This is a genomic window from Novosphingobium sp., from assembly GCF_027489515.1.
Classification (GTDB): domain Bacteria; phylum Pseudomonadota; class Alphaproteobacteria; order Sphingomonadales; family Sphingomonadaceae; genus Novosphingobium.
This window is the reverse complement of the sequence record NZ_JAIXZS010000070.1, coordinates 1-56,756: the sequence shown is the minus strand read 5'-3', so window position 1 is coordinate 56,756 and position 56,756 is coordinate 1. Positions and strand designations below refer to the sequence as shown.

Here is a 56,756-nt window from a genome sequence, read left to right as displayed (position 1 = left end):
GGTGGCTGCGCTACGGCCTCGATCGCGCTGCACGGGGCGTGGAAGGACGTGCTTAGCGGCCAGACCGATCTCAGCATCGCCATCGGCGTCGAGAAGACCTTCAACCCCGCAAGCCCCGAACGGACCATGGCGCTGTTCGACGGCGGCATCGACCAATATGACCGCGAGGAGTGGCTCACCTATTACGCAGCGGCGGGCGAAGCCGCAGGCAAGCCGTTCGAACCCGGACCGGGCCGCACGATCTTCATGGACACCTATGCCATGCAGGCGGCCTGGCACATGCGCACCCATGGCACCACCGAGCGCCAGATCGCAATCGCCTGCGCCAAGAACCACACCGCCTCGGCGCACAATCCCAAGGCACAGTACCGCTTTGCCCTTTCGCCCGAGGATGTCCTCGCCGACCGGCCGATCAGCTGGCCGCTTACCCGCGCGATGTGTGCGCCGATCGGTGATGGCGCGGCGGCTGCGCTGGTCTGCTCGGGCGCATGGCTCGCGCGCCAGCCAGCGGCCGTCCGTGCCCGCGCAGTTCGCATCGCGGCAAGTACGATGACGGCGGGCAAGTATCGCCGGCTGGACGAGCCGGGGCTGTCGAAGCTCGCCGCCGAGCAGGCCTATAAGGCTTCGGGGCTTACGGCTGCCGACATCGATCTTGCTGAAGTCCACGATGCAACCTCGTTCTGCGAGCTCTACCAGTCCGAAATGCTCGGCTTCTGCGGTATCGGCGAAGGCGGGCGGCTTGCGGAAAGCGGCGCGACCGCGCTGGGGGGCTCGATCCCGATCAACCTTTCGGGCGGGCTTGTCAGCAAGGGGCACCCGGTGGGCGCCACCGGCCTTTCGATGATCGACGAACTCATGCTGCAGCTGAGGGGTGAGGCCGGCCCCCGGCAGGTCAGCGGCGCGCGAGCTGCGCTGGCGGAGAACGGCGGCGGCGTGATGGGCTTCGATGAAGCGGCCTGCTCCGTTATCATCCTGCAGCGCGATTGAGACAGCAGGGGAGGCCGGGTGAACACGCAGACGAAGACACGCAGCAAGTCCCCGGCGAAGGTGGAAGCACGCGGAGGCGAAAGCCGCCGCGAGGCGCTGCTCGATGCAGCGGCGGCGATGTTCGCGACGAAGGGATACGACGGAACCTCTATCCGCGACATCGCCGGCGCTGTCGGCATGTTGCCGGGCTCGATGTATTACCACTTCCGATCCAAGGAAGACCTGCTTCTCGCCGTCTACCGCAAGGGTGTGGCCCGGTTCGAGGAAGCAATTGCCGAGGCGCTCTGCCATACGACCAACGAACCGTGGCAGGCGATCGAAGCCGCTTGCGCCGCGCATCTTTCGACCCTGCTCGATGGCGGCGACTATGCGCGGATCGTCAGCCCGGAGTTCATGCGCTCGTTTCCGCCTGCAATCCTAGCGACGCTGAATGCTGAGCGAGACCGCTACGAGCGCCATTTCGAGAAGCTGATTGCTGCGCTGCCGCTTGAGCCCGAAACCGATCGCTGGCTGTTTAAGGTCGCTCTGTTCGGCAGCCTGAACTGGTCACAGACGTGGTACCGCAAGGGCCGCTACACACCCGCCGACATCGCTGCAGCCTTCATCGCGATGCTGCGGAAGGAGGGCGCACGACCCTGCCCCTGACAGCCTCTGATAATGGCAAAGAAAGCCAGAAAAATGGCCAGATAAATCATCGTACTGGTGCGCGTTATGTGGTGCAATCAGAGACGGTGGTTTAACCTGTCGATGAACAAGGACCCGGGCAATGCCGGGCCGCGAGGAGAGAGATATGGGTATGCGGATTTCGCTTGTGCGAAAGCTCGGTCTGGCATCCGGTCTGGCGATGGCTGTGGGCGCGATGGCAACAACGGGTGCAATGGCCACCGTCACCGATACCATGCTGCGCGCCGTGCCCGGCGCCGAATGGCTGACTTATGGCGGAGACTACGCCGAACAGCGGTTCTCTCCGCTCACAATGGTCAACGAGTACAACGTCGATCAGCTGGGCCTTGCCTGGTACGCCGATATGGACACCGCGCGCGGTCAGGAAGCGACGCCTCTGGTGCATGACGGCGTGCTCTATGTCACCACCGCATGGTCGATGGTGAAAGCCTATGATGCCAGGACCGGTAAGCCGCTCTGGGCCTTCGATCCCAAGGTACCGCGCGACACGCTTTACCGCGCCTGCTGCGATGCGGTGAACCGCGGTGTGGCGCTTTATGGCGACAAGCTGTTCGTGGCCGCCCTTGATGGCCGTCTGATCGCTCTTGATCAGAAAAGCGGCGCCGTCCTCTGGTCGAAAACCGTGGTCCCCAACCAGACCGACTACACCATCACCGGCGCGCCGCGCATCGTGAAGGGCCGCGTGCTGATCGGTGCAGCGGGCTCCGAATACAAGGCGCGGGGCTATCTCGCAGCCTATGACACCGAGACCGGCAACCAGGTCTGGCGCTTCAACACCGTGCCGGGCAATCCGGCGCAGGGCTTCGGCAAGGAAGGCCTCAACAAGGCCGCGCATGAGGCTGCGGCAAAGACCTGGGGCAACAAGTGGTGGGAACTCGGTGGCGGCGGCACTGTCTGGGATTCGATCACTTACGATCCCGAAACCAACCTCGTCCTCTTTGGTACTGGCAATGCCGAACCTTGGAATCCGGCGGCGAACGGGCGTGAGGGCGACAGCCTCTACACGTCTTCGATTGTGGCGGTGAACGCCGATACGGGGCAGTATGCCTGGCATTATCAGGAAACACCGGAAGACCGCTGGGACTTCGATTCCGACCAGCAGATCACCATCGCCGATGTGACGATCAACGGCGAGAAGCGCCATGTCGCCATGCATGCCCCGAAGAACGGGCATGTCTATCTGCTCGACGTGAAGACCGGCAAATTCCTCTCCGGCACGCCCTGGGTGCCGGTGAACTGGGCCACCGGCCTCGATCCGGAAACCGGCCGACCCAAGATCAACCCGGATGCGCAATATGAAAAGACCGGCAAGGCCTTCGTGAGCCTGCCCGGCGCGGTCGGTGCACACAGCTGGCAGCCGCAGAGCTACAGCCCGAAGACCGGCTATCTCTATATCCCGACCAACCTCGCTGGATGGCCTTACCTTGCCGCCAAGGACTGGAAGCCGGGCAACTTCGGGTGGTCGATCGGAATGGACGGCTATGCCGTGGCGATGCCGGCCGATCTCAAGGTTCAGGAAGGCGCCAAGGCGGCCAGCACCGGCCAGCTCGTCGCGTGGGACGTGGTGAACAAGAAGGCAGCGTGGAAAGTCGATCATGTCGGCCCCTCGAACGGCGGCGTGCTTTCAACTGCCGGCAATCTGGTGTTCCAGGGGACCGCTTCGGGCGAGTTCGTGGCCTATACAGCCGACAAGGGCCAGAAGCTGTGGTCGTTCCCGGCCCAGACCGGGATCATCGCCGCGCCCATGACGTATGCCATCGGCGGCGAACAGTATGTCGCTATCCTCGTCGGCTGGGGCGGGGTATGGGATGTCGCAACAGGGGTGCTGGCCAACAAGGGTGGTGCCGGCCGCAACATCAGCCGCCTGCTCGTGTTCAAGCTTGGCGCAAAGGGCCAGTTGCCTGCACCGCCGCCGATGAACCAGATGGTGCTCGATCCGCCGCCGTTTACCGGCACCACGGCCCAGGCGACGCACGGCGGGCAGCTTTATGGCCGCTATTGCGCCATGTGCCACGGTGACGCGGCCATCTCTGGCAGCCTCAACCCCGACTTGCGCCACTCCGGCGTCATCGGTTCGGCCGAGGCGCTGAAGGCCATCGTGATCGGCGGCCAGCTCCACGAGATGGGCATGGTTTCGTTCAAGGCTGTGCTCAAGGCCCCCGATGCCGAGGCGATCCGCATGTATATCATCAAGCGCGCCAACGAGGACAAGGCACTGGCATCGCGCTGAGGGACCGTCGGTCCCAGAAGCACAGATATGCAGCTGTGAGTTGGGGAAGGGGCAGCGCGCCGACAATGTGGTAGCGCGCTGCCCTAACATTCAGGATGGTCGATGTCGGCCCAGGCTCTCCAGGGGAGGGCACGGTAGCTGGTCGCAGAGCCGATATCTCAGCACCTGCCGCCCTGCGGAAACCACTCGTCAGGCCAGGAGCCGCTGCTTGATGGCCTCGCGCGAGACGGCGAGCATGGCGGCGGCATCCTCCCCTTCGCCCATGGCGCGTGCCAAGGTCATGGCACCGACCATCTCGGCAACTGCCGATGCAGCCAGCGCCTCGGCCTTGTCCGCCGCCTTTCCAGAGGCGCGCAGTGCTCTGGCGATCGCGGCGCGCATGCGGGCGATACCGTCCTGAAAGCGGGCCTGCGCCGCAGGGGGCATGCGCGGCACTTCGCCCGAGAGCCAGGGCAGAGGACAACCCTGATCATGGCGGCGCATGGCGGCTTCGGAGAGGTAGTTGTCGACGAGCGCAGCCGGATCGGGCGCCTTCTCCGTTTCGGAAAGGTGCCGCGTCCAGAGCGCCGTGCTGTCCTCGAACATGCGTTCGACAGCATGAACCACCAGATCTTCGCGGCTTTCGAAGTGGGCGTAGAAGCCGCCATGCGTGAGCCCGGCGCGCTTCATCAGATTGGCCACGCTGAGCCCCTCGGTGCCGCCGCTGCGCAAGGCGCGCGCCGCTTCATCTAGGATGCGCGCGCGGACCTTCGCCTTGTGGGCGCTCTTGTCAGCCATCTCGCTCAAGCCTCCTCGCCAAACCCGCCACCCAATGCCCGTACTGCGCCGACCGCTGCGCGCGCAAGCGCTGTGCGGGTGGCCGCGAGCCGATGCTGTGCATCGACCAGCGGATCATGGAAACCGCCCCACCAGCCATATGGCTTCGCCGAGGCCGAGGTCGGGCAAGCGGAAGCCAGAACCAGAGCCGGTGCGATCCGGGTCGCTGCATTTCGCATCGTCATGCTCCTTCAGTGTGCCGCATCGGCCGGGGGCGGCGGGCTGCGATCGATCTTGCAGAACGGCACCAGCACCAGTGCCGCGATGAACAGCCACGCCATGATGCGGAACACCTCATCGAACCCGATCGCCAGCGCCTCGCGCCCGATAAGGCGGGCGAGCAGGGCTTCGGCCATCGACATGCCATGCGCGCTGTCCGGCCCCATCCGGGCGGCGAGCGCGGTGACCAGTTCGGTGGCGGCGCGGCCCGAATGCCCCATGGCTTCGGAGAGCCGCACGGCAGCGATCCGGGCATCGTCCTGCAGCCAGCTGTTGACCACGGCGATGCCGATGGCCCCGCCCAGATTGCGCATCAGATTGAACAGACCCGAAGCGGCGCCGAGGTCCTGCGGCGGCACGCCGGACAGCGCCATGTTCACCGAAGGCACGATGCACAGCATCAGCGCAAATCCGCGCACCAGTTGCGGCACCAGCATTTCCTCAAAGCCCCAACCGCTGGTCATGCCCGAGGTCATCCACAGGCTGAACGCGAAGAGCGAGAGGCCCGCCGCGATCATCCAGCGCAAATCGATCCGCTGCGAGAGCGAGGCAGCGACGACGGTCGAGGCCAATTGCGCGATGCCGACCACGAAGATCGTCTCCCCGATCTGCAGCGCGCTGAAGCCGCGCACTTGCGCAAGATAGACCGGAACGAGGTAGATCGCCGAATAGAGCCCGAAGCCGATCACGAGATTGAACAGGCAGGCAAAGGCAAAGATCGGGCGCCGGAACGGACGCAGACTGACAATCGGCATCGGAGAGAAAATCGCCCGCTCGACGAACAGGACGAACCCCACGAGCGAGGCCCAGGCGGCAATCGCGATCCTGTCATCGCCCAACCAGTCATGCCGGGGTCCTTCCTCCAGCACATATTCCAGCGCGCCGAGAAACACCGCCATCGCGCCGAGATGGGCCCAGTCGATCCGGCGCAGCAGGGCCGGATTGGCATGGTCGATGCGCAGGAGCACCGCACAGGATAACGCAACCGCAAAGCCAGGCACCACGTTGACAAAGAACAGCCAGCGCCAGTCGAGCGCTTCGGTGATCAGGCCGCCTGCCGATGGACCCAGCGCCGGAGCAAGCACGCTGACCGTGCCCAGGATCGCCGGGATCATCGCGCGCTGCTTGCCCTCGAACAGCGTGTAGCCGACCGCGAAGACCAGTGGCACCATGGCTCCGCCGGTGAACCCCTGAAGCGCGCGGAAGATGACCATCGATCCGATCGACCACGAAAGGCCGCACAGCAGGCTGGAACAGGTGAACAAGGTTGCTGACCCCACGAACAGCCAGCGAGTGGACAGCGCCCGGGCAAGGTAGCCGGAGAGAGGGATCATCACGAGTTCGGCCATAAGATAGGCGGTCTGCACCCAGCTGACTTCATCTGCTCCCGCCGAGAGCCCCGCGGCCAGTTCGCGCTGCGAGGCCGAGACGATCTGGATATCGAACAGCGCCAGAAACTGGCCGAACGCCATCAGCCCGAAGATCAGGAATTTGCGCCGCGCCGGCATGGCTTTGGGATCGGCCGACCAATCCTCCCCGCTTGCAAGGATCCGTGCTGGGCTCATTCCTGAAAGTTCTCTCTAGACATATGATGATCGACATATATATGATGATCGTAATTTCAGCAAGAGCCGAAACGCCATGTCCGCCACCACTGCCGATCCTGCTCACGAACAACCGGTGCCGAAGCCATCGCGCATCGGGCGTGGGGTGCTGGCGGCTGGCACGGCGCTGGTCATTGCGGGGCTGGGCGCGGCGTGGATCCTGGCCGAGCCGTCCAGCCAGTCCACCGATGACGCCTACCTTGCAGCCGATTCCACTACGGTCGCGCCGCGGGTGAAGGGCTTTGTCAGCGAAGTGCTGGTGCGCGAAAACCAGCCGGTACAGGCTGGACAGCCGCTGCTGAGGATCGATGCGGAGGAATTTGCGGCGCGCAGCGCAGGCGCTGCGGCCGATCTTGCCGTCGCAGAGGCAGAGGTCGCCTCCGCGCGCGCCGCCCTCGCGCGCCAGCAGGATGAAGAGGCGCTTGCCGCCGCGCAGGCCTTTGCCGCGACCACCGCCATCCGCGCGAGCGAGGCGAATACCGGGCACGCCCTCGCGGATGAACGCCGTTACACTGCGCTCGTCGCGACCGGCGCCGTCGCCACGCGCGAGGCCGAAGGGTATCGCACCGTCGCCATCGGCGCGCAGCAGGCCGAGGCCCGCGCGCGGGCAGACCTCGCCGTTGCGCAGCGGCAGGCCGCGGTCACGCGGGCCAGGAGGGCTGACCTGCTCGCCGCGCTCGCCCGCGCCGAAGCAGGGAAGGCGAGGGCTCGCGCTGTCGCCGATCTGGCGGGCCAGGATCTGCGCCACGCCGTGATCACCGCGCCCATCGCCGGGGTCGTCGCCAACCGGCAGGTTCGCGTGGGCGATTACGTCCAGCCCGGCACCCGCGCGCTGACTTTGGTGCCGACCGCTGCGATCTACGTCACCGCCAATTTCAAGGAAACGCAGACCCGCCACATGCGCGCCGGCCAGCTTGCCAGCGTGCGGGTCGATGCGCTGGGAAGCGAGACGCTGACCGGCACGGTCGACAGCCTTGCACCCGGCTCGGCCGCAACTTTTGCGCTGCTGCCCTTCGAGCCGGGGACCGGCAATTTCACCAAGATCGTCCAGCGCGTACCGGTGCGTATCCGGCTCGATGCTGGCCAACCGGGCCTTGCCAACCTGCGTCCCGGCCTTTCCGCAACCGCCACAGTCCGTGTGGCCCGATAGGAGACCTGCCATGTCGATACCTGCCCATTCCACTGCGCTTGTCACCGGGGCCTCCACCGGCATCGGCGCCATCTACGCCGACCGACTGGCGCACCGCGGCCACGATCTCATCCTCGTCGCGCGCGATGCTGCGCGACTGGAGGCGCTGGCGACGAGGCTGCGCGCCGAGACTGGCCGCACGATCACGGTTTTGCCTGCCGACCTGACCGATCCGGCGCAGCTCGCCCGTGTTGTCCAGGCCATTGCCGACACGCCGAACCTCGGTCTGTTGGTCAACAATGCCGGCCTCGCGCTGTCCGGCACGCTCACCACTTCGCCCGAAGCCGAAGTGGCGCGCCTGATCGCGCTCAATGTCACGGCGCCTACATTGCTGGCGCGCGCTGCCGCGGTCCGGCTGAGTGCTGCGGGTGGCGGTGCGATTGTGAACATCGCCTCGGTGCTCGCGCTGTCTCCGGAAGCCTTCGACGGCACCTACAGCGCCACCAAGGCTTTCATCCTCACGCTCTCGCAGGGCCTCGCGAAGGAACTCGCGCCCAGCGGCGTGCAGGTGCAGGCGGTCCTGCCGGGTGCGACCCGCACCGAGATCTGGGAGCGTTCGGGCAAGGATGTGGATTCCTTCCCCGCCGAAATGGTCATGGATGCGGGCGATCTGGTCGATGCCGCGCTCGTCGGGCTCGATCGCGGCGAGACCGTCACCATCCCGCCGCTGGCCGACGAGGCAGGCTGGAACGCGCTGCAATCCGCCCGCCTCGCGCTCGCACCGCACCTCTCGCGCCGGGACGTTGCAGTTCGCTATCGCACGGCAGGCGACGCATGAGCCTGATTGCCGAGATTGCGAGCCCGGACATGACCGGGCTCGAACAGCTGCAAGCCCTTCTCGCTCAGGGCAAGCAGCCGGGCATCGGGGGAACACTGCGGTTCTCCGCAATCGCCTTCGATCATGGCCTTGCCGTGTTCGAAGGCGAGCCGGGTGAGCACGCGCACAACCCCATTGGAACCGTGCACGGCGGCTACATTGCAACCTTGCTCGATTCCGCGTGCGGCTGCGCAGTCCATTCCCGGCTGGCGCCGGGTCAGACGTACACGACCCTCGAGCTCAAGGTTGCCTATCACAAGGCCGTCACAGCGAAGACAGGTACGGTGCGGGCCGAAGGGCGCGTGGTCTCGATCGGACGGCGCGCGGCCTTTGCCGAAGCGCGGTTGACCGACATGGCCGGTGTCCTGCTTGCTTCCGCCACATCCAGCTTGCTGATCATGAGCGTTTGATTGCTTCAGGCATCGGGGAGCATTCGACCGCGCAAGGTCCAGCCAGCACAAACGGCTGGCCGCTGCGGTCGAAAGGGCTGATACTTCGGCTTTGGCAGCTCAGGTTCGGGCAACCGAATTTGAGCTGCAGGACGCGCCGAACAGGTGCGTTGCGCTGAGCACGTTGAGGGCCTTCGCTGGCATGATGCAGGGGTCTTAGTCCGCTAGCCAATCACTGATGATCTGGCCCTTGTGTCCCTCGGGCGCCAGCGCGGTGCACAGGGCATCCAGCAGCGGTGGCAGCGCCTGCGTGAACGCATAGGGGGGATTGACGATGTAGAGGCCGGCGCCGTTATAGAGGCCGGGCTGATCGTCATCATAGAGCCAGTGCTCCACCCGCAGCAGTTTCGGGATGCCGAGCCTGCGCAGCTGCTCTCGCCACCGCCCATGCGCAGCGCGATCCTTCAGCGGATACCAGATCACCGTCACGCCGTGCGCCCATTTGCGATGCGCAGCGGCGAGCGTGGCCGTAATCCGTTCGCGCTCATCGGTCTGCTCGTAGGGCGGATCGACGAGCACCACGCCGCGCGGTGTCCGCGGCGGCAGCATGGCCAGCCAGAACTCGTAGGCGTCGCGCTCGTGCACCGCAGCGGATGTGCCGCGCATCGCACTGCGCAGGGTGAGGGCATCCTCGGGGTGCTTTTCGTTGAGAATAAGGAGATCCTGTGCGCGCAGCAGCTGCGAAAGAAACCGCGGCGAGCCGGGATACGACCGGGGCTCGTCTCCGGCATCCGCAGCATTTACCGCGCGAACGGCGGCGCGGTACTCGTCCAGCAAGGGATTCGGGTTCGCAAAGGCGCGCAGCACGCCTTGCGCGGCCTCGGCAGTGCGCTGGGCCTCATCGCCGGCGAGGTTGTAAAGTCCGCAGCCGGCATGGGTGTCGATCAGGGTCAGCGCGCTATCCTTGCGCTGCAAGGCCCGCACAAGGGCGATCAGCAGGCTGTGCTTGACGACATCGGCGCTGTTTCCGGCATGGAAGGCGTGGCGATAATTCATGGCAATTCAATATCCCGAGGGTGAACCTTGGCTAGCGCTGCCGGGGGCACCGGCCGGGCGGGAAGCGTTGGAAGCTGTCCGTCCCGCGCTCGTACCCAGTCGGGCAGCAACCTTCAAAGCCCTTCTGCGCGAGACTTGCGGTTCGCGCGGTCGATCGTCACCCTAGGTGCCGCTCGGCGTCTGAGGAGGCTTGCTGCTGCGAGGTATTTCGATATCAATATATCTTGCATGCCCTGGCACGAGGCATCAGTGTCATTGCCGCACGACGGGTGTGCGAGGAACGAAAACAACGGCACCCCCGCCGGGAGGCGCAAGGCCGTAGGTGGGATCGCCGGGCTGGGGCGCGGCGGGGAGAGGATGATCATGACGGGCATTACCTTGACGGTGAACGGCCGCGAGCATGTGGTGGAGGTCGAGGATCGCACCCTGCTGGTGCACCTCCTGCGCGACGAGCTGCGTCTGACCGGCGCGCATGTCGGCTGCGATACCAGCCAGTGCGGGGCTTGCACTGTGCATGTCGACGGCAAGGCCGTGAAGAGCTGCACCATGCTCGCCGTGCAGGCGGACGGGGCCGAAATCCTCACCATTGAAGGTCTTGCGAACGGGCGCGAGCTTCATCCGATGCAGGCCGCCTTTCGCGAGCATCACGGTCTGCAATGCGGCTTTTGCACGCCGGGCATGATCATGATGGCGATCGACATCGCTCGCCGCCACCCGAACCCCGACGCCGCAACCGTGCGCGCAGAGCTCGAAGGCAATCTTTGCCGCTGCACCGGGTATCACAACATCGTAAAGGCCGTCGTGGCTGGCGCCGAGCGCATGGGAGAGCCGGCATGACCGCAATGACAGCGCCCATGGGCAAGTTCGGCCAATCGGTGAAGCGGGTCGAGGACTCCCGGCTGATCACCGGAAACGGCCGCTATGTCGACGATCTCGTCCTGCCGGGGCAGACGTACGCGGCCTTCGTGCGCTCGGCCTATGCCCATGCGCGGATCGGCGCCATCGACATCTCCGCCGCCGAAGCGATGCCCGGCGTGGTGAAGATCCTCACAGGCCAGGATCTGGTGGACGGCGGCCTTTTCGCGCTGCCGAGCGGCTGGAATCTGAACTCGGTCGATGGCACCCCGGCCCGCGTCGGCGTGCACCATGCGCTGGCGGTGGACACGGTGCGGTTTGTCGGCGAGCCGGTGGCGCTGGTGATTGCCGAAACGCGCGGTCAGGCCCGCGATGCGGCCGATAGCGTCTTTGTCGAATACGAGGAACTGCCGGCCGTTGTCGACATGGCCGCCGCGCTCGGGCCCGATGCGCCGCAGCTCCATCCCGATATCCCCTCGAACCGCGCGTTCACCTGGGATATCGGCAATGCTGCGGAAGCGGATGCGGCCTTTGCCCGCGCCACGCGGCGCGTCAGCCTCGAATTGCGCAACAACCGCCTCGTGCCCAATGCGATGGAACCGCGCGCGATCAACGCCGAATGGCGCGCCTACGATGGTTCGATGACGATCTATCTGACCCACCAGAATCCGATCGGCATGCGCTTGTTCTTCATGATGCTGCTGGGGCTTGAAAGCGAAAACCACTTGCGCGTCGTTTCGCCCGACGTCGGCGGCGGGTTCGGCTCCAAGGCCCCTTGCTATGCCGAGGAACTGGTGGTGGCCTTTGCGGCGCGCGCGGTGGGCCGGCCGGTCAAGTGGACGGCAGAGCGCACCGAGTCCTTCCTCACCGACGCGCATGGCCGCGATCATGTGACCACCGCCGAACTGGCGATGGATGATGAGGGCCGCTTCCTTGGCCTCAAGGTCCACACACTGGCTAACCTTGGCGGCTATATCTCGACCTCCAACGCGCTGGTCGTGTCCTACATGTACGCGACGATGCTGTGCGGTCAGTACGCGATCCCGGCGGTCCATGCGGTGGTCGAGGGCGTCTATACCAATACCTGCCCGGTCGATGCCTATCGCGGGGCCGGGCGGCCCGAGGCGGCCTATGTGATCGAGCGCCTCGCCCATCTCGCCGCGCGTGAAATCGGGGTCGATCAGGCGGAGATCCGCCGGCGCAATTTCGTGAAGGCGTTCCCGCACCAGACCCCGCTCGTCTATTGCTACGACAGCGGCGATTACGAAGGCTGCCTCGATGCAGCCCTGCGGCTGGCGGACTATGCGGGCTTCGAGCAGCGCCGCGCGGAAGCAAAGGCACGCGGCAAGCTGCGCGGGATCGGGCTTTCGGCCTATGTCGAGGCTTGCGGCATCGGCCCGTCGAAGCTGCTCGCCAGCCTTGGCGGCGGCGGGGGCATGTGGGAATCGTGCGAGATCAGGGTGCAACCGGGCGGATCGGTCGAAGTGCTGACCGGCGCGCACAACCACGGGCAGGGGCACCAGACAGTCTATGCCCAGATCATCTCGGAGCGCTTCGGTATCCCGATGGACCGAATTACCGTGGTGCAGGGCGATACCGATCGCATTCAGGCGGGCACCGGCACCTATGGCTCGCGCGCGTCCGTCGGCCTCTCGGCGGCGGTCAAGTCGTGCGAGAAGATCATCGAGAAGGGGCGCCACATCGTCGGCTACATGCTCGGGATCGATCCCGGCGAGGTCGATTTCGCGGAAGGCATCTATACCAGTGCCGCCACCAACCAGACGGTGGCCTTTACGGAAATGGCCGGGGCCGCCCATGCCGCCAGCAGTTTCCCGACGGACAAGCTCGAGCCGGGGCTTGTCGCGACAACGTTCTTCGATCCGCCGAACTTTACCTACCCGGCGGGTGTGCACGTGTGTGAAGTGGAGATCGACCCGGAGACGGGCGTGACCGAAGTGGTCGCGTTCAACGCCGCCGACGATTTCGGCAACGTGGCGAACCCGCTTATCGTGGAGGGGCAGGTTCATGGCGGTCTGACCCAGGGCATCGCGCAAGCGCTGTGGGAGAATGCGGTCTATGATCCGGATACCGCGCAGCTGATGACCGCTTCCTACATGGACTACGGCATGCCGCGCGCCGACAGCCTGCCCGAATTCGGCCTTGCGTTCTGGCCTTCGCCCACGCCGGTCAACCCGCTCGGCATGAAGGGTTGCGGCGAGGCGGGGGCAATCGGTTCGCCGCCTGCCGTGATCAATGCGGTGTGCGATGCGCTGGGGATTGCGCATGTCGACATGCCCGCGGCGCCTGAGAAGATCTGGCGGCTGTGTCAGGAACGGCAGGAGGCGCTGTGATGTACGAACTTGCCTATTCCCGCCCAGAGTCGCTCACCGAGGCACTGGCCCTGCTGGCCGAAGACGAGGGGGCGCAGGCGCTCTCCGGCGGGCAGACCCTCATGCCGGTCCTGCGCGCGCGGCTCGCCATGCCGAGCCGACTGGTCGATCTGCAACGGCTGCCCGAACTTGCCGGGATTCGCCTCGTCGAGGGCGGCATCGAGATCGGCGCGGCGACGACGCATGCCGAGGTGGCGGCCAGCGCCCACGTCAGGGCCGTCCTACCCGCGCTCGCCGATCTGGCGGGCGGGATCGGCGATCCGGCGATCCGCCATCGCGGGACCATCGGCGGCTCGATTGCCAACAACGATCCCGCGGCCTGCTATCCCAGCGCACTCCTCGCGCTCGGCGCGACCGTCACGACGAGCCGCCGCACGCTGGCGGCGGAGGAGTTTTTCACCGGCATGTTCAGCACCGCGCTGGAACCGGGGGAAATCGTCACCGCAGTGCGTTTCCCGGCGTGCCAGCGCGCGGCCTATATCAAGTTCCGCAATCCCGCCTCCCGCTTCGCGCTGGTCGGCGCCTTTGTAGCGCAGCTCCCGTCCGGCTATCGCATCGCCATCACCGGTGGCGGCCACGGCGTGTTCCGCTGGCGTGAGGCGGAACAGCATCTGGACGGCGGCGGCGCGATGGCCGCGATAACCGAGGACATGCTGGACTTGGGCCATTTCACCGGCGACCTTCACGGCTCGGCGGAATACCGCCACCACATTGCCGCCGTCATCGTGCGGCGCGCCCTCTCGACACTGGCCTGAAAGCGGAACACGTTTACAATGGAATTTACCGGTTCCTACCTGCTGCCCTGCTCGCCCGAAACGGCCTGGACGGCGCTTAACGATACCGAGGTGCTGAAGTCCTGCCTCAAGGGCTGCGAAGCGCTGGAGCGGACTGCCGAGACCGAGTTCACCGGCAAGGTTGCTGCCAAGATTGGCCCGGTCAGCGCGCGCTTCTCGGGTACGATGCGCCAGACCGAGCTGGACCCGCCGCGTTCGTGCCGGATGCAGTTCGAGGGGCAGGGCGGGGTTGCGGGCTTTGCCAAGGGCGGCGCGCTCGTCACGCTTGCCGCGCGCGATGGCGGCACCGAACTGACGTACGTGGCGGATACGCAGATCGGCGGCAAACTGGCGCAGATGGGCGCTCGCCTTGTCGAAGGAACCGCCAAGTCGATGGCGGATGATTTCTTCGGCAAGTTTGCAGCCGCGGTCGCCGCGATGGAGCCGGATGCCTCGCTGGCGGCAGAGCCTTCGCAGGACATGTCGCCACCAGCCGGGCCGTCCTCGGGCGTGTCTTCGTGGCTCATGCCAGCCGTGATCGCGATCATCGTCGCCGCTGCTGCGGTGGTTTTCCTGCGCTAGCAGCGCCCCGTCTTACAGCAGCCGCGTTGCCATTTATATCGAAATCGATGTAAATAGGGCGGCGGGAGAATGACAAGCGAGAGGGCCCTTGCAGGATACTGATCTCACCCTGATCGAAAACGGGCTCGTCTTCGATGGAAGCGGCAGTCCGGCTGCAATCATGCCGGTCCTGTTCGGCACCACGATCCTTGGCATCGGGTCTGAGGCACTGCGCCTTGCCGAGGAAAAGGCCGTCAGGCGGATCGACGCCTCAGGCGCCACGGTCATGCCGGGGCTCGTCGACGCGCATTGCCACATCAGCTTCGATGAGCCGTTCAGCAACGACGAGTTGTTCTTCCACCGCCGCGAAGGCCTTGCCGCGATCATTGCCGCCTACAATGTGCAGAAAGTGCTGCGCGCCGGGGTGACGACAATGTTCGACGCCGACACGATCTTCGACGTGTCGCTCGATCTGCGCGATGCCATCGAATGCGGCGTGACCGAAGGCCCGCGCATGCGCTGCGGGGGCAACGCGCTGTTCACTTCCGTGGGCGGGACGGCTGGGCTGCTCGTGCCGGACGAAGGCAGCATCGGCTATCTCAAGGTCACGCGGACGCGGGACGAGATCGTCACCGAGATCCGCCGCCAGGCCAAACGGGGGGCGGACTGGATCAAGATCCACGTCACTGGCCTCATCCCGCGCCAGAGGCAGGAAGGCGAAATCCAGGTCTGGACGCTGGACGAGCTGAGACTGGCGGCCGACACCGCGCACGAGGTGGGGCTCCCCATCGTGGGGCATTGCCGTAACGCTTCGAGCACCCGCGATGCGGCCACGGCGGGCTTCGACATGATCCTCCACGCCACCTACATGGACGACGCCGCGCTGCGCGCCGTTTGCGATGCGCGGGTGCCGATCGTGCCCACGCTGACCTTTCAGGCCGTGCTGGCCGATCATGGCGCCAGGATCGGCGCGAGCTCTTATCTGCAGGACCTGTTCGCCAAGGAGATCGAGGAGAGCAGCCAGCAGTTGCGGCAGGCCTTCGATGCGGGTGTGCCGATCGTCTGCGGGACCGAAAGCGGCTTTTCGATCACGCCCTATGGCGAATGGCACTGGCGCGAACTGCAGATCCTTGTCGAAAACCTCGGACTGACGCCGCTGCAGGCGCTGTCTTGCGCGACGCTGGAGGGTGCGCGCGCGCTCAAGCTCGACCATTGCACCGGCAGTCTGGAGCCGGGCAAGGACGCGGATGTGATTGTGGTCGAAGGCGATGTGACCGGCGATGTCACGCTGCTGGGCCGCGAAGGCGCCATGCGGCATGTGTTCCACTGCGGCCGCGCCGTCGATCTCGCCCGGCCGCTGCCGGAACGGCGCGATCCCCCATCCTGGCGGGTTTCCAACTATTCGACCACAGCCGCGACGCGGCGCGCGACGGGCCTGTGGGCTCCGAAGCCGTGACAGAGCACGTCATCACGGGCTTCGAGGCCTGCTCGCGCACGCTGCGCCAGACGGAGCTGCGGCAGGCGCTTTACGATGAAGCCGCACTGCTGATGGAGCGGTGCCTCGTCAATCTGCATGGAAGCGAGCACCGGGCGCGCCGCAATGTCGAGGCGACCGTGTTCCGCAAGAACGTCTTCGTCGAATACGAGCGCAACATCCTGCCGCACACGCTTGACGAGACGCTGCAGCCCTTTCTGGAAGCGGGGCGCGGCAACCTTGTCGACATCGGCTACCGGATCATGATGAACCTGACGGTCGATTTCACCGGGATCGACCGGGTGAAGCGCACGCCCGAGGAGACGGCGGAGCTGCTCCGTCTGCTCAAGGAATTCAGCCTTGCGCCCGCGCTGGGCCAATCCCCGCCCGAGGACCGCCCGGAAAAGCGCGCTCGGATCGAGGCGGCCATGGCCGAATTCAGCGCGCAGTTTCTGGCGCCATCGCTGGCGCGGCGGCGGGCACTGAGGTCGCAGGTGGAAGCGGGCGAGCTATCATCCGACGCACTGCCGCGCGACGTGCTGATGGCGCTGGTCTCCGGCGAGGATGCGCTCGGGATGACCGAGCAGGAGTTCCTGCAAGAGGGCATCTTCTTCACGATGGCCGGCGCGCATACGACGATCCATTCGCTGACCCACGCCGTCCACGAAATCCTGTGCTGGATCGACACCCATCCTGAAGACGCTGCCCGACTGCGCGATGATCCCTTCTTCATTCAGCAATGCGTGTTCGAGAGCGTCAGGCTCCATCCCTCGAGCCCGGTTTCCAAGCGACGCACCACCTGTCCGCTGGCACTCGCCAATGGCACTGAGGCGCAGCCGGGCGATGTGATCGTCGTCGATCTGCGCACCGCCAACCGGGAGACGGCGATTTTCGGCGAGGACGCGGATCGTTTCAATCCGCATCGGACAGTGGCAGGGCCCGCGTTTCCCCACGGCATCTCGATGGGGCTCGGCGCGCATGCCTGCCTTGGCCGCAATCTTGCCATCGGCGTGGAGCCGAAACCGGGCAGCGATCCGGCGGATCACCAGTTCGGCACCGTGCCCCTTATCGTGCAAGCGCTGCTCAAGCGCGGCGTCCGCCCCGATCCCGCCGCCCCGGCGCAGCTCGACAAGGGGATCACCCGCATTTCCTGGGCCACCTATCCGATCCTGTTCGACCCGGCGCGAGCGGTCATCTGATGGGGCGGCACCGCATCGCCGGATACCGCGATTGCGAGGCTGCGTTGCGCAATCGCGATCTTCGTCAGGCGCTGTACGATGCGGGAAAGGTGGTGATGGAGGGTGTGCTGCTGACCTTGCACGGCGAGGAACACGCGGCGCGGCGCACGGTGGAAGTGCGGGTCTTCCGCCGTAACTTCTTCCATTACTACGAGAAGGAGGTTTTCCCGCGCACGCTGGCGGAAACGCTCGCGCCCTATCTCGCGGCGGGCGGCGGCGATCTCCTCAAGATCGGCTACCGGCTGACGGTCAACCTCACCGCCGATTTTGCCGGGATCGACCGACCCACGCGCAGCGCCGAGGAGACCGAGCACCTGATCGCGATCACCAGGAAGCTCGGCGAAGGCGCCACGCTGGTGCACAGCACCCGCGATCACGCCGAAGTGAGCGCCGAAGTGGCGGCGGTTCAGGCTCAGCTGCGTGAGCGTTTCTTCCTGCCATCACTGGCGCGCCGACGGGCGCTGCTGGCCGAGCGCGAGACCGGGAGCATCACGGATGCCGAGCTGCCGCGCGATGTGCTGATGACGCTCCTCGTCGGCAACGATGAACTCGGCCTCAGCGAGGATCAACTCCTGCGCGAGATCGCCTTCTATTTGCAGGCTGGCGCGCATTCGACCGCGAATGCAGTGGTGCATGCGCTGTGGGAAGTGCTCGAATGGGCGGACGAAGACGAAGATCGCTGGGCTCGCCTCGATGATCCGGTCTTCGTCCAGCACTGCGTCCACGAATCGCTGCGCCTGCACCCGGCAAGCCCGGAAGCATGGCGGACCGCCATGTGCCCGATGCAATTGGCCGGGATCGGTCCCGTCGCGGCGCAGGACCGCGTGGAACTGGACCTCTTTCTGGCCAACCGGGATGCCGCGATCTTTGGCGAGAACGCCGATCGGTTCGAGCCCGAGCGTACGCTTCCCGCCACAGTCCTGCGCTCCGGCCTCGCGTTCGGCATTGGCCTTCACACCTGCCTCGGGCGCGAACTCGATGGCGGGATCGCCGCGAGGCCCGGCACGGATACGGCCGACGCCCAACTCGGCATCGTGACGCTCATCCTGGTCGAACTGCTGCGCCGCGGTGCGCGCACGATACCGCACGATCCCCCGCAGCGCGACACGAACACATCCCGGCCGAACTGGGGACGCTTCCCGGTTCGCTTCACGGCGAAAGGCGCCTCATGAAACTTGCTCTCGTCACCGGCGGCGCGGCGGGCATCGGTGCCGCCATTACCTCGGCCTTGCTCGCACGCGGCTACCGGGTCGCTGTGGCCGACGCCAGCATTGAAGCGGTCGCGGTTTCCGACCGGCTGACCGCGCATATGTGCGACGTCTCGGACGGCAGTGCCGTCACGGCGCTGTTCGATACGCTCGGCGAAGTGCCGGATCTGGTCGTCAACAACGCGGGGATCGTGCGCTTCGGCGCGCTGGCGGACATTGCGCTCGCAGACTTCCGCCGGGTCGTCGAAGTGAACCTGATGGGCGTCTTTGCCGTCACCAGCGAGGCGGTGCGGCGGATGCTGCCGCGCGGCTCCGGACATGTCGTGTCGCTAACCTCGATCAATGCCTATGGGCCGGGGCCGGGATCGGGCGCATACCCTGCGACCAAGAGCGCGGTGCTGCAACTGATGCGGCAGTTCGCGATGGAGTATGGGCCAAGCGGCCTGCGCTTCAACAGCATCGCGCCCGGCTTCATCGACGGCGGCATGTCCGCCCCGATCTACGCCGATCCAAAGGTCCGCGCGTCTCGCTCCGCCGGCGTGCCGCTCGGCCGGCTGGGGACGCCCGAGGATATCGCCAATGCCGTATGCTTCCTCGATAGCGACGAGGGCGGTTACATCAACGGACATGACCTCGTGGTCGATGGCGGCGTGACCCATGCCGTGCTGAAAAACCTGCCCCGCACATGAGCGGGGACGGTGCGCTGCGGCTGATCCTCTACAGCGACGGCTATAACCATCCCTTTGCGAGGTCGAGCGAGGCGCTCGCCAGCATTGCGCGCGGCTTCGGGCTTGCCGTCACGATCACGTCCGATCTGGCCGACGCGCTGGGCCAGTTGCAGCCGGGACGCGATGTTCTGGGCGTCAATGCCCTGCGCTGGTCGATGACCCAGTTCGAGCGCTATGCGGCGGATCGTCCGCTCTGGGCGGGCCGCCTGAGCAGCGAACATCTCGCCGCGATGACGGACCATGTGGCGCGCGGCGGCGGCCTCCTCGCCATGCACACGGCGGTCATCTGCTGGGACAACCAGCCCGGTTGGCTCGATCTGCTCGGCGGCGGCTGGAACTGGGACCGCTCGCATCATCCGCCGCTTGGGCCGATCACGGTGCAGCCCTTGGCGGCCGGCGCAGTTCCCTTCGAGGCCGTCGACGAGGCCTATCACCATCTCGATCCGGCGGCGGACTGCGAGATCATGGCAACCGCCGATGCCGGGGAGGGGGCTCAGCCTGTCGTGTGGCGACGGCGGCACGGGTCAGGCAGGATCGTGGTCGATGCCCTGGGGCATGACGAGCGCTCGCTGGGCACAACAGGGCATGTCGCCATTCTGCAAGCCATGCTGGGCTGGCTTTGCGAAAGAGAGACCGTGCATGACGCTTGAGGGCAAGAGCATCCTGATTACCGGCGGCGGCTCCGGGTTGGGTGAGGCGATGGCGCGCCATTTCGCCAGCCGGGGCGCTACCGTCACCATCAGCGGCAGGCGCGCCGACCGGATCGAGGCGCTGTGCGGCGAGATCGGCTGCGGTGGGGTTGTCGGCGATGTCACGGTCGCAGCCGACCGGGAAGCGATGATCGCGGCTGCTGTCGCAAAGGGCGGCGGGCTCGACGTGCTCGTCAACAATGCCGGCAACATGTACCGCACCGCCATTGCCGATCTTGATGAGGCGCAGCTCCTAGGACTGTTCCACAGCAATGTCGTTGGCGCGATGATGCTGACCTCGCTGGCGATGCCGCATCTTGAAGCCCGCAAAGGCTCGGTGCTGTTCTTTGGCTCCAGCCACACCCGCCGCGCCTTTCCCGGCGCTTCGCCCTATGCCGCAACGAAAGCTGCGCTGCAGACCCTGACGCAGGTTCTCGCGGCGGAAGTGGGCAGCCGCGGGGTTCGGGTAAATTGCATCGTGCCTGGCGGCGTGCTCACCGAGATCAATGTCCGCGCCGGATTGCTGAGCGAGGCGGAGGCGGCGCAGCGCTATCGCGACATGGCTTCGCTTCAGGCCATCGACCGGCTGGGCGAGGGCGCAGACGTGGCAGAGGCGGCGGAATACCTGATCGGCGCCAGTTGGGTGACCGGCGCGATCCTCGATGTGGACGGCGGCCTCGGGCTCGGCACCTCGCGCGGCTAGGGTCAGGCGCGCAGCAGGCGGCGGGCGTTGTCCGCCAGCAGGGTTTCCATCCCGTGCGTCTCGGCGCGCTGCGGGGCATCCCACCCGGCAAAGTTTGTGCCATAGACAAGGCGATCACGCCCGACGCGCTGGATCAGAAGGTCCAGCGAAAGGTCATCGTGCATGTGAATGTCGAACCAGATGCGGCGCAGCGCGGCCTCGAACTGGCCTTCGTCGCGCAGGTATTCCGGCACCCACTGCCGCTTGTGGGCGGCATGGCGCAGGCGCCCCCAGACGAGCGCCAGCGCCCCGCCGCCATGGCTGATGCACACATCGAGATCGGGGTGGCGATGGAGTACGCCGCCAAACACCAGCGTGGCCAGCGCCGCCGTCTCCTGCATTGCGAAGCCGAGCGTGATATCGAGTTCGAACCGGGTGAAGGCGGCAGGCCCCGGAGGGCCATCGATACCTGCCGAGGCCGGATGGATGAACAGCGGTACATCGAGCGCGGCGACGGCTTCGTAGAACCGGTCCATGTCCGGATCGGCAAGGCCCTGGGGCATGTCCGTGCCGATGTAGGCCGCGCGGAAGCCAAGCTCGTTCACCGCCCGGCGCAGTTCGGCAATCGCCGCATCGATATCCTGCATGGGCAGGGCCGCCGCCGCGCCGAGCCGCTCCGGATAGCGCGCGACAACGGCGGCAAGCGCATCGTTGTGCGTGCGGCAGAAGGCCACCGCTTCCGCTGCCGGGATGAAATGGAAGTAGGTCAGCGGGTTGGGTGAGAGCAATTGCCAGTCGATGCCGATGCGGTCCATCGCGGCAATCCGCAGATCCGCGTCCATGAAGGCGCTGCCGCGATAGCGCACGCCGCGCAAGCGGTAGTCGCCGATGCGGAACACCGGCACGCCCGCGTCGTCGTACAGCTCCGGGCCGAACCGGCCAGCCGTTCCGAACGTCTCCTCGATCACAGCGTGGGCGTGGATATCGATAACGCGGGCGCTTGCCAGGCTCATCTCAGGCATATCCTCGTGCCGAGCCGCCATCCACCGCGATGGCCGTACCGGTCATGTAGCTGGCAACTTCGGACCCGAGGAACACGGCAAGGCCGGCGATCTCCTCGGCTTCGGCAATGCGGCCGAGCGGAATCTGCGCGGCCATCGCGGCTTCGGCGGGGCTCGGCCCGTCGCCGGTTGCAGGCCCGAGAATCTGCTCGATCCGGGCAGTGCGCGTGAAGCCCGGGCAGACCGTGTTGACGAGCACGTTGTCCGCTGCGACCTGTTGCGCGAGTGTCTTCGCCCAGCCGAGCACGGCCATGCGCACGCTGTTCGACAAGGTCAGGTTCGGCACTGGCTGCTTCACGCCGACCGAGGAAATGACGACGATGCGGCCCCAGCGCCGCTCGCGCATCGCGGGCAGGACCGCGCGTGTCATGCGCACGGCGGACATCAGCGTGAGATTGGTCGCCGCCAGCCACGCGGCATCGTCGAGATCCGCGAAGAGGCCGGGCGGGGGCCCGCCGGCATTGACCACCAGCACATCGACCGGCCCCAGCCTTGCCGCCACTTCGCGCGTCATCGCCTCGATCTGGTCCGCGTCGGTAACGTCGGCCTGCAGCGCAAGGCAGCCGGGCATCGTTGCAGCGGCGGCGGCGAGCTTGTCGGCATTGCGGGCGCAGATTGCGACCCGCGCGCCCTCGCGGTGATAGCCCTGCGCGGTGGCAAGGCCGATGCCCTGGCTTCCCGCAGTGACCAGCACCACTTTGTCCTTCAATCCGAGATCCATCTGCCTCAGGCTCCTTCCCGCTGCGTGTTGCCGCCGGGCTCGGGAACCAATCCAGAGCGACCGGTGGCCCCGCCGTCCCGTCACTTGACATGGCGGCCATGCCTTGTGAAGCATCGAAATCGATACATTACCGCAAGAGGCTGGCCTCTTGCCGGAGCCTGCCCGGAGTGACCGGGCGCGCTGGAGAAACGCGCGAATGATGACGCCTGCCGCCATCGCCGAACTGAGGTCCGGCTGGCGCATTCTGGTTGCCTGCGCGCTCGGCATCGCGGCGAGCGCGATTGCCTTGCCCTATTACAGCATCGGCGCGCTGACCAAGCCGATCGAGCTGGAAACCGGGTGGTCGCGCAGCGATATCCAGTTCGCCATTGCGTTCAGTTCAGGGCTCGGTGCGCTGACTGCGCCGCTCACCGGCTGGATGGTCGATCGCCTCGGCGTGCGTATGGTCGCATTGCCGGGCTTTGCCGGCGTCGCGTTGGGCATGATCGTGGCGGCAATGGCCGGCTCGCCGTTGGTGTTCTACCTCGGTTTCGCGCTGACGGCGCTGCTCGGTGCAGGAACCAATCCGGTGGTCTGGTCCAAGGTCGTGACCTCGCGCTTCGACCATGCGCGCGGCACCGCCCTAGGGCTGGCGCTGGTCGGTACAGCCTTGTCCGCCATCCTGCTGCCCGTGCTGATCACTTCGCTGATCCAGCGCACCAACTGGCACGTCGCGCTTGCCGTGGTGGCGATGCTTCCCCTCCTTCTTTCGCTGCCGGCGGCGTGGTTCTGGCTCCCGTCCGAACCGGCCCGCACGGCATGTGCAGCGGCGGAACCCGCCGTTTCCATCCGCAGCGCCGTGCTCAGCCTGCGCTTCGCGGTCCTCGCGATCTCGGTCCTGTGCGGGTATCTGGCAGTTTCGGGCGTGCTGACCAGCCTCGTGCCCGCCTTTACCGACCGGGGTCTGCCGCCTGCGCGGGCGGCGGTGATCGCCGGCACCGTCGGCCTCGCGATGATCCCTGGGCGCGTCCTTATCGGCATGCTGATCGACCGCTGCTGGGCGCCTGCGGTCGGCTGCGTGATCCTGCTCATCCCCGCCGCCGCCTGCCTGGTCCTTGTCCGCGCGACGGACAGCCTGCAACTCACCCTGTGCTGCCTTGCGCTTGGCCTCGCTGCCGGTGCGGAGCTTGATCTGCTGGCTTTCCTCACCGCGCGCTATTTCGGCCGCGACCGCTTCGCCAAGCTCTATGCGCTCCTTTATGCGGGCCTTGCCATTGGCAGCGCCACGGCCCCAGCCATGTTCTCCCGCCTGCGCGAGGTTTCGGGTGATTATGCGGCCAGCTTCTTGTCCTCCGCGGCGCTGTTTGCCGTAGCGGGCATCCTGTTGCTCCTGCTGGGGCCCTATCCTGCCATGTCTGGCCCGAGCGACGAGGGTTTGCACGACGATGCCGACTGACCAAGCCCACCCGCAACCCCATGACGACGCGAGCGCCCTGCCGCCTCTCGCAGAGCGCATTTCGTTCCTCGTGCACCGCGTGGGCGCGCACATGGCCCGCATTGCGAACCCCTGGTTTCAGGAAGCCGGTGTCGATCTGGTCACCTCGCGGATGATCGTGCTGCTTGCCGAACGCGCAGAACTGACGGCGGGTGAGATCGTCAAGGTCATGGCGTTGCCCCAATCGACGATCTCGCACCAGCTGAAGCGCCTCGAAGGGCTCGGCTATCTGACGCGAGAAGTCGGCCCCGACGATTCGCGCATCGTCATCGCCCGGCTGACCCCGCAAGGTGTCGAAGTGGCAAGGCGTTCAAATGCGCTCAGCCAGGAAGTGGTCAGCGCGCTGGTCGCGGCGATCGGGGAAGACGACCTGCCGATCGTCCGGGCCGCCCTGAAGCGCGCCGATGCCGCGCTCGAAGCCATGTACGAAGCGCGCCAGTCCACCGCTGCCCCGCGCCGCAAGAATACAAAATCTGAAAGCTAGACCCTGATCAGAACTTCCGGGCTGCCAAAACAGTGGCTGCCGATCAGGGTTCGCCGCAGCGTTCGATGTAGCGGCGGATATCGAGGCTGAGGTCCTCGATCGGCGCATAGTAGCCATGCGTGTGGACACGTGCGGCAATGCCAGACTGCACGCGTTCGCATACCGCCCAGTCCTGCCGGTTGACGAGATCCCAGAAGTCGACCGCGTCCGCCGGGTCGAAATCGGCCTTGGCCATTTCGTCAGGGTGGAACAGGAAGCGGCATTCGATCAGGGTGCGATCGGCGGCCAGCGGCCAGAGCACGAATGCGGCGGCATGCTCGGCGCTGACGCTGAGCATGAGGTTGGGATAGATCAGTTCGCCCTTGTGGCGGACCTTTTCCGCCTCGGAGAGGCCGGGGAAGGGGGCGCGGGTCGTCGTGCCGGTCATCGTGTAGGTCCAGGCACCGTCGCGGTGCGGGATGCCCGCTTCCCAATCAAGATCGATCCCGCCGCGCACCTTGAAGGCCGGGACGATTGCGGTGAGCTCCGGGTGGACGCCGGGGCAGTGATAACACTCGTTGTAGTTTTCGAGGATCAGCTTCCAGTTCGCGTTCACCTCGTAGCGGATCGTCTGCGCGGTGCGCAGATCGGCGAGGGGATAGTTGGCAAGGCGGCGCGCCGGCTCGGCCAGGTCTGCGACGAAATCGGGCGCAGTTTCGGGCGAGAGGTTGAGGAAGACGAAGCCGCCCCAGGTCTCGACCGCGACTGGGTGCAGGCTGAATGCGGCCTTGTCGAAGCCCGGCGCATCCTGCAGCTGCGGCGCTGCCAGCAGGCGCCCGTCGAGCGCATAGGACCAGCCGTGGTAGGGGCAGCGGATCATCGCCTTGCCGACCACGCCCGCATCGAGCGTGACGTCCCAGCGCGCATCACTCACCGCATCGCACATCCGCGCGCCGCGGTGGCGGCAGACGTTGTAGTGCGCATGGAGCGCGCCGTTCTTCCCGCGAACGACGATGACGCTTTCGCCTGCCACATCGAGCACCTGGTGATCGCCGGGGAGGGGCATGTCCTCCTCGCGCCCCGCGCAGAACCACTGGCGGTGGAAGATCGCGGCCTTGTCGCGCGCAAACGCCTCCGGCCTCAGGTAGGCGGTGCTGTCGAGCGATTTCTCCATTCCGCCGGTCACCGTGATCCTCCTTATTAGACGCTTGCCTTATAAGCAGCATTGCGGCACTCATCCAGCCTGAAAGCGAAGCGGATGAACGGCGCGGCGATGGATGTGACGGGCAAGGTCTGGGATGCCATCGTGGTCGGGGCGGGGCACAATGGCCTGACAGCTGCGGCCTATCTGGCGAAGGCAGGCCGTTCAGTGCTCGTGCTCGAAGCGCGGCCCATCGTCGGCGGGGCCTGTGTCACCGAGGAGGTGATTCCCGGCCACCGCGTCTCGTTCACCTCCTACATCGCCTCGATGCTGATGCCGACGGTGATCCGCGATCTTGATCTGGGTCGCCACGGCCTGCGCATGGTTGCTTGCGATCCGATCCTGACGGTGCCGCTCGGAGAAGGCGAGATCATCCGCTGGTGGGCCGATCCGGCACGCACTGCGCAGGAAATCGCCCGGTTCTCAGCGCGTGATGCCGAGGCCTTTCTCGAAGTTGACGCCCGGCTCAAGGCGCTCGCGCGCTATCTCCAGCCCTTCTTTCTCGAATCCCCGCCGGATCTTGCCGCCCGCGGGCTCGATCGCATCCGGGAGGGGCTGCGGATGGTCCGCCGCTTCCGCCGTATCTCAGGCACCGAGATCGGCGAGATGGTTCAGTTCCTCACTGGAAGCCTCGGCGAGTTTCTCGACCGGCACTTCGAATCCGATGCCGCCAAGCGCATGATCCTTGCCAACAATGTCTATGGCAAACACGGCGGACCCTATGAGCCGGGCTCGGCGGTGGGGTTGCTGTTCCACCTGCTTGCCGGCGGTGACGACGCGGTCCAGGGCTTTGGCGGTCATGTCATGGGCGGCATGGGCTCGATTTCGGGCGCGATTGCAGCGGCCGCGCGCGGGTTCGGCGCGGTGATCGAAACGAGTGCGCCCGTCGCCAATATCGACGTTTATCAGGGCCGCGCGACCGGCGTTACGCTGGTCGACGGGCGGCAAATGCGCGCGAAGGTCGTGCTGTCCAACGCCGATCCCAAGCGCACGTTCCTCGGGCTCCTCGCCAAGGCCGATCTGCCCGATGATTTCCGCCGCGACGTTGCCGCGATCAAGATGGGCGGCCCGGCGGCCAAGCTGAACATCGCGCTGTCCGGCGAGCCCATCGTGACCGGTCGCAGGCCCGATGCGACGCCATTGGAGCGCGCGCTCCTCACCATCGCGCCCACGCTCGAAGGCGCGCAGCGCTGTGCCGATACGGCGCGCTTCGGTGACGTGCCGGACGAGCTGTGGATCGATTGCGTGATCCCCAGCCTAGTCGACGACAGCCTCTGCCCGCCGGGCCATCACATGCTGACCTGTTTCATCCAGTATGTGCCCTACAAGCTGCGCGAGGGCACCTGGGACGAGAAGCGCGAGGCGCTCGCCGATGCGATCATCGACCAGATCAGCCGGCACATGCCGAACCTGCGCGAACTGATCCTAGGCCGGGTCATGCTCACGCCGCTCGATCTCGAGCGCATCTACGGCCTCACCGAAGGCAATATCTTCCACGGCGATCTCCATCCCGGCGCGTTGTTCTCGATGCGCCCGGTGCCGCGCTGGTCGCAGTACCGCACGCCGATCGAAGGACTCTACCTCTGCGGTGCAGGGGCGCATCCCGGCGGCGGGGTGACCGGCGCACCCGGGCATAACGCCGCTTGCCAAGTGCTGCGCGACACCAAGAAGCAGAGCCGGCGCTGATGGCTGGCGGCGCGCCCCATCCACACAAGGTGATGGGCGTTTCCGATCTTGCGATGTTCTACATCGTGACCGGGGTCAGCCTGCGCTGGATCGCGACTGCGGCGGCGTTCGGTCCGAGTTCCATCGTGATCTGGGTCGGCGCACTGCTGTGCTTCTACCTGCCCTTCGTGCTCGCCATCGTCGAGCTTTCGTCGCGCTACCCGCAGGAAGGCGGACTCTACATCTGGACCCGCGAGGCGTTCGGGCCTTACGTGGGCTTCATGGCCGGGTGGAGCTATTTCACCTCGAACCTCCCGTATTTCCCCAGCGTGCTTTATTTCGATGCGGGCAACGCGCTCTACATCGGGGGGACAAGCTGGCTGCATCTGCGCAGCAATCCGGTGTTCTTCATGGGCTTTGCGCTGACAGCGCTGGCCTTCATCACCGCGATCAACATCTTCGGGCTGCGCTTCGGACGCTGGCTGCACAATCTCGGCGCGGTGGGCATGTGGGGGCCGGCGCTGATCGTGATCGTGCTGGGCGGGATGGCATGGTGGCAGTTCGGCTCGGCAACCGATTTCACGCCGCGATCGTTCGTGCCGGTGTTCGATATCCAGCACATGATCATGTGGGCCGCGATCGCCTTTGCGCTCTCGGGCGCGGAGACGGCCTCGTTCATGAGCGGCGAGATCAGGGAGCCGCGCCGCACGATCCCGCGCGCGCTGCCGATTGCGGGCGTGGTGATCGTCTCGTGCTACATCATCGGTACCTTTGCGGTGCTGCTTGCGATGCCCTCCAGCGAGGTCAACACGCTGCAGGGCCTGGTCCAGGCGGGCGCGGTGGCGGCGGAAAAGGTCGGGGCAGGGTGGATCGTGATCCCGCTGGCGCTCCTCATCACGCTCGGCAATCTGGGGGCGGCAAGCGGGTTCCTTTCCTGCGCGGCGCGCATTCCCTTTGCCGTCGGCATCGATCGGCTGCTCCCGCCTGTCTTTGCCAAGGTCCATCCCAAATGGGGCACGCCCTATGTCGCGATCCTCGTTCAGGGCGGCCTCGGCGCGGTGCTGTGCATCCTCGGGCAGGCAGGCACCGGAGTGAAGGGCGCCTATGACGTGCTGGTGAGCATGGGTATCATCGCCGCCTTCCTGCCCTTCGCACTGGTGTTCCTCGCCGTGATCCGCCTGCAGAGCCGGCCCGCCGAAGCGGGGGTCACGCGCCTGCCGGGCGGACGCGTTACTTCCACGGCCTTTGCCTGCCTCGGCCTCGCAACAACGCTCACGGCTCTGGTGCTTGCGGCGTTTCCGGCAACGGACGAGCCGAACAAGCTCCTTGCCGTCAGCAAGATCCTCGGCCTCACTGGCGTGCTGCTGGGGAGCGGCAGTCTTGTCTACTACCTCGGCCAGCGCGCCGCGCGGCGGGCCGCTTGACCATGGCTAGCCCCGCGCCAGACGCGCCGCCAACCACGCGCCGCCGCCGCCGCGCATCCCCGCTGGTGCGGCGCGCCGACCTTGTCGCGGCGACGGTGAACTGCCTTGCCCGGCTCGGCGCCAAAGGCACCACCGGGCGCGAGATCTGCCGGCAGGCCGGGGTCAGCCACGGGTTGCTGCGGCATTACTTCCGCAATCCGGACAATCTCCTCCTCGAAACCTACGAGCAGCTCTGCGAGGACATGCTCGCGCAGCTTGAGGCCGCCGCCATGCCCTATGCTGCAGAGCCCCGCGAGGCGCTGCATCGCTATTTCGTCGCGGTCTTTTCGGATGACTGGGCCGGGCCGGACATCATCGGCGCATGGATGGTGTTCTGGCAGCAGGCGCGCAGCCGTGCCGATTTCGCCGCCGTTTCGGACAGCTTCAACTTGCGCCAGCGTGCGCTGCTCGAACGGCTTGTCACGCCGCTGCCGCCCCGCGAAGATGCCTTGCCCATGGTTGACGCCATCGCGCTCCTGTCAGCCGTGCTCGACGGGCTCTGGATCGAATACTACCTTTCCGACCAGCGCACCCCGCGCGAGCGCTGTATTGCGCTTTGCGACCTGGCCGCGCGCCGCCTTTTTGCGCTCTGAGCGCCGGGCAGGCCGACCGAAAGCCACAGATTCCAGTATCTGTTTCAATCTATTGCTACGTTCATGGCAGTTTCTTGCCCGGTGCGGGGAATAAACCGCGCTTGCCCGCGTTGTCGGTTCAGGAAGCCCGGTCTGGCACGTGCCGGAAAGGGCGCTTGCAGCGATAACCGAAAGGCATCCCATGTCCACGATCAAAGGCACCACCGGCATTGATACGCTGCTCGGCACCAGCCTTGCCGACAGTCTGCTCGGCCTTGCCGGAAACGACATTCTCAAGGCGCTCGGCGGCAACGATGTGCTCGATGGCGGCCAGGGCGCCGACATGATGTACGGCGGTGCCGGGAACGATACCTATATCGTCGATTCCTCTGGCGATAAGGTGTTCGAGCTGGCCGGCGAGGGCATCGACACGGTCAAGGCCTCCGTCACCTACACGCTGAGCGCCAATGTCGAGAACCTGCTGCTCACCGGCAGCGGCGCGATCAATGGCACCGGCAACGATCTTGCCAACAAGATCACCGGCAATGCGGCAGCCAACACGCTGTGGGGCCTCGGCGGCAAGGACACCATTCTCGGCGGCGGCGGCAACGACACGATCATCGGCGGCGCGGGCATGGACACCGTGACGGGCGGCCTCGGCAACGATTCCTTCGTGTTCGGCCCTGCCGACTTTGCGAGCAGGACCTCGAGCGGAGCCGACACGATCGTGGACTTCACCGCCGGCGACAAGATCGACCTCAGCCAGGTTGACGCGCTCGTCTCGGCCAGCGGCTACGGCGCCTCGGGCAACCAGGCGTTCCACTTCATCGGCACCAACGGGTTCCATAACCACACAGGCGGGGAGCTGCGCTACGCGGTCTCGGGCGGCAACACTTATGTCTATGGCAACATGGACGGCGACACGAGTGCCGACTGGTGCATCAAGCTTGCGGGAGTTCACACGCTGACCTCGGCCGATTTCATACTCTAGCGGGCGGCCCGCGCCTGCCGAACCTGATCCCAACCGGAGTTTTCACGCCATGCCTTCGCGTCGTTCCATCCTTGCCGGGCTCGCTGCCCTTGCTGCCGTGCTTCCGGGCACCTCCTGGGCCGAGACCGGCGGGCTCGATCTGGCGAAGTATCGCGGCAAGGTCGTGTACGTAGATTTCTGGGCTTCGTGGTGCGGGCCGTGCAAGCTTTCCTTCCCGTTCATGCAGCAGCTTGCTGCGCGCTATCCCGCGGGAGACGTGGCGGTCGTGACGATCAATCTCGATCGTCAGCGCGGTGCGGCGGAGGCCTTCCTGCGGCAGGTCCGCTCCACCTTGCCGGTGGTCTATGATCCTGCCGGCAACCTTGCGAGCACATGGAAGGTGGCCGACATGCCGACTTCGCTGGTGTTTGATCGCAAGGGCGTGATGCGTTTCCGCCATCAAGGGTTCTTCCCCGGCAAGGCAGCGGAATACAACGCGCATATCGCGCAGCTAATGCGGGAGAACGGATAATGCTGCGCACAATCCGCACAATGGCGCTCGTGATCACGCTCGCCGCGGTATCAGCCTGCGCGCATGTGGGCGCGAAGCCGTGGCAGCGCGATGTGTTGGCTAGGAAATCGATGCAGCTGGCGCGCGAGCCGGCGATCATGGCCTTCGACGAGCACACCTATTTCAGCAAGGAAGCAGCGTCCGGCGGGCGCAGCTTCGATGGTGGAGGCTGCGGGTGCAACTGACCACGGCCGATCGCAAGGTGGGCAGCCTTGCGGCTACGCTCGGCGCGCTTGCGGGCGCGCTGCTCCAGGCCGCGCCCGCCCACGCGCAGGCCGATCCCGGCGCTGCGCCCGCCCACGCGCAGGCCGATCCCGGCGCTGCGCCCGCGGCTGCCGCGCCGGTTGCCAAGCCCAACGCCTATGACGAGACGGCCAGCGAAGCGGGCACTCTCGTGGCCGATACCGCTGTGCTCTACTATCAGGAGGACGACGACCGCGTTCGCGTGATCGAATCCGAAACCGGGCTCACCTGGAACGGGGCGAGTGGCCTCGTGGTTTCCGGCAAGTTCGTCTACGATACGCTCACCGGCGCGACGCCCAACGGCGCGGTGCGCAGCCGCAACGTGGTGCAGACGTTTCGGCCACCGGGCCAGCGTCCCGGCGCCAAGGCGCCAGAACGCGAGAGTGATACCTCGACCGGCGCCTCGGGCATCTACGAGATCCGCCGCGGGCGCCTGCCGGTCGATGCGGGCTTCAAGGACAAGCGCAAGGCCGCCGATCTCGGTGTTACCCTGCCCATCGCCAGCGGTCTCAAGCTCAGCCTTGGTGGCGCCGGTTCCTGGGAAATGGATTTCACCTCCTACTCGGGGCGCGCCAGCCTCGCCAAGGAGCTGTGGAACAAGAACACCACGCTTTCGCTGGGCTACAACTACGAGCGCGACAGCATCAAGCCATTCAATGGCATTCCGCGCCCGCTTGCCAGCATGGGCGAGACGGTGATCGGCACCGGGCGCCACAAGATCGTCTCGAGCTTTGTCGCCGGCATCACGCAAGTGCTCACGCCCGGCTGGCTGGCGCAGCTCAACTGGAGCCACGGTGTCTCCACCGGCTATCAGACCGATCCCTACAAGCTCGTCGCGCTGGTCGAGCGCGAGACCGGCGATCCCTTTGCCTACATCTATGAAAGGCGCCCCGATCGCCGCGTGCGCGACAGCATCTATGCCGGCACCAAGTTCGCACTCGGCTCGGCGGTTACCGATGCCTCGGTGCGCTGGTACCGCGACAGTTGGGGCATCCGCTCGTGGACATTCGCGCTCTCTGAACACGCGCCGCTGGGGCGCAGCGGTTATGTCGAACCCGGCATCCGCTACTACCGCCAGACCGGCGCGAATTTCTTCAGCCATTACCTGCTGCTCGACGAGAACGCGCCGTCCTTCGTGAGCGCAGACAGCCGGCTTGGCGCCTTCCACGCCTGGACCTTCGGGATCAAGGCCGGGTTCAAGATTGCGCCCAATCTCGAGATCTACGGCGCGGCGGAGCGGTATCTTCAGGAAGGCCAGCGCTTCGATCGGCGGGCCCCGGGCATTCTCGCGCGCACCGATCTCTTCGCGGGCTCGAAATCGGTGAGCCTCATCACCGGGCTGCGCGTCACGTTCCGCTGACAGGATAAAGCACCATGATCATGCGCATTTCACTGCGAGTGCTTGTCGCGCTCGCCGCTGCCCTGCTGTCCGGTGCTCCGGCGCTGGCCGGGCCGGTCGCCGATCACGCCCACTACCGCGCCGAACTGGTGACCGAGAGCCGCGCGCCTGCGTCCGGCGCTGCGGTCACGGCGGCGTTCCATATTGCGCTCAAGCCCGGCTGGCACATCTATGGCCCGAACCCCGGCGACACCGGCTATGCGCCTGTCGCAACGTGGACGGCGCCGCCCGGCACCAGCGCGGGGGAACTGCGCCATCCGCCGACCCGCCGGCTGGTCCTTTCCGGCCTCGTCAGCAATGTCCACGAAGGCGATGTCGTGCTGCTGCAGGATCTGCGCTTGCCGGTAGGTCTGGCGGCCGGCGCGGCGCTGCCGCTTGCTGCCCATCTCGATCTGTTGGTGTGCTCGGAAAGCTCTTGCGTGCCCGATCCGGTGGACCTCGACCTCGGGCTGACGGTCGGCGCAGGCAACCCCGATCCCACCTCGGCGGCGCTGTTTGCAAGGGCGCGAGCGGCCATCACGCCGCCGGCTGCCGCGAAATCCGCCGCGGCGCCGGCTCCGAGCCCGCTCGATCTGGCCGGCTATCTGCTGGCCTTCGGTGCGGCGCTGCTTGGCGGGCTGATCCTCAACCTGATGCCTTGCGTGTTCCCGATCCTCAGCCTCAAGGCGATGGCGCTGGCCCGATCGGGCGGCAGCGCGGGTCACGCGCGGAGCGAGGCGCTGGGCTATTCGGCCGGGGTCATCGGCACGGTCCTTGCGCTGGGCGGCGCCCTCCTTGTGCTGCGCGGCGCGGGTAGCGCAGCCGGTTGGGCCTTCCAGCTGCAGAACCCCGCCGTGGTGGCCGGGCTGCTTCTCCTCATCACCGCCATTGCGCTCAACATGACAGGGCTGTTCGAGCTGCCTTCGCTGAGCGTGAGCGGCAAGCCCTCGTCTGGGTTCAGCGGCTCGCTCATGACGGGTGCGCTTGCGGCGTTCATTGCGACACCATGCACCGGCCCGTTCATGGCTGGCGCGCTGGGTGCAGCGCTGGTCATGCCGCCGCTGGCGGCGCTGGGCGTGTTCGCCGGGCTCGGGCTCGGCATGGCGCTGCCTTTCCTGCTGCTCGGCTTCTGGGCGCCGGCGCGGCGGATGATCCCGCGTCCCGGCCAGTGGATGGTGACGCTGCGCCACGTGCTCAGCGTGCCGATGTTCGCGACCGCGCTTGGCCTTGCCTGGCTGGTCGGGCGGCAGGCCGGGATCGGCGCGATGACGACGGCGCTCGGCGCAGCGCTGCTCATGGGTCTGGCGCTGTGGTGGTACGGTGTTCGCCAGCGCGGCGGACGGCCCGGCTTGCCCGCGCTGGTGCTGGCGAGTGCCGCGCTGCCGGTGATTGCGCTCGGTGTGGTGGCGGCCCCGGCGGCCGCGACGGGGCCGGCAGTGGCGGATGCCCTGGGCAGCCAGCCTTTCGCCGAAAGCCGGCTCGATGCCCTGCGCCGCGAAGGGCGTCCGGTCTTCGTCTACTTCACCGCTGATTGGTGCCTGACCTGCAAGGTCAACGAGGCGGCCGCGCTTGATGTGCCTGCGGTCGGCAAAGCTTTCGCGGCAGGCGGTGTTTCTGTTCTGCGCGGCGACTGGACGCGGCAGGATCCGGCGATCAGCCGCTTCCTCAAGGCGCATGGCCGCGCCGGCGTGCCGCTTTACCTCTGGTATCCCGCGGGCGGCGAGCCCAGCGAACTGCCGCAGGTGCTATCGTCCGATCTGCTCGTGCGCCTCACCGATAGGTCTTGATCGCCCCTTGCCCCCGCGCCGTCTGCGATGCAGAGACGCGGCAACGGGTAAAGGGGAAGGATTGATGGCGGGCGATCTGAAGTGGCAACGGGGCGGTGCAGGTGTTGCGCTCGTCGCGCTGGCGTTATCCGCGCAAGCCCATGCACAGCAGGCCGAAGAGCAGGCCACCGATAGCCTGCGCGTCAGCGTTGGCGCGACCTATGCTGACGGGCGCTATGGCCAGACTGCGCGGACGGAGATCGTGACCGTGCCGGTCTCGGTAAAATACACCCGTTCCCGTTTCAGCGTAAAAGTCACCACGGCCTACGTGCACCTGCGCGGTCCCGGCACGCTGCTCGACGGCACCGGCAGCGGCGCTTCCGGGAGCGGCGGCAGCAGCGGCAGCGGTAGCGGCGTCGCGAGCGAGCCCGAGATCGAGACCGAACCGGGCGATGACAGCTCCGGCGGCGGCAATGGATCGGGTGGCGGCACGGGCAGCGGATCGGGTGAAGGCGAGGGGGAGGGTGGCGGGACCGGGTCGGGCACCGGCACCGGAACGGGCACGGGAACCGGCGGGCCAGTCGTACCGCTCTCCCGGCGCAACCGTGGCGGTCTCGGCGATACCACGGTTACGCTCGCCTATAGCCTGCCGCTCGGCGATCACTTCACGTTTGAGCCGCGCAGCCGCGTCAAGTTGCCCACCGCCTCCTCGCGCAAGGGCATCGGCACCGGCAAGGTCGACGTCACGCTCGCGGCGGATCTGGTCGGCACGTTTGGCGGGACGACGCTCTACGCCAGCGCGCGCCGCCGCTTCCTCGGCCGAACCGCGCGCTTTCCGGTGCATGACGGATGGGGTTTCGGCGCGGGCGCGAGCCATGCGCTTGGCCCGGTCCTCACGCTCGGCGCGGATTACGACTGGCTGCAATCCGCCACGCCCGGGCGCGGCCCGATCAGCGAGGGCACCGTGTGGGTCAGCGCGCGGCTCAGCCGGCAGCTCAGGCTCCAGGCTTATGGCGGCACCGGTTTCTCGAGCCGCAGTGCCGATACGATCGGCGGGTTGACGCTGGTGTGGCGCCCCTGACGCCATCCCGCTCCGGAGTCAGGATTTCCAGCCCTTGCCGATCAGTGCTTGTTCGTCTGCCGGGCCGACCGGATCGGACGCCTTGAGCCGCTGGTAGGCGGCCTCCAACGGTGCCGGATCGGCGCCGCCAGCCACCGCGATGGCACCTGCATCCTGCGCCGCCCCGGCGCGGGCCCGCGCTTCGATGGTCCAGCGCCCTGCTCCGCCGCGGCAGGCCAGTGCGGTATCCCCGCCCTCGCGGTATTCGCGGCACCAGCGGCCATCGGCGGCGCGCACGGTAAGTAGCGGGGTGATCGTCCGCCCGTCGGCAAGCCGAGCCGTGCCCAGCGATGCGGTGCGTTCGAGCGCACCAGACAAGTCGTCCACCGGGGCAGGGGGGCGCAGGGTCAGCATCAGCGCGGCTGCGACGCTCGCAGCGAGCGCCGAGCCTGCCGCGATCCAGCCGAAGCGGGCGAGGCGCGGATTGTCGTTTGCCGCCACCGGTGCCGGCGCAGCCAGCCCCAACCGCGCGATCAGGTCATCGTCGATCGGTCGTTCGCTGGCGAGGAAAGCGCCAGCCAAGGCCCGGTCATTGGTGGCCCAGGCCTCCGCCTTGGCCGCCAGTGCGGGATTGTGCTCGAGTTCGGCGGCAAAGGCCTCGGCCTCCTCAGGCGTGAGCGCGCCATCCAGCCAGGCCGCGAGCCGTTCGTCCTCGTTCCCGGTGCCTGGCATCATCGTGCTCCTTCGCTGCGCCGCGGCGGCGCCAGTTCCTCGGCAATGCGCTGCCGCGCGCGGGCGATGCGGCTCATCACTGTGCCGATCTGAACTTGCATGGCCTCGGCCGCCTCCCGGTAGCTCAGCCCCTCGACCACCACGAGAAGGAAGGTTGCCCGCTGGTCCTCGGGCAAGGACTGCAGCACCCGCTGCGCCGCCGCGAGATCGGACCGCGCTTCGGTGATCGCTCGGCCGTCATCGCCGGTCAGTTCCTCGGCGTGTTCGAGATCGACGCTGGTGCCGCGCCGCTTGAGGCTGCGACCGCGGTCGATGTGCAGATTCTGGGCGATCCGGTACATCCAGCTGTCGAGCCGGGTATCCTCGTCGAACTGGTGCGCGCGGGTAAGGGCGCGTTCGACCGTGGCTTGCATCAAGTCGTCTCCATCGTGCGGCGAGCCTGCCAGACCCTCGCAGAACCGGCGCAAGCGCGGGAGCAGCGCGATAATGCGCGACTGCAATCCGGTTGCTCCAGATCGGGTTGGTTCCATTTTTCTCCAGCACAACGATGACACTGCCTGCTTATTCCCGGATCAATCTCACGCCAAGCCCGAAGGGATCGGGAATAGGCGCGGCTGCGCGGCGTTGTTGCCGGCAAGAGAAGGGATTAGAAGCGGGGCATGGCAAGACGGCGGATCATCATGGTGGCAGGGCTGGCGGCATGGGCCATGGCCTGCCTCGATGCGTCCGCCGTGATTGCCGCGCAGGAGCGCGAGGCGCCGGAGCCCCGCGAGGCGCCCGAGCCGCGTGAGGCCCCGGAACCGCGCGAAGCTCCGGAACCGCGTGAGGCTCCAGAGCCGCCGGAGCACGAGGCCCGCGAAAGCCGCGAGACCGAAGTAAGCGACGCCTCGGGCAGCGAGAACGGTACCGAAGCGGCATCCGATGCCGGCTGGCAGTCCGATGCCATCCGCGATGAGGGCGCAGACCGTGACGAGATCGGCAATCCTGTCCGACCGGGGGAAGTCATTGCATTCTCGCTGCCTGCTGCGGCCGAGCACACGCTGGTCGCCGCCGGCTACCATGTGATCAGCCGCAAGTCGCTCGCGGCGCTGGGCGAGGAGGTCGTTCGCCTCGCCGTGCCACGCGGCCGCAAGCTGGCGTCCGCCATCGCCGAAGTGCGTGCCGCCGCGCCCGATGCGGTGATCGACTATGACCACTACTACGGCCTCGGGCTTGCCGGGCGCGGCAAGGCAAAACGCGAGCGCAAGGCCGCTCCCGCGGCTTCCGCGCCGCAAGGCTTTCCGGTCGGCATGATCGATACCGCAGTGGTCCCGCATCCCGCGCTCGCCGGCACGCGGCTCGTGGCATGGAGCGGCGGTGAGGCTCCGCCTGCGCCCGCTGCCGCGCAGCACGGCACCGCCGTTGCCTCGTTACTGGCGGCACGCGGCGCGGCAACGATCTACAGCGCCAACATCTTTCGCGGCCCTGCCGGACGGCCCTTCACCTCGATCGATAGCCTCGTCGAGGCGATGGAATGGCTGCTCGGCCAAGGCGCACCGGTGATCAACATGAGCATTGCCGGTCCGCCCAATGCGCTGCTTCAGAAGATGGTCGGCCTTGCCAGTGCGAAAGGGCGGATCATCGTGGCTGCAGCCGGCAATGGCGGACCGGCCGCGCCACCTGTTTACCCCGCCGCGTTGCCGGGCGTCGTCGCGGTAACCGCGGTCGATCCCGCGCTGAAGGTCTATCGCTATGCCAATCATGGCCGCTACATCGGCGTTGCCGCGCAAGGCGTCGGCGTGCTCGCGGCGGCCTCAGGCGGGGGCTTTGCACGCTATTCGGGGACATCTTTTGCCGCGCCGCACATTGCTGCCCGGCTTGCCCGCTGCCGCGCGGGCGGCGGCAGCAGCCCGGATTGCATCGGAGCGCTGGTCAAGACCGCGCGCGATCTTGGCATGCCCGGCTTCGATGAAACCTACGGCCACGGCTATATTGATTGAGCGGCCCTAAGGCAGCGGCGAAAGTCGCCCGTCCGCCGCGCTGTAGGCCTGCCGCGACACCGGATCATCGATCGCGCCCGAAGGCAGGCGGACCACCGATTGCGGCCCGGCAACTGTTACCTGCACCCGCGCTGCAACCAGCGGGCCGGGACGGGCGGTGCGTCCGATCCCCGCACCCGAAACGACCGATACGCCGGTGCCGGGGGCAGAGGGATAGACCTGCCCGGTTCCATCGGGTTCCACCGCGAGCGCAACGCCTTCATCGATGCCAAGGCCGATCAGCGCGGGCACACCCGCCGGCCGGCCCGCCTGTGCCTTGGCCAGGAAAGCGAACAGCCGCCCAAGCCGGTCGCGCTGGCTGAAGTGGCTGTCGGTGATCACGCCTTTGAGCAGGTCCAGATGCAGGAAGCCGGTTTCGATCGTGGTGCCCTTGCCATAGGGCGCCGCGAGGCCCTGCGCGCTGGTCAGACTCTGGCCGTCCAGCGCGCCGTAGAGATACTCGCCAAGGATCGCGAGCCCGGCGCTGGTGCCTGCGAGCGGCTTGCCGGCGCGCACATGCGCATCGAGCGCTGCGGCAATCGGCGTGCCGCGCCAGCGCCGCACATAGCGTGCCTGATCGCCCCCGGCGATGTAGATACCGTCAGCCTTGCGCAGCGCCTCAAGCAGGCGCTTGTCGTAGGATGCAGCACGGCGGTGCGTGACGAACGTCTCGGCCGAGAGCACCCCGCCGATCTCGCGGTAGAAATCGGTGCTCGCCGCGCCATGCTGCGAGGCGCGCAGGATCACGATATGGCCGTGCCCTGCCTTGCCGATGAACCAGAGCATCGCCTCGCGGCTGTGGTCGCCGCCGCCGATCAGCAGCAGGCCGCCTGAAACGGAGGCCGGGGCAGGGCCTGCAGGATCGCCCTCGAGATAGACATCGAGCGCGCGGGCAGCCGCGAACGGTGCGGAGACGATCGCCGCCAGGGCAATGAGCAGGGCCAGTATGGCTTGAGCGAAACGGCGCACATCCGGCTCCTGATTAAACGGTCTGCCAGCTTGTGGCACAACCCTGCTTGCTGCGCAAAACCCCCGGGTTTACTGGTAAATTGCAATGCTGATCAGGGTTGTCGGCAGCTTGACCCGCCTTTGCGGAGGTATAGAGGGGCGCCATGCTGACCGCCCCCCAAGTCCGCCCTGCCGTGCTTCACGCGTTTCTCGCACAGGCAGCCGCGCTCTATCCCGATGGCACCGCGATCGAAGTGCCGCCCGCGCGAAATCGGCCAGAACGGCAGGTGATGACCTTTGCCGAGCTCGCCGCGCTGACCGACCGTCTGGCGCTGCATCTCGCGCCCCGGCTGGAGGCCGAACGGATCGTCGCGCTCCTGCTGCCGCGCACTTCGCCCATGCTCTATGTGGCCCAGATTGCGGTGCTCAAGGCGGGCGGCGCTTATACCGCGATCGATCCCTCGTTTCCCGATGACCGTATTGCCGAAGTGCTCGAGGACGCCGATGCCGTCGCGGTCCTGACCGATGCGGCGGGCGCGGCGCGCCTTGGGCCAGTCGCGGGCGCGGTGCCGCTGCTGCTTGCAGCAGAGCTTGCCACGGCGGACGCCCCCGACGGCGCGGCGCTACCGGCCGAAGTGCGCCCCGATCAACTCGCCTACGTGATCTACACCAGCGGCACGACCGGCAAGCCCAAGGGCGTGATGGTCGAGCATCGCAATGTCGCCAACCTTGTCGCGTCCGATCTGGCCGAGTTCAGCCTCACCCCGGCGGACCGCGTGATTCAGGGTTCGTCCGCCGCCTACGACAGCTCGATCGAGGAAATCTGGCTCGCGCTCGCTTCGGGCGCGACGCTGGTGGTGATGGACGATGAGGCCGCGCGGCTTGGACCCGACATCGTCGAATGGCTCCGCCGCGAGCGCGCCACCGTGTTCTGCCCGCCGCCGACCTTGCTGCGCAGCAGCGGCTGCCGCGATCCGGAAAGCGCGCTCCCTGATCTCAGGCTGCTCTACGTGGGCGGAGAGGCCTTGCCGCGCGATATCGCCGACCGCTGGGCAAAGGGCCGCCGCATGGTCAACGGCTATGGCCCTACCGAATGCGCCGTCACCTGCCTGCGCGGCGATATCGTGCCCGGCGGTCCGATCACCATCGGCCGCCCGGTGCCGGGCATGGAAGCCTTCGTGCTGGACGACGCGCTTCAACTCGTGCGCGAGGGCGAGCAGGGCGAGCTGTGCATGGGCGGCGCAGGCGTCGCGCGCGGCTATCGCCACCGCGAGGACCTGACCGCCGAAAAGTTCGTCGACCACCCCACCTGCGGGCGCATCTACCGCACCGGCGATCTTGTCCACCGCGAGCCGGACGGCAATCTGTTCTATCACGGCCGCATCGATGCACAGGTCAAGATCCGCGGCTACCGCGTCGAGCTGGGCGAGATCGAGGCGCGCCTTGCTGCGCTGCCCGGCGTGCGCGCGGCAGCGGCGCGGTTGCAGGATGCTGGCGGCGTGCCGGAACTCGTCGCCTATGTCGTGGCGGGGGAGGGCGCCACCCAGCTCGATCTCGAAGATCTGCGCACCCAGCTGGCAAGCACAGTGCCCGGCTACATGGTCCCGCGCCGGATCGGCATGCTGGCCGAATTGCCGACCACCGTCGGCGGCAAGCTCAACCGCGCGGCGCTCCCGCCGATGGCGCTGACCGCCGAGGCCGCGCCTGCGCGCGATCTGGTGCCGCCTTCCACACCGCTTGAGACCGCGCTCGCCGCAGCCTTTGCCGATATTCTCCATCACCCGCACGGCGTTTCGGTCGAGGACGATTTCTTCGAGGACCTTGGCGGCGATTCGCTCAGCGCTGCGCTGCTCGTTACCTTGCTGCGCGAGGAAGGTGCGGCGGACTGGGTCACCGTGAGCGACATCTACGCCGCGCGCAGCGTGCGCGCGCTGGCTGCGCTGGGCGAGGACGCGAACGCCGCCTCGGCAGTGGCCACGCCGCACGTCGCAGCCACGCTCGTGCGCGAGGGCAAGGCGCGGCCGGTTCTTGCCACGATCGTCCAGACCGCCTGGCTGGCGGCCGAACTCGCATTTGGTGGCTGGGTCAGCTGGGCGGTAGCCTGGGTCCTGTTCCCGCTGCTGTTCGACAAGCTTGATCTCGTCGCCTTCGTGCTGCTGACGCCGCTGATCACGGTGGCCGGTATTGCGCTCTACCTGCCGGTCTCGGTGGGTTTTACGCTCCTCGTCAAATGGATCGCAATCGGGCGCTACCGCCCGGTGCGCGCGCCGGTGTGGAGCACTTATCACATGCGGCACTGGGTGACCGTGCAATCGGCGCGCCTGATTCCCTGGCCGATGCTTTCGGGCACGGTGTTCATGAACTCCGTGCTGCGCCTGCTGGGCGCGAAGATCGGGCGTGGCGTGCATATCCACCGCGGCGTCCACCTCCATCGCGGCGGTTGGGACCTGCTCGAAATCGGCGACAACGTGACGCTTGGGCAGGATGCGCATATCGGCCTCGTTGAATACGACCGCGGCGATATCGTGGCCGGGCCCATCGTGATCGGGGCGGATGCCACGCTGCAGACGCGCGCTTCGGTCGAGCACGGTTGCCGCATCGGCGAGGGCTGCGTGATCGCCCCGCTGTCGGTGGTGAACCCGGGCATCACGGTGCCGGCGGGCGAACTGTGGGACGGCGTTCCCGCCCGCCGCGTTGGCCCGGCGCCTGCGGCACCGGCGCTGACCGCGCCAGGCCTGCGGCTCAGCCCGGTCCTTCACGGCCTTGCCACGCTCGCCGCCGAAGGCATCGCGACAATGGTCGGTGCGTTACCTGCCGGCCTGCTCGCGCTGCTGCTGTGCGCAATGCTCGGCGTCGGCTCGGAGGAAATCTGGGTCTGGATCTACGAGCCGAAGCTCGATCCGCACGTCCTCGCCGTCGTCTTCGGTGTGACTATCGTCAGCGTCCCCGTCAGCCTCGTCTGGAGCGCACTGATGGTGCGCGCGATGGGCCGGGTGAAGCCGGGCGTGATCGACCGCTGGAGCCTTGCCTATATCCGCGTCTGGCTGAAATCGGCCGCGACCTTCAACGCCGGACAGTGGCTTTCGGGCACGCTGTTCTGGAAGCAGTGGTTGCGACTTGCCGGTGCGACCATCGGTGAAAAGTGCGAGATCAGCACGATCTTCGACGTCACCCCCGAACTCGTGACCATCGGCGCGGAAACCTTCTTCGCCGATGGCATCTACCTCGGCGGGCCGGAGATCACGCGCGGCACGGTGCGGCTCGCGCCGATTGTGCTCGGGCGCAACACCTTCCTTGGCAACCATGCGGTGATCCCGGCTGGCGAAGTCCTGCCCGATGATATCCTGATCGGCATCAGCACGGTCGCCAATGCGAAGGAAATCACCACCGGCCAGTCACGCTTCGGTCGCCCCAGCTTCGATCTGCCGCGCCGGCAGGTGGTCGAAATGGACCGCAGCCTCACCCACGATCCTTCGCCAATCCGCTACATCAACCGCGTGTTCTGGGAATTGCTCCGCTTCGTGCTGCCGGTCGGCACGCTGCTCGCGACCGTGCTATGGTACAAGCTGCTCGTGGAAGGCGCGCCGGAATCGACCAAACTCGAATTTGCACTGATCGTCATTCCGCTGGCGACGCTTGCGCCGCTGCTCGCGCTGCTGTTCACGGTGACCGTGCTCAAGTGGACCTTGATGGGACGGGTCAAGCCCGGCCAGCACGCGCTGTGGTCCTGCTGGGCAAGCCGGTGGGACTTCGTCTTCGTCGCCTGGGCGCGTTATGCGAACGCGATCCTGCAGCAGCTCGAGGGCACGCTCCTGCTCAATGCCTACCTCAGGCTGATGGGCCTCAGGATCGGAAAGGGCGCGGTGCTCGGGCCGCAGTTCTCGCAAGTCGTCGATCCCGACATGATCGAGATCGGCGACGGCGCGACCGTTACCGCGTTTTTCCAGGCGCACACCTTCGAGGACCGCGTGCTGAAGGTCGACAAGGTGCGGATCATGGCCGGCGCGACGATCTCGTCCGGCACTGTGCCGCTCTATGGCTGCATCGTGGGCGAGGACGCGCATGTCGGCCCAGGCAGCGTGATCATGAAGCAGGAACGCCTGCTGCCCGGTCTCTCGTACCAGGGCGTGCCGCTTCGCGTGGTCAAGACCTGAGCTCACCCACCTTCACAGCGTGATCAACCCGAGCCGATCACGCTTCAGGCGGTTTCGCTCGCAGCCAGATAAGCCTCGACCGCCTCCGCTGTCCCCGGAGGGACATGCAGACCCAGCTTGCTGCGGCGATAGAGCACGTCCTCAGCGCTGCGGGCCCATTCCTGCGTCCTCAGATAATCGACTTCCGCCTGGCTTAGGCCGCCACCAAAATCGATGCCGAGCGCGTCCATCGTCTGCGCCGTGCCGAGGATGGCCTTCGCGCGCGTACCATAGGCACGGGCGAGCCGGGTCAGGAGCGGGCAGGGTAGGCCGGGATAGGCCGCGGCGAGTTGCGCGACATAGGCGGCGAAGTCATCGCCCGGAATATCGCCGCCCGGCAGGTCTGCGCCCGCGGTCCAGTCGCCCTTCGCGCCCGGATAGAACGGCACCAGTTTCTCCAGCGCATGCTCCGCCAGCTTGCGATACGTCGTGATCTTGCCGCCGAACACGCTGAGCAGCGGCGCCTTCCCGTTGCCGCCGTCGAGATCGAGCACATAGTCGCGCGTTACCGCTGAAGCGTTCGCGGCATGATCGTCATAAAGGGGGCGGATGCCGGCATAGCTCCACACCACGTCCTGCGGGTGGATCTCGCGCGAGAAATAGCGGCGCACTGTCTCGCAAAGGTAGTCGGTTTCCTCGGGCGAGATCTGCGCCTTCCCGGGGAGTTGCTCCCACGGCTCGTCGGTGGTGCCGACCAGCGTGAAATCGTGCTCGTAGGGGATTGCGAAGACGACGCGGCGGTCCGGGTTCTGCAGCAGGAAGGCGTGGTCACCTTCGTAGAGTTTGGGCACCACGATATGGCTGCCCTTGATCAGGCGCACGCCGCGGTCCTGGCTGGCGCTGGCCGCGCGCTGCAGCACGTCTTCCACCCAGGGGCCCGCCGCATTGACGAGGCCCCGCGCCATAACCGTGCGGGTGCCGGTGCCGCCCGCAATCTCGGCTTTCCACAGCGCGCCCTCGCGCGTCGCTGAAACCAGCTTGGTGCGCGTCTCGATCTTCGCGCCGCGCTCGGCAGCATCGCGCGCATTGAGCACGACGAGGCGGCTGTCCTCGACCCAGCAGTCTGAGTAGACGAATGCCGTCTTCGCGCCCGGTTTCAGGCCATTGCCGAGCGGTGAACGGGCGAGGTTCACCGTCCGCGTCGCCGGCAGCTTCTTGCGGCCACCGAGATTGTCGTAAAGAAACAGCCCCAGCCGCACGAGCCAGGCCGGGCGCGGCGAATTCATCTGCGGCAGCACGAAAGCGAGCGGCCAGATGATGTGCGGGGCCATGCCGAGCAGCCGCTCGCGCTCGATCAGCGCTTCGCGGACTAGGCGGAACTCATAGTACTCAAGATAGCGCAGCCCGCCGTGGATCAGCTTGGTGCTGGCAGACGAAGTGTGGCTGGCAAGGTCTTCCTGCTCGACAAGCAGCACCGAAAGGCCGCGCCCGGCGGCATCGCGGGCAATCCCTGCGCCATTGATCCCCCCGCCGACGATCAGCAGGTCATAAGTTTCCGGATCCGGCACGTGGTTGCTCCTGCCTGCCAAGTGGGCACATATGTGGTGGCGTCCGCTCCTTAGCCACGCGCACGTGGTCGGACAAATGCAGCTAGCGCAATCCGGGATGCGATTACAAGATAGCGCGGCGGCTGGTAAATGCGGTAACAGGGGCCATGCGAGAGGCAAGGCCAAACCCGGCGCATGACCGGGAAACCCGTTCGGACCACACGGAAAGCGCGCAGTTCTGCGCCTCCCGGTCCATCGTCAGGATGATTCGCGCTTGAAGCCGCTATCGGTTTTTGCGGCGATGCTGACGGCATCGTCTGTCGCCGCCGCGCCTGCGCAGGCCGCATCGCCCCCCAGCGTGCCCGAGATCGGAGCGCCATCGCTCGCCGCGCTCGGCCCCAATGGCGTGGGCGTGATCGAGAAGACCGTGGTCGACAAGGGTGCGGTCGATCCGCTCGGCAGCCTTGCCAAAGGTGCGCTCATCCGCGCTGACCGGACGATGCCGCTGGTGATCTGGTATCCCGCGCATGTCGGCCCCAAGGACCGCCGCACGACCTACCGCGCCAGCCTGGTGTCTGAACCGCCCAAGCCGCCGGCCTACTTCACCGTTCCGGCGCTTGCCGTCACCGATGCCAAGCCCGCGGGGAAGGGCTATCCCATCGTCCTGCTCTCGCATGGCTACAACAACGACCCGGTCATGCTCTCTTGGCTGGGCGAGAACCTTGCGACCAAGGGCTATGTCGTCGTTGCGATCCGCCACCGCGACCCCGCGATCACCGATACGGCGAAGACGCCGGCCACGCTGATCCGCCGCCCGCTGGACATCACTTATGTGCTGCGACGCATCCGTGATGGGCTGCTTGGGAACCTCGGCGATACGACGCGCATTGCGCTCGCGGGCTACTCGTTCGGTGGCTACGGCGCGCTGACCGTGGCGGGCGCGCGGCTCGATGCGGCAAGTCCGGCGATCAAGCGCCTGCCGACCGCGCTCTCCGATCGCTACACCGGCACTGGCGAGGACGCCGCCGCTTTGCACGATCCTGCGGTCAAGGCCGTCGTTGCCATTGCGCCCGCTGGCGGCGCGCCTTGGGCGGCGTGGGGCGCTGATGGCCTCGCTGGCATCAAGGCACCGCTGCTGGTCGTGGCTGGCACGGCAGACCGCACCGTCGGCTATGATCCCGGCCCGGCAGCGATCTTCCGGGATGCCAAGGGGTCGGACCGCTGGATGCTGGCGCTCAAGGGCGCAGGCCATGCCATCGGCACCAATCCGGCCCCTGCGGAAATGCGCGGCACCGTGTGGGATTTCGATTGGTTCGAGGACCGCATGTGGCGCAAGCCCCGCGTGAATTCGATCGCGCTGCACTTCATCACTGCATTCCTCGATCTCCAGCTCAAGGGCGATGCGGCGAAGGCCGAGTACTTTGCCGTGCCGTCAGAGGAATCGGATGGCGCCAAGTGGACGAGCGAAGACAAGCGCTACGATGCAGTGAGCGAAGGCGGCACGAACCCGACCTGGAAGGGCTTCGTCAAGGACCATCAGGATGGGCTGATCCTGCGGCATCTTCCACCGTCACCTTAGTGCGGGGCACCCAAGCCCAAAAACGGTCGTCATTGCGAGCGTAGCGAAGCAAGCCAGAGCGCAATGCGGGCCGCACTGGATTGCTTCGCTACGCTCGCAATGACGCAGTGAGAGGAACTCGCAGCCCTCAGCCGCGCATTTCCGGTACCATCTCGGTCGGGGCGGGGGCATCGCGCCCCATGCCGTTCGAGAAGTGCCGGATGATCCATTCGCGCAGCAGAAAGATCGCCGGATCGCCAAGGTCCTCGGCATGGGTCTTGAGGTAGTAGCCGAAGCCGTCCGCCGTGACACGGTCGTACGGCATCACCAGTTGCCCGCTGGCGATTTCCTGCGCGAACATGTCGATGTCCGCCAGCACCACGCCCGAAGCGCCGATGGCATAGCGCACCGCCGAAAACGCGGTGTCGAAGGCCAGCCCGTCGTTCGTCTCGATGCTGAGGCGCTGCTGTGCGGCATAGCTCGACCACAAGAGTCCGCGCGGCTCGCCTTCCAGCTTCACGTGCAGCAGTTCGTTGTCGTGCAGGAACTGTTCGAGCGTCTTGCCCTCGTGCGCGGCAGCCGTCTCGTGCGAGCATAGCGGAGCAACGCGCACCATCCACAGGAGGTCCGCCACCGCATCGTCGACATTCGGCCGATCGAACACCACCGCCATATCGACATTGTCGCGCGGCGCGCCGGTGACGTTGGACGTCACCACGTCGATGCGGATCTCCGGGTGCTCCTTGTGGAACTTGGCGAGCAGCGGCAGCGCGTTCTGGTAGAGCAGCGAAGGCGGGATATGCAGCCGGATCGGCCTGCTTTCGAGATCCTTGTTGCGGATCGTGTTGATCGTCTGCTCCATCCGGTCGAGGCACTTGCTCACGACCGGCAGCAGGATCGAGCCCGCAGGCGTCAATTTGAGGCCCGTCGGACCGCGCTCGAAGAGCGGGCGGCCGATCAGATCCTCAAGGCTGCTGACATGGCGGCTCATCGCGCTTTGCGACACCGTGAGCGCCTGCGCACCCGCGGTGAAGCTCATGTGCCGCCCCACCGCCTCGAATGCACGGAGCGCGTTCAGCGGCAGCCAGCGGCGGTTGATGAGGCGATCAGGCGCGATTTCGGCTTCTCCGTTGGGGTGAGAGCATTTTGCCCCTCGCATTGATATACGTCAATCCGCGTCGCCCGCACGAACGTTCTTGCTGCAGGATAACAGTTTATAATATGAGGCTTCAGGCATTTTTATCGTGAGGCCCTCATGCTGCTCCCCGCAGAGTTCGATTTCCATGCACTGGAAGTCTTCGTCCTCACCGTCGAGCTCGGCGGGATGACTGCGAGCGCGCAGCAGCTGCGCATTACCCAGTCGGCCGTCTCGCAGACCATCGCGCGGCTGGAGCAGGGGATCGGGGCGACCCTGTTCGACCGGACCCTCCGCCCGCTCGGCCTCACCCCGGCGGGCCGCGCGCTTTATGAACGCGCCACGCATCTTCTCGCCACCGCGCGCACGATGGTCGACGAAGTGCGCGAGGGTGCCAATCAGCCGATCGACAAGGTAACGGTCGCCATGGCGGAATCGCTGGCGATCCTGCTCACCGGCCCGCTGCTCAGCCGCCTCGGGCCCCGCGTAGCGCGCTGGCGCGTTCGCTCGGGCATCTCGCTCAATCAGCAACAGGATTTCCTCGCGCGGCGGGTCGACCTGCTCATCACCGGCAGCAGTGTCCTCGAAAAGCAGGAAGGTGTCGTCCACCACGACGTGCTCGATGATCCCTTCGTGCTCGTGTTCCCGCCCAGCTTCCGCGGCGTCTCCGATCCGATCGCTGCAGCTGAAGGGCTGCCGTTCGTGCGCTACTCGCTCGATACCGGCATGGGCCAGCGCATCGAAAGCCAGCTCACCCGCATGCGGCTGCGCCTGCCCAATGTGATCGAGGTCGATATCGTCCCGCAGCAGCTGAATGCGGTCGCGCTCGGCATCGGCTGGAGCATCACCTCGCTGCTCTGCCTTGCCGCCATGCCTGCGCTGATCCCGGATCTGCGCGTCGAGCCGCTCCCCCGCGCGCGCTTTGCCCGCCGCATCCAGGTCGTCAGCCGCGCGGGCGAACTGGGCGATCTCGCGGTCGAGACCGCCACGCTCGCCGGCGAGACGATCCGCAAGGAAAGCCTGCCGCCCGTCCTCGCGCAGCTTCCCTGGGCCGAGGATCTCCTCGGCAGCGGCTGATGCATTCATGCGAATGCATTACGGTCATTGATATGATGTATGATTCTTGATGATGCACTGCTGAGCCGGACCATTCCGGGCTAAAGTTGTGTGGTAGAGAGCGGCAGTCAGTCCGCCAACCATCCCAGCGGGGGAACACATGACCACCACCACCTCGTCCGCAGCATCGGTCACGCTGACCGAAACCGGGCTCGAAGTCATGCTTCCCGGCGGCACGCGCGCCTATTTCAACAACTACTGGCTGCGCGACAACTGCCCGACCTCGTTCGACAGCCAGACGCGCGAGCGTGTGTTCGACATCTTCCATCTCGAAACCGCCCCGCGCCCGCGTAGTGCTGAAGTGGTCGAGGGCGCGCTGGAAATCGCGTGGGACGGCGAGAACCACACCAGCCGCTATCCGCTTGAATGGCTCGCGAGCTATGCCGAGGGCAAGCGCCGCCACGATCCGTCCGATCTGCCGCGCCGCGCCTGGTATGCCGACCATTATCCGAAGATCGCCCGCTTCGCGCAAGGCGACCTCATGGCGGACAAGACCAAGGTCGCAGAATGGCTGAAGGCGCTGATCGTCGAAGGCGTCGCGCTGGTGACGGACATGCCGGACAGCGACGAGGGCCTTACCGATCTTGTCAAGCTGATGGGCCATGTGCGCCCGACATTCTTCGGCGAGTACTTCGATGTGATGACGCACATCGAGCCGACGAACCTGGCGTACACCGCAAAAGCGCTCGAGCTGCACACCGACACCCCGGCAGAGGACATGGCTCCCGGCGTCCAGTTCCTCCACTGCCGCGCCAATAGCGTGGAGGGCGGGGCGAACCTGTTCCTCGACGGCGTGGCGGTCGCGAACGATTTCCGCGAGCTCTACCCCGAGGAGTTCAAGCTCCTCGCCGAAACCGAAGTGCCCTTCTACTGCGAGCACGACACCTACGACGTCCGCTCGCGCCAGCGCGTGATCGAACTCGACGCACATGGCGAAGTCTCCGGCGTCACTATCAGCCAGCACATGGCCGATGTGTTCGATCTGCCGCAGGACGTCCTCGACCGCTATTACCCTGCGTTCTGCCGCTTTGGCCGGATGCTGCAGTCCGACAAGTACCTGATGCGCTTCCGCATCAATGCCGGCGAATGCATCGTGTTCGACAACCACCGCATCGTCCACGGGCGCGAGGCCTATTCCGCCACCAGCGGCGCGCGCTATCTGCGCGGCACCTATGCCGATCGCGGCGAGATGCGCAGCACCTACCGCGCGCTGACCAGCGAAGGCCGCTTCAAGTGACGGACGCCGAAGTCGCGGCGCTGCGCGAGGATCTGGCCGCCGCGTTCCGCATCACCGCGCAGATGGGCTGGTCGGAATCGGTTGGCAACCACTTCAGCGCGGCGGTCTCGGCGGACGGCAAGCAGTTCCTTCTCAACCGCAAGTGGCAGCACTTCGCGAGCATCAAGCCGGCTGACCTGATGCTGCTCGATGCCGACGATGCGGAGGTGATGAGCCGCCCCGATGCGCCCGATGCCTCGGCCTGGACGATCCACGGCACCGTGCACCGCCAGTGCCCTGCCGCGCGCGTCATCATCCACTGCCATCCGCCGCACGCCACCGCGCTCGCTACGCTCGCCGATCCGCGAATGCTGCCGCTCGACAACAACACGGCGCGCTTTTTCAATCGCCTTGCGATCGATCAGGGCTTTGGCGGCATTGCCGACGAAGCGGAGGAAGGGCTGCGCCTCGCCGCCGCACTGGGCAACAAGAAGACGCTGCTGATGGGCAATCACGGGATCACTTGCACCGGGCCGACCGTCGCCGAAGCCTTCGAGGATCTCTACTTCTTCGAGAAGGCGGCGCAGACGCTGCTGCTCGCCTATGCCAGCGGCCAGCCGCTCAATGTGCTGTCGGATGAAGTGGCGGAAAAGACCGCGCGCGGCTGGGACGACTATCGCGGCATGTCCTATGCGCATTTTGACTGGCTCAAATCCCAGCTTCCGGCACTGGCCTGATCCGATGGACGCCGTCCCCGCCACGATGGAAGCCGTGCTGCTCACTGGCAATGGCGGCTTCGAATGCCTGTCGTGCCGCACCGACGTGCCGGTACCGCAGCCGCGCAATGGCGAAGTGCTCATCCGCGTCGGCGCCTGCGGGGTCAACAACACCGATATCAACACCCGCACCGCCTGGTACTCCAAGGCCGTCACGGTTGCCACCGAAGCAGGCGGCGGCGATGGATTTGCCGAGGCGAAGACCGAAGACTCCGGATGGACCGGTGCCGTCCCGCAGTTCCCGCGCATTCAGGGCGCCGATGCTGCCGGCCGGATTGTCGCGGTGGGAGATGGCGTCGATCCCGCCCGCATCGGCCAGCGCGTGCTGGTGGAGCCTGTATTCCGCGGCGCGACGCGCTTCGAGGCAACCTACTTCGGCTCGGAAGTCGATGGGGCCTTCGCGCAATATGCCCGCGCCCCTTCGGCCCATGCGCACCCCATTGAAACTCCACTGACCGATGTGGAGCTCGCCTCGTTCCCTTGTGCCTATTCCGCCGCGGAGAACATGCTCACTCGCACGGCGCTCGCGGCAGGTGAACGCGTCCTCATCACTGGTGCATCCGGTGGTGTCGGCTCCGCAGCAGTCCAGCTGGCAAGGCGCCGGGGTGCCGTCATCACCGCGCTCGCCAGCGCCGACAAGGCCGATGGCGTCCGCGTGCTCGGCGCCGCGCAGATCGAGCCGCGCGATGCCGACCTCGTCGCCCTTTTCGGGCAGGAGCACTTCGATGTCGTGATCGACGTGGCCGGCGGCGCGGGCTTTCCGGCACTGCTGCAGGTGCTGAAGCGCGGCGGCCGCTACGGCGTCGCCGGCGCAATCTCCGGGCCGATCGCCGAACTGGACTTGCGCACGCTCTACCTCAAGGATCTCACGCTCTACGGCTGCACGATCCTTGAGCCGCAAGTGTTCCCCAATCTCGTCGGCTATATCGAGCGCGGCGAAATCCGCCCCGTCGTGGCCGCGACATATCCGCTTTCGCAGATCGTCGAAGCGCAGCGCGCCTTCCTCACCAAGCAGCACGTCGGCAAGATCGTGCTCGTCCCTGGAGAATAATCCCACATGAAGATCGGTTTCATCGGCCTCGGCAATGTCGGCGGCAAGCTGGCGGGCAGCCTGATCCGCAATGGCCATGACGTTACCGTGCGCGATCTCAATCCCGAACTCGTCGCCGAATATGTCGCGCGCGGCGCCAAGGAAGCGGCGAGCCCGCGGGAGCTGGGCGAAGCGGTGGATGTCATCATCACCTGCCTGCCGTCGCCCGCTGCCAGTGCTGCCGTGGCCGAGGGAGAGGACGGTTTCCTCGCCGTCATGCGCCCCGGGCAGGTCTGGATGGAAATGAGCACCACCGACTATGCCGAAGTCCTCCGCCTCGGCCCGCTGGTCGAGGCCAAGGGCGGCCTTTTCATGGAATGCCCCGTCTCGGGCGGCTGCCACCGTGCGGACACCGGCAACATCTCGATCTTCGCTGCCGGCCCGCGCGAGGGTTTTGAACGCGTGCTGCCTGTGCTGACCACGCTGGGGCGCCGTGTGCTCCACACCGGTGATTGGGGCACTGCCTCGCAGCTCAAGGTCATGACCAACTTCCTCTGCACCGCGCACCTCGTCGCACTCGCCGAGGCGCTGACGGTGTGCAAGGCGGTCGGGCTCGACATGAACACGACGTATGAGGCGATCCGCATTTCCTCGGGCAACAGCTTTGTCCACGAGACGGAATCGCAGGTCATTCTCAACGGCAGCCGCGATATCAACTTCACGATGGACCTCGTCTCCAAGGACGTCGGCCTGTTCGACAAGATCGCCAAGGAAACCGGCGTTCCCGTTGAAATGTCCCCGCTTATCGTGCGCCTGTTCAAGGAAGGCGAGGCCGCTTTCGGCCCGCGCGAACACTCGCCCAACATCATCCGCCGCTATGAAGAGCCGGTCGGCATCAAGGTGCTGGGCACGGGCTTTCCCGAGCAGATGGTCGATGATGAGCCCGAGGAGCAGGGCTACGAAGTCGTCCCGCGCCGCTGAGGCGCGAAGGCGCGCCGGCCGGATCTACCGCCGGCGCGCATCCTCGAGGATCATTGCCGCGCCCTTTTCCGCCACCATCACCGTCGGCGCATTGGTGTTGCCGCTGGTGATATTGGGGAAGATCGAGGCGTCGATCACCCGCAGGCCTTCGGTGCCATGGACGCGCAGACGCGCATCGACCACCGAGGTCAGCGGGTCCGGCCCCATCGCGCAAGTGCCGGTGGGATGATAGACCGTGTCCGCCCGCGCGCGGAAATCTGCGAGCTGGTCTTCCGCGGTCTCCACCGCAGGGCCGGGAATCAGTTCCTCGGTGATCATGTCCGCCAGTGGCCGGCTTGCCGCGATCTGGCGCAGCAGACGATTGCCCGCACGCACTTCGGCGATGTCCTGCTCGGTCGAGAGATAATTGGGCTGGATCACCGGATAGGCGAGGGGATCGGCAGAGCGTAGCTCCAGATGCCCACGGCTCGTCGGCCGGCAAGGGTTGAATGAGAGCAGGAAGGCTGAAAACGGATCGGGATTCAGCAGCTTGCGCGCGGCGAGCGGCGTCTTGGTATAGCTCACCGGGCTGAAATACAGCTGCAGATCGACATTCGGCGCGTCCTTGCCGCTGCGCACGAAGCCGCCGCTCTGGTTCACGCTGAGTGACAGCGGCCCGCGCCGGTCGAAGGCAAAGCGCAGCGCGGCCTGTGCCTTGCCGAGTAGCGGATGCAGCTCGTCGTTGAGTGTGGCGGTGCGCACCTTGTAGAAGTACGAGACAGCGAGATGGTCTTGCAGGTTCCGGCCAACGGCGGGAAGATGTTGCTGCACGCCAATGCCATGCTGCGCCAATGCCGCGCCATCGCCGATTCCGGACAGCATCAGCAGTTGCGGCGAATTGATTGCCCCGCCGGAGAGGATCACCTCGCGCCGCGCCTTCACCTGATGCAGTTTCCCACCGCGCCGGTATTCGATGCCCACCGCCCGCGCGCCTTCGAACAGCACACGGGTCGCCTGCGACCTTGTCCGCAGCATGAGGTTTTTGCGCTTGAGCGCTGGGTGGAGAAACGCGTTTGCGGTCGAAGCGCGCCAGCCGCCGCGCGTGTTGATCTGATAGAACCCGACGCCTTCGGGATTGCTGCCGTTGAAATCGCTCGTCACCGGAAAGCCGAGGCCTTCCGCTGTCTCGATGAAGCTGTGGCACACCGGGTGGACGTGCGGCGTGATCTCGGTGACATGCTGCGGCCCGCCGCGTCCGTGGTGCGCGCTATAGCGGTCGAAATCCTCGGACTTGGTGAAGAAGGGCAGCACGTCGTCCCAGCCCCAGCCGGGGTTGCCCGCCGTGCGCCAATCATCGAAATCACGCGGCTGCCCGCGCACATAGACCATCGCGTTGATCGAGCCCGAGCCGCCGATGACCTTGCCGCGCGGCCAGTAGCTGCTGCGCCCGCCAAGCCCGTCAACCGGCTCGGTGTCGTACATCCAGTTGATCCGCTTGTCGAAAAAGGTGCGGCCGTAGCCGATCGGCATCTGGATCCAGATCGAAAGGTCGCTTCCGCCCGCCTCGAGCAGCAGCACGGTGGACGTGCCGTCCTCGGTCAGCCGATTGGCCAGCACGCATCCGGCGGTGCCTGCGCCCACCACGATATAGTCGAAGGTCTCGGTCATTGTACAGGGTGCTGCGTCATTTCCAGGTGCAGCATATCCCCGGTGTAGGGATGCGCACGCGCGACCTCCTCGTTGAGTTCGACGCCAAGCCCCGGCTCGGTCGGCGGGATCACATGGCCTTCCTCGAAACGGATCGGGCTCTTGAGGATATCGGTATGGAAGCCGCCCCAGTCCTCGATGCTCTCGAGGATGAGGAAGTTCGGTGTCGCAGTCGCCAGCTGGATGTTCGCCGCGCCCACCACCGGGCCGCAATAGAGATGCGGCGCGATCTGCGCGTGGCGCACTTCGGCCATGCCGGCGATCTTCTTCGCTTCCAGCAACCCGCCGACGCGGCCGAGGTTCATCTGCAGGATTGCTGCGCCGCCGGCATCGAGCAGCCGCGCAAAATCATACTTGGTCGAAAGCCGTTCGCCGGTCGCGATGGGGATTGATGTTGCGCGCGCGACTTTCGCCATCTCCTCCGGCGCATCGGGCGGAACGGGTTCTTCCAGCCACAGCGGGTCCGCCGCCTCAAGCCGCTTCGCCAGCCGGATTGCACCCGCTGCGGTCATCTGCCCATGCGTGCCGAACAGCAGGTCAGCCTTGTTGCCGACTGCCTCGCGCAGCTTGTTGGCAAAACGCTCCGAAAGATCGAGCGCCTCCAGCGACAACTGCCGCCCGTCGAACGCCGAATAAGGCCCCGCCGGATCGAACTTCAGCGCGGTGAAGCCCATGGCGAGATATTCCGCCGAGCGTTCCGCCGCGAGGTCGGGATCGTGGTAGACGTCGGTCTGATCCCCCGGGCGCGGGTAGATATAGGAATAGGCGCGAAGCCGCTCGTGCACCTGACCGCCGAGCAGCTTGTAGACCGGCTGCCCCGCCGCCTTGCCCACGATATCCCAGCAGGCCATTTCCAGCGCGCTCAGCACGCCCATCAGCGACAGGTCGCTGTGCTGGGTAAACCCGCTTGAATAGACGCGCCGCCAGAGGTTCTCTATATCATGCGGATCGCGCCCCGCCGCATAGCGGGCGAACACGTCCTCGATCATCTTTGCAACGAGGTGGGGCGAGAAGGGGACGCAATAGGCCTCCCCGATCCCGCTCACCCCGCAGGCGGTCGTGAGTTTGACGAACACGAAGTAGCGCCCGCCGAAATGCGGCGGCGGGTTACCGACAACGAACGTCTCGATATCGGTGAGCTTCATGCCGGTTCGAAGCCGTTGATAACCTTGATCTCGAGGTAATCGTGGAGGCCGAATTCGCCCCATTCACGCCCGTTGCCCGATTGCTTGTAACCGCCGAAGGGTGAGCAGTAGTCCTGGCCCGCGCCGTTCAGATAGACGCTCCCAGCGCGGAGCTGCCGCCCGACGCGCCGCGCGCGCTCCATGTCGCCGGTCTGGACATAGGCGGCCAAGCCATAGGGCGTGTCGTTGGCGATCGCGACAGCTTCGGCTTCGTCCTTGAACGGGATCATGGCGAGCACGGGGCCGAAAATCTCTTCGCGCGCGATGGTCATCTGGTTGGTGACGTCGGCAAAGATCGTCGGCTTGACGTAGTACCCGCGGTTGAACCCGTCCGCCCGGCCCGGACCTCCGGTCACCAGCCGCGCGCCCTCCGCGATGCCCGCTTCGATCAGCCGCTGAATGCGCTCGAAATGAACCTTGCTGACGACGGGTCCGAGATGGGGACCCTTTTCCATCGGATCGCCCAGCTGCACGCTCTCGGCCACGGTCTTTGCGATCCCGACTGCCTCGTCATAGACCGAAGCCTCGACCAGCATGCGCGTCGGCGCGTTGCACGATTGACCGGTGTTGTTGAAGCAGTGGCGCACGCCGCGCGCGACGGCAGCCTCCAGCCCGGCATCGGCAAAGACCAGATTGGGAGACTTGCCTCCCAGTTCCTGAGAGACGCGCTTGACCGTCTCGGCGGCCGACTTTGCCACCTGGATGCCCGCGCGGGTCGATCCGGTGAACGAAACCATGTCCGCTTCCAGATGGCTCGTCAGCGCGTCGCCAATGCCGGGGCCGGTGCCGTGGACCATGTTGAACACGCCAGCCGGAAAGCCGGCTTCGTGGATGAACTCGGCAAAGAGCTGCGCGGAGAGTGGCGCGATCTCGCTGGGTTTCAGCACCATGGTGCAGCCCGCCACCAGCGCCGGGCCGATCTTGGCGGCGAGCTGGTTGATCGGCCAGTTCCACGGCGTGATCAGCGCGCAGACGCCGACTGCCTCATGCACTAGGCGTCCGCGCCCGCCCAGCGGCCGCTCCCACACCATTTCGCGCGCGGCCTTGACCGTTTCCTTGAGGTGCCCGGGCCCGCATTCGGCCTGTGCATTGTAGGAAAGATCGTACGGCGCACCCATCTCCGTGCTGATCGCCGTGACCATTTCGTCATAGCGCGCCTCGAAGATCGCGATCAGCTTTTCGACAAGGGCGAGGCGCTCATCGAGGCTCGTCGACGAATAGCCGTCGAAGGCCGCGCGGGCCGCTGCCATCGCGCGGTCGACATCGTCCGGGCCGCAGAGCGCGACGCGCGCGCAAGGCTCTTCGGTTGCCGGATTGATCGCCTCGAAGATCGCGGTCGAGGTTGCGGGGAGAACCCACGCGCCGTTCATGTAGGAGGGGAGGGGCTTCAGCTCAGACATAACCGATGGCTCGCTTCTGGTCCTCGACGATCGTGCGCGCGGCGAGGAAATAGTGGAACGCCGCCCAGAACCCGGTCGGCGCAAGGATGAGGAGCGCCG

At 66.5% G+C, this 56,756-nt stretch carries 50 protein-coding genes (1 of these 50 running past the window's edge); 35 read left to right on the top strand and 15 right to left on the bottom strand.

Translation table 11 applies throughout. The features are described 5' to 3' along the window. The 3 genes from Q0082_RS12195 to Q0082_RS12185 all read left to right on the top strand — a co-directional run. Positions 1-987, top strand: partial view of a thiolase family protein gene (locus Q0082_RS12195; RefSeq protein WP_298192946.1) — the 3' portion only. The gene continues 264 nt to the left of window position 1, outside the view; the window shows 987 of its 1,251 coding nt (coding positions 265-1,251); its start codon lies off the left edge, out of view; the stop codon is at positions 985-987. 18 nt (positions 988-1,005) lie between these two features. Next, complete coding sequence (locus tag Q0082_RS12190; RefSeq protein ID WP_298192943.1) at positions 1,006-1,632, top strand: TetR/AcrR family transcriptional regulator; 627 nt, start codon at positions 1,006-1,008, stop codon at positions 1,630-1,632. A 151-nt stretch (positions 1,633-1,783) separates the two neighbouring features. Further along, positions 1,784-3,901 carry a PQQ-dependent dehydrogenase, methanol/ethanol family gene (locus tag Q0082_RS12185; protein WP_298192941.1) on the top strand — a complete coding sequence of 706 codons (2,118 nt, stop codon included), beginning with the start codon at positions 1,784-1,786 and terminating at the stop codon, positions 3,899-3,901. Between the two features lie 189 nt (positions 3,902-4,090). On the opposite strand, the gene Q0082_RS12180 is transcribed toward Q0082_RS12185, so the two are convergent. The 3 genes from Q0082_RS12180 to Q0082_RS12170 are packed head-to-tail and all read right to left on the bottom strand — an operon-like array spanning position 4,091 to position 6,501. Next, entirely contained in the window at positions 4,091-4,678 is a 588-nt protein-coding gene (locus Q0082_RS12180) for a TetR/AcrR family transcriptional regulator (protein WP_298192939.1), read from the bottom strand. Between the two features lie 5 nt (positions 4,679-4,683). After that, a complete protein-coding gene (locus tag Q0082_RS12175; protein ID WP_298192937.1) occupies positions 4,684-4,896 on the bottom strand; it encodes a hypothetical protein in 213 nt (70 codons plus the stop codon). A 12-nt stretch (positions 4,897-4,908) separates the two neighbouring features. Continuing rightward, positions 4,909-6,501 carry a DHA2 family efflux MFS transporter permease subunit gene (locus Q0082_RS12170; RefSeq protein WP_298192934.1) on the bottom strand — a complete coding sequence of 531 codons (1,593 nt, stop codon included), beginning with the start codon at positions 6,499-6,501 and terminating at the stop codon, positions 4,909-4,911. A gap of 76 nt (positions 6,502-6,577) precedes the next feature. On the opposite strand from Q0082_RS12170, the gene Q0082_RS12165 reads away from it, so the two are divergent. From Q0082_RS12165 to Q0082_RS12155, 3 genes are read left to right on the top strand one after another with little or no spacing between them, the layout of a single operon-like run. After that, positions 6,578-7,690 (top strand): HlyD family secretion protein, encoded by a 1,113-nt coding sequence (locus Q0082_RS12165; protein WP_298192931.1) that lies wholly within the window; start codon positions 6,578-6,580, stop codon positions 7,688-7,690. A gap of 10 nt (positions 7,691-7,700) precedes the next feature. Then, complete coding sequence (locus tag Q0082_RS12160; RefSeq protein WP_298192929.1) at positions 7,701-8,507, top strand: SDR family oxidoreductase; 807 nt, start codon at positions 7,701-7,703, stop codon at positions 8,505-8,507. Next, entirely contained in the window at positions 8,504-8,956 is a 453-nt protein-coding gene (locus tag Q0082_RS12155; RefSeq protein ID WP_298192926.1) for a PaaI family thioesterase, read from the top strand. Before Q0082_RS12160 ends, Q0082_RS12155 begins: the two co-directional genes overlap by 4 nt. Before the next feature lie 195 nt (positions 8,957-9,151). Here the strand turns inward: Q0082_RS12155 and rlmJ are convergent, their stop codons facing one another. Next, on the bottom strand, positions 9,152-9,991 hold the full coding sequence (rlmJ, locus tag Q0082_RS12150; RefSeq protein WP_298192923.1) for a 23S rRNA (adenine(2030)-N(6))-methyltransferase RlmJ: 840 nt from the start codon (positions 9,989-9,991) through the stop codon (positions 9,152-9,154). A gap of 363 nt (positions 9,992-10,354) precedes the next feature. Here rlmJ and Q0082_RS12145 point away from each other — a divergent pair, with 363 nt between their 5' ends. The 10 genes from Q0082_RS12145 (at position 10,355) to Q0082_RS12100 (ending at position 20,610) form a co-directional block, all read left to right on the top strand. Then, positions 10,355-10,828, top strand: coding sequence for a (2Fe-2S)-binding protein (locus tag Q0082_RS12145; RefSeq protein ID WP_298192920.1), 474 nt, complete (start codon positions 10,355-10,357; stop codon positions 10,826-10,828). Continuing rightward, on the top strand, positions 10,825-13,197 hold the full coding sequence (locus Q0082_RS12140) for a xanthine dehydrogenase family protein molybdopterin-binding subunit (RefSeq protein WP_298192918.1): 2,373 nt from the start codon (positions 10,825-10,827) through the stop codon (positions 13,195-13,197). The genes Q0082_RS12145 and Q0082_RS12140 overlap by 4 nt, the downstream gene beginning before the upstream one ends. Beyond that, complete coding sequence (locus tag Q0082_RS12135) at positions 13,197-13,991, top strand: xanthine dehydrogenase family protein subunit M (protein WP_298192916.1); 795 nt, start codon at positions 13,197-13,199, stop codon at positions 13,989-13,991. The genes Q0082_RS12140 and Q0082_RS12135 overlap by 1 nt, the downstream gene beginning before the upstream one ends. An 18-nt stretch (positions 13,992-14,009) precedes the next feature. Continuing rightward, positions 14,010-14,591, top strand: coding sequence for a carbon monoxide dehydrogenase subunit G (locus Q0082_RS12130; protein ID WP_298192914.1), 582 nt, complete (start codon positions 14,010-14,012; stop codon positions 14,589-14,591). A gap of 88 nt (positions 14,592-14,679) precedes the next feature. Next, positions 14,680-16,026, top strand: a complete 1,347-nt coding sequence (locus tag Q0082_RS12125; protein WP_298192913.1) for an amidohydrolase family protein — start codon at positions 14,680-14,682, stop codon at positions 16,024-16,026. Next, complete coding sequence (locus tag Q0082_RS12120; RefSeq protein ID WP_298192911.1) at positions 16,023-17,243, top strand: cytochrome P450; 1,221 nt, start codon at positions 16,023-16,025, stop codon at positions 17,241-17,243. The genes Q0082_RS12125 and Q0082_RS12120 overlap by 4 nt, the downstream gene beginning before the upstream one ends. Further along, positions 17,243-18,454: a cytochrome P450 gene (locus Q0082_RS12115; RefSeq protein WP_298192908.1), complete on the top strand. Its 1,212-nt coding sequence runs from the start codon at positions 17,243-17,245 to the stop codon at positions 18,452-18,454. The genes Q0082_RS12120 and Q0082_RS12115 overlap by 1 nt, the downstream gene beginning before the upstream one ends. Next, complete coding sequence (locus Q0082_RS12110; protein ID WP_298192904.1) at positions 18,451-19,179, top strand: SDR family oxidoreductase; 729 nt, start codon at positions 18,451-18,453, stop codon at positions 19,177-19,179. The genes Q0082_RS12115 and Q0082_RS12110 overlap by 4 nt, the downstream gene beginning before the upstream one ends. Then, the gene (locus Q0082_RS12105; RefSeq protein WP_298192901.1) at positions 19,176-19,868 is read left to right on the top strand and encodes a ThuA domain-containing protein; all 693 of its coding nucleotides are present in this window, start codon (positions 19,176-19,178) and stop codon (positions 19,866-19,868) included. The genes Q0082_RS12110 and Q0082_RS12105 overlap by 4 nt, the downstream gene beginning before the upstream one ends. Further along, positions 19,858-20,610 carry an SDR family oxidoreductase gene (locus tag Q0082_RS12100; protein ID WP_298192898.1) on the top strand — a complete coding sequence of 251 codons (753 nt, stop codon included), beginning with the start codon at positions 19,858-19,860 and terminating at the stop codon, positions 20,608-20,610. Before Q0082_RS12105 ends, Q0082_RS12100 begins: the two co-directional genes overlap by 11 nt. 2 nt (positions 20,611-20,612) lie before the next feature. Here the strand turns inward: Q0082_RS12100 and Q0082_RS12095 are convergent, their stop codons facing one another. Together Q0082_RS12095 and Q0082_RS12090 are read right to left on the bottom strand one after the other, a co-directional pair. Next, positions 20,613-21,602: an amidohydrolase family protein gene (locus tag Q0082_RS12095; protein ID WP_298192895.1), complete on the bottom strand. Its 990-nt coding sequence runs from the start codon at positions 21,600-21,602 to the stop codon at positions 20,613-20,615. 1 nt (position 21,603) lies between these two features. Further along, positions 21,604-22,371, bottom strand: coding sequence for an SDR family oxidoreductase (locus tag Q0082_RS12090; protein WP_298192893.1), 768 nt, complete (start codon positions 22,369-22,371; stop codon positions 21,604-21,606). A gap of 196 nt (positions 22,372-22,567) precedes the next feature. Here Q0082_RS12090 and Q0082_RS12085 point away from each other — a divergent pair, with 196 nt between their 5' ends. Both Q0082_RS12085 and Q0082_RS12080 read left to right on the top strand, forming a co-directional pair. Further along, positions 22,568-23,806, top strand: coding sequence for an MFS transporter (locus tag Q0082_RS12085; RefSeq protein WP_298192890.1), 1,239 nt, complete (start codon positions 22,568-22,570; stop codon positions 23,804-23,806). Next, positions 23,796-24,329 (top strand): MarR family winged helix-turn-helix transcriptional regulator, encoded by a 534-nt coding sequence (locus Q0082_RS12080; protein ID WP_298192888.1) that lies wholly within the window; start codon positions 23,796-23,798, stop codon positions 24,327-24,329. The genes Q0082_RS12085 and Q0082_RS12080 overlap by 11 nt, the downstream gene beginning before the upstream one ends. A 43-nt stretch (positions 24,330-24,372) precedes the next feature. Here the strand turns inward: Q0082_RS12080 and Q0082_RS12075 are convergent, their stop codons facing one another. After that, on the bottom strand, positions 24,373-25,494 hold the full coding sequence (locus tag Q0082_RS12075; RefSeq protein ID WP_298192887.1) for an aromatic ring-hydroxylating dioxygenase subunit alpha: 1,122 nt from the start codon (positions 25,492-25,494) through the stop codon (positions 24,373-24,375). Between the two features lie 72 nt (positions 25,495-25,566). Between Q0082_RS12075 and Q0082_RS12070 the strand changes: the two genes are divergently transcribed. The 9 genes from Q0082_RS12070 to Q0082_RS12030 all read left to right on the top strand — a co-directional run bounded on the left by Q0082_RS12070 (position 25,567) and on the right by Q0082_RS12030 (position 35,218). Next, the gene (locus tag Q0082_RS12070; RefSeq protein ID WP_298192884.1) at positions 25,567-27,195 is read left to right on the top strand and encodes an NAD(P)/FAD-dependent oxidoreductase; all 1,629 of its coding nucleotides are present in this window, start codon (positions 25,567-25,569) and stop codon (positions 27,193-27,195) included. Next, on the top strand, positions 27,195-28,598 hold the full coding sequence (locus Q0082_RS12065; protein WP_298192881.1) for an APC family permease: 1,404 nt from the start codon (positions 27,195-27,197) through the stop codon (positions 28,596-28,598). The genes Q0082_RS12070 and Q0082_RS12065 overlap by 1 nt, the downstream gene beginning before the upstream one ends. 2 nt (positions 28,599-28,600) lie before the next feature. Beyond that, positions 28,601-29,230 carry a TetR family transcriptional regulator C-terminal domain-containing protein gene (locus Q0082_RS12060; RefSeq protein ID WP_298192878.1) on the top strand — a complete coding sequence of 210 codons (630 nt, stop codon included), beginning with the start codon at positions 28,601-28,603 and terminating at the stop codon, positions 29,228-29,230. Between the two features lie 181 nt (positions 29,231-29,411). Next, on the top strand, positions 29,412-30,200 hold the full coding sequence (locus Q0082_RS12055; protein ID WP_298192876.1) for a hypothetical protein: 789 nt from the start codon (positions 29,412-29,414) through the stop codon (positions 30,198-30,200). Positions 30,201-30,249: 49 nt separating this feature from the next. Next, positions 30,250-30,711 carry a TlpA disulfide reductase family protein gene (locus Q0082_RS12050; RefSeq protein ID WP_298192874.1) on the top strand — a complete coding sequence of 154 codons (462 nt, stop codon included), beginning with the start codon at positions 30,250-30,252 and terminating at the stop codon, positions 30,709-30,711. After that, positions 30,711-30,935 (top strand): DUF4266 domain-containing protein, encoded by a 225-nt coding sequence (locus tag Q0082_RS12045; protein ID WP_298192872.1) that lies wholly within the window; start codon positions 30,711-30,713, stop codon positions 30,933-30,935. Before Q0082_RS12050 ends, Q0082_RS12045 begins: the two co-directional genes overlap by 1 nt. Further along, positions 30,926-32,353 carry a DUF3570 domain-containing protein gene (locus tag Q0082_RS12040; protein WP_298192869.1) on the top strand — a complete coding sequence of 476 codons (1,428 nt, stop codon included), beginning with the start codon at positions 30,926-30,928 and terminating at the stop codon, positions 32,351-32,353. The genes Q0082_RS12045 and Q0082_RS12040 overlap by 10 nt, the downstream gene beginning before the upstream one ends. Before the next feature lie 14 nt (positions 32,354-32,367). Continuing rightward, positions 32,368-34,158: a thioredoxin family protein gene (locus Q0082_RS12035; RefSeq protein ID WP_366522558.1), complete on the top strand. Its 1,791-nt coding sequence runs from the start codon at positions 32,368-32,370 to the stop codon at positions 34,156-34,158. Positions 34,159-34,222: 64 nt separating this feature from the next. After that, the gene (locus Q0082_RS12030) at positions 34,223-35,218 is read left to right on the top strand and encodes a hypothetical protein (protein WP_298192868.1); all 996 of its coding nucleotides are present in this window, start codon (positions 34,223-34,225) and stop codon (positions 35,216-35,218) included. A gap of 18 nt (positions 35,219-35,236) precedes the next feature. Here the strand turns inward: Q0082_RS12030 and Q0082_RS12025 are convergent, their stop codons facing one another. Further along, the gene (locus tag Q0082_RS12025) at positions 35,237-35,932 is read right to left on the bottom strand and encodes a hypothetical protein (RefSeq protein WP_298192866.1); all 696 of its coding nucleotides are present in this window, start codon (positions 35,930-35,932) and stop codon (positions 35,237-35,239) included. Then, the gene (locus Q0082_RS12020; RefSeq protein WP_298192863.1) at positions 35,929-36,429 is read right to left on the bottom strand and encodes a sigma-70 family RNA polymerase sigma factor; all 501 of its coding nucleotides are present in this window, start codon (positions 36,427-36,429) and stop codon (positions 35,929-35,931) included. Before Q0082_RS12020 ends, Q0082_RS12025 begins: the two co-directional genes overlap by 4 nt. A gap of 159 nt (positions 36,430-36,588) precedes the next feature. Here Q0082_RS12020 and Q0082_RS12015 point away from each other — a divergent pair, with 159 nt between their 5' ends. Continuing rightward, complete coding sequence (locus tag Q0082_RS12015; protein WP_298192860.1) at positions 36,589-37,908, top strand: S8 family serine peptidase; 1,320 nt, start codon at positions 36,589-36,591, stop codon at positions 37,906-37,908. A gap of 6 nt (positions 37,909-37,914) precedes the next feature. Here the strand turns inward: Q0082_RS12015 and Q0082_RS12010 are convergent, their stop codons facing one another. Continuing rightward, positions 37,915-38,916 (bottom strand): cyanophycinase, encoded by a 1,002-nt coding sequence (locus Q0082_RS12010; protein ID WP_298192858.1) that lies wholly within the window; start codon positions 38,914-38,916, stop codon positions 37,915-37,917. 143 nt (positions 38,917-39,059) lie between these two features. On the opposite strand from Q0082_RS12010, the gene Q0082_RS12005 reads away from it, so the two are divergent. After that, positions 39,060-43,049: a non-ribosomal peptide synthetase gene (locus tag Q0082_RS12005; RefSeq protein ID WP_298192855.1), complete on the top strand. Its 3,990-nt coding sequence runs from the start codon at positions 39,060-39,062 to the stop codon at positions 43,047-43,049. Positions 43,050-43,093: 44 nt separating this feature from the next. Here Q0082_RS12005 and Q0082_RS12000 read toward each other — a convergent pair whose 3' ends face one another. Then, positions 43,094-44,596 (bottom strand): glycerol-3-phosphate dehydrogenase, encoded by a 1,503-nt coding sequence (locus Q0082_RS12000; protein ID WP_298192853.1) that lies wholly within the window; start codon positions 44,594-44,596, stop codon positions 43,094-43,096. A gap of 280 nt (positions 44,597-44,876) precedes the next feature. Here Q0082_RS12000 and Q0082_RS11995 point away from each other — a divergent pair, with 280 nt between their 5' ends. After that, positions 44,877-46,154, top strand: a complete 1,278-nt coding sequence (locus Q0082_RS11995) for a dienelactone hydrolase (protein WP_298192851.1) — start codon at positions 44,877-44,879, stop codon at positions 46,152-46,154. A 127-nt stretch (positions 46,155-46,281) separates the two neighbouring features. On the opposite strand, the gene Q0082_RS11990 is transcribed toward Q0082_RS11995, so the two are convergent. Then, positions 46,282-47,292 (bottom strand): LysR family transcriptional regulator, encoded by a 1,011-nt coding sequence (locus Q0082_RS11990; RefSeq protein WP_298192849.1) that lies wholly within the window; start codon positions 47,290-47,292, stop codon positions 46,282-46,284. Between the two features lie 96 nt (positions 47,293-47,388). Here Q0082_RS11990 and Q0082_RS11985 point away from each other — a divergent pair, with 96 nt between their 5' ends. The 5 genes from Q0082_RS11985 to Q0082_RS11965 all read left to right on the top strand — a co-directional run bounded on the left by Q0082_RS11985 (position 47,389) and on the right by Q0082_RS11965 (position 52,387). Continuing rightward, a complete protein-coding gene (locus Q0082_RS11985; RefSeq protein ID WP_298192846.1) occupies positions 47,389-48,345 on the top strand; it encodes a LysR family transcriptional regulator in 957 nt (318 codons plus the stop codon). Between the two features lie 139 nt (positions 48,346-48,484). Further along, positions 48,485-49,621, top strand: a complete 1,137-nt coding sequence (locus Q0082_RS11980) for a TauD/TfdA family dioxygenase (protein ID WP_298192843.1) — start codon at positions 48,485-48,487, stop codon at positions 49,619-49,621. Next, positions 49,618-50,337: a class II aldolase/adducin family protein gene (locus Q0082_RS11975; RefSeq protein ID WP_298192842.1), complete on the top strand. Its 720-nt coding sequence runs from the start codon at positions 49,618-49,620 to the stop codon at positions 50,335-50,337. The genes Q0082_RS11980 and Q0082_RS11975 overlap by 4 nt, the downstream gene beginning before the upstream one ends. 4 nt (positions 50,338-50,341) lie before the next feature. Beyond that, positions 50,342-51,427, top strand: coding sequence for an alcohol dehydrogenase family protein (locus Q0082_RS11970; RefSeq protein ID WP_298192840.1), 1,086 nt, complete (start codon positions 50,342-50,344; stop codon positions 51,425-51,427). Positions 51,428-51,433: 6 nt separating this feature from the next. Further along, the gene (locus Q0082_RS11965) at positions 51,434-52,387 is read left to right on the top strand and encodes an NAD(P)-dependent oxidoreductase (protein ID WP_298192837.1); all 954 of its coding nucleotides are present in this window, start codon (positions 51,434-51,436) and stop codon (positions 52,385-52,387) included. A 24-nt stretch (positions 52,388-52,411) separates the two neighbouring features. On the opposite strand, the gene Q0082_RS11960 is transcribed toward Q0082_RS11965, so the two are convergent. The 3 genes from Q0082_RS11960 to Q0082_RS11950 are packed head-to-tail and all read right to left on the bottom strand — an operon-like array spanning position 52,412 to position 56,657. After that, complete coding sequence (locus Q0082_RS11960) at positions 52,412-54,034, bottom strand: GMC family oxidoreductase N-terminal domain-containing protein (protein ID WP_298192835.1); 1,623 nt, start codon at positions 54,032-54,034, stop codon at positions 52,412-52,414. Then, entirely contained in the window at positions 54,031-55,218 is a 1,188-nt protein-coding gene (locus tag Q0082_RS11955) for a mandelate racemase/muconate lactonizing enzyme family protein (RefSeq protein ID WP_298192833.1), read from the bottom strand. The genes Q0082_RS11960 and Q0082_RS11955 overlap by 4 nt, the downstream gene beginning before the upstream one ends. Continuing rightward, positions 55,215-56,657, bottom strand: coding sequence for an aldehyde dehydrogenase family protein (locus tag Q0082_RS11950; RefSeq protein ID WP_298192830.1), 1,443 nt, complete (start codon positions 56,655-56,657; stop codon positions 55,215-55,217). The genes Q0082_RS11955 and Q0082_RS11950 overlap by 4 nt, the downstream gene beginning before the upstream one ends. Between the last annotated feature and the right edge of the window lie 99 nt (positions 56,658-56,756).

What these genes read in the sequence shown, in the direction of transcription:
- Q0082_RS12185 (WP_298192941.1), top strand. Translation starts at nt 1,784, where the DNA reads ATGCGGATTTCGCTTGTGCGAAAGCTCGGTCTGGCATCCGGTCTGGCG.
- Q0082_RS12180 (WP_298192939.1), bottom strand. Translation starts at nt 4,678, where the DNA reads ATGGCTGACAAGAGCGCCCACAAGGCGAAGGTCCGCGCGCGCATCCTA.
- Q0082_RS12175 (WP_298192937.1), bottom strand. Translation starts at nt 4,896, where the DNA reads ATGCGAAATGCAGCGACCCGGATCGCACCGGCTCTGGTTCTGGCTTCC.
- Q0082_RS12170 (WP_298192934.1), bottom strand. Translation starts at nt 6,501, where the DNA reads ATGAGCCCAGCACGGATCCTTGCAAGCGGGGAGGATTGGTCGGCCGAT.
- Q0082_RS12165 (WP_298192931.1), top strand. Translation starts at nt 6,578, where the DNA reads ATGTCCGCCACCACTGCCGATCCTGCTCACGAACAACCGGTGCCGAAG.
- Q0082_RS12160 (WP_298192929.1), top strand. Translation starts at nt 7,701, where the DNA reads ATGTCGATACCTGCCCATTCCACTGCGCTTGTCACCGGGGCCTCCACC.
- Q0082_RS12155 (WP_298192926.1), top strand. Translation starts at nt 8,504, where the DNA reads ATGAGCCTGATTGCCGAGATTGCGAGCCCGGACATGACCGGGCTCGAA.
- rlmJ (WP_298192923.1), bottom strand. Translation starts at nt 9,991, where the DNA reads ATGAATTATCGCCACGCCTTCCATGCCGGAAACAGCGCCGATGTCGTC.
- Q0082_RS12145 (WP_298192920.1), top strand. Translation starts at nt 10,355, where the DNA reads ATGACGGGCATTACCTTGACGGTGAACGGCCGCGAGCATGTGGTGGAG.
- Q0082_RS12140 (WP_298192918.1), top strand. Translation starts at nt 10,825, where the DNA reads ATGACCGCAATGACAGCGCCCATGGGCAAGTTCGGCCAATCGGTGAAG.
- Q0082_RS12135 (WP_298192916.1), top strand. Translation starts at nt 13,197, where the DNA reads ATGTACGAACTTGCCTATTCCCGCCCAGAGTCGCTCACCGAGGCACTG.
- Q0082_RS12130 (WP_298192914.1), top strand. Translation starts at nt 14,010, where the DNA reads ATGGAATTTACCGGTTCCTACCTGCTGCCCTGCTCGCCCGAAACGGCC.
- Q0082_RS12115 (WP_298192908.1), top strand. Translation starts at nt 17,243, where the DNA reads ATGGGGCGGCACCGCATCGCCGGATACCGCGATTGCGAGGCTGCGTTG.
- Q0082_RS12110 (WP_298192904.1), top strand. Translation starts at nt 18,451, where the DNA reads ATGAAACTTGCTCTCGTCACCGGCGGCGCGGCGGGCATCGGTGCCGCC.
- Q0082_RS12105 (WP_298192901.1), top strand. Translation starts at nt 19,176, where the DNA reads ATGAGCGGGGACGGTGCGCTGCGGCTGATCCTCTACAGCGACGGCTAT.
- Q0082_RS12100 (WP_298192898.1), top strand. Translation starts at nt 19,858, where the DNA reads ATGACGCTTGAGGGCAAGAGCATCCTGATTACCGGCGGCGGCTCCGGG.
- Q0082_RS12095 (WP_298192895.1), bottom strand. Translation starts at nt 21,602, where the DNA reads ATGAGCCTGGCAAGCGCCCGCGTTATCGATATCCACGCCCACGCTGTG.
- Q0082_RS12090 (WP_298192893.1), bottom strand. Translation starts at nt 22,371, where the DNA reads ATGGATCTCGGATTGAAGGACAAAGTGGTGCTGGTCACTGCGGGAAGC.
- Q0082_RS12085 (WP_298192890.1), top strand. Translation starts at nt 22,568, where the DNA reads ATGATGACGCCTGCCGCCATCGCCGAACTGAGGTCCGGCTGGCGCATT.
- Q0082_RS12080 (WP_298192888.1), top strand. Translation starts at nt 23,796, where the DNA reads ATGCCGACTGACCAAGCCCACCCGCAACCCCATGACGACGCGAGCGCC.
- Q0082_RS12070 (WP_298192884.1), top strand. Translation starts at nt 25,567, where the DNA reads ATGAACGGCGCGGCGATGGATGTGACGGGCAAGGTCTGGGATGCCATC.
- Q0082_RS12065 (WP_298192881.1), top strand. Translation starts at nt 27,195, where the DNA reads ATGGCTGGCGGCGCGCCCCATCCACACAAGGTGATGGGCGTTTCCGAT.
- Q0082_RS12060 (WP_298192878.1), top strand. Translation starts at nt 28,601, where the DNA reads ATGGCTAGCCCCGCGCCAGACGCGCCGCCAACCACGCGCCGCCGCCGC.
- Q0082_RS12055 (WP_298192876.1), top strand. Translation starts at nt 29,412, where the DNA reads ATGTCCACGATCAAAGGCACCACCGGCATTGATACGCTGCTCGGCACC.
- Q0082_RS12050 (WP_298192874.1), top strand. Translation starts at nt 30,250, where the DNA reads ATGCCTTCGCGTCGTTCCATCCTTGCCGGGCTCGCTGCCCTTGCTGCC.
- Q0082_RS12045 (WP_298192872.1), top strand. Translation starts at nt 30,711, where the DNA reads ATGCTGCGCACAATCCGCACAATGGCGCTCGTGATCACGCTCGCCGCG.
- Q0082_RS12035 (WP_366522558.1), top strand. Translation starts at nt 32,368, where the DNA reads ATGATCATGCGCATTTCACTGCGAGTGCTTGTCGCGCTCGCCGCTGCC.
- Q0082_RS12030 (WP_298192868.1), top strand. Translation starts at nt 34,223, where the DNA reads ATGGCGGGCGATCTGAAGTGGCAACGGGGCGGTGCAGGTGTTGCGCTC.
- Q0082_RS12025 (WP_298192866.1), bottom strand. Translation starts at nt 35,932, where the DNA reads ATGATGCCAGGCACCGGGAACGAGGACGAACGGCTCGCGGCCTGGCTG.
- Q0082_RS12015 (WP_298192860.1), top strand. Translation starts at nt 36,589, where the DNA reads ATGGCAAGACGGCGGATCATCATGGTGGCAGGGCTGGCGGCATGGGCC.
- Q0082_RS12005 (WP_298192855.1), top strand. Translation starts at nt 39,060, where the DNA reads ATGCTGACCGCCCCCCAAGTCCGCCCTGCCGTGCTTCACGCGTTTCTC.
- Q0082_RS11995 (WP_298192851.1), top strand. Translation starts at nt 44,877, where the DNA reads ATGCTGACGGCATCGTCTGTCGCCGCCGCGCCTGCGCAGGCCGCATCG.
- Q0082_RS11990 (WP_298192849.1), bottom strand. Translation starts at nt 47,292, where the DNA reads ATGCGAGGGGCAAAATGCTCTCACCCCAACGGAGAAGCCGAAATCGCG.
- Q0082_RS11985 (WP_298192846.1), top strand. Translation starts at nt 47,389, where the DNA reads ATGCTGCTCCCCGCAGAGTTCGATTTCCATGCACTGGAAGTCTTCGTC.
- Q0082_RS11980 (WP_298192843.1), top strand. Translation starts at nt 48,485, where the DNA reads ATGACCACCACCACCTCGTCCGCAGCATCGGTCACGCTGACCGAAACC.
- Q0082_RS11970 (WP_298192840.1), top strand. Translation starts at nt 50,342, where the DNA reads ATGGACGCCGTCCCCGCCACGATGGAAGCCGTGCTGCTCACTGGCAAT.
- Q0082_RS11965 (WP_298192837.1), top strand. Translation starts at nt 51,434, where the DNA reads ATGAAGATCGGTTTCATCGGCCTCGGCAATGTCGGCGGCAAGCTGGCG.
- Q0082_RS11960 (WP_298192835.1), bottom strand. Translation starts at nt 54,034, where the DNA reads ATGACCGAGACCTTCGACTATATCGTGGTGGGCGCAGGCACCGCCGGA.
- Q0082_RS11955 (WP_298192833.1), bottom strand. Translation starts at nt 55,218, where the DNA reads ATGAAGCTCACCGATATCGAGACGTTCGTTGTCGGTAACCCGCCGCCG.
- Q0082_RS11950 (WP_298192830.1), bottom strand. Translation starts at nt 56,657, where the DNA reads ATGTCTGAGCTGAAGCCCCTCCCCTCCTACATGAACGGCGCGTGGGTT.